Raw genomic sequence first — 57671 nt, 5'->3', positions numbered from 1 at the left:
TAGTCCCTCTTTTTCACTTCTTCAAAAATATCTGGGATCAAGACCTTAAGATAAGTTCCCTTCATCCCCAGTGAACGACTTTCAATAATTCCTGCTGATTCGAGTTTTCGAAGGGCATTGACAATCACAGAACGCGTAATACCGATACGGTCTGCAATGACTGACGCAGTTAATTGTCCTTCATTGCCTTTCAATTCACCTAAAATAGCTGATACTGCTCGTAACTCAGAGTAAGAAAGGGTGTTGACTGCCATCGTTACGGCTGTACGACGACGGATATTTTTCTCGTCTTCTTCACGTTGGAAGTTCAAAAGCTGAATACCAACCACCGTACTAGCAATCTCAACAAGAATCAAATCCTCATCTTCAAATTTCTTATCATTACGCCAGATAATCAAAGATCCCAAACGAATCCCAGAAACATGGATTGGAGCAATGGTTGTCAAACCTTCTGCGAAATCTGCACGACTCTCAACTGGAAAGATGCTTAATTCGTGATCTACAGTCAGATTTGCTTCTGTATCGTAAATCATATTTGCACCTTGAATATAGTCCTCAGGAAAAATTTTTGATTGGAAAAATTGCTCTACACGATCATTATTAGTCTTGTAGCGCATAAAATATCCTAAAAGACGTCCCTTACTATTTAGGATACAAGCGTTGCAATCAATAATATCCGCTAATTGGCGTGTGATGGCATTATATGGAAGATCATCTTGTAATTTCTCCTCCGCACGCTTCAGGATAGACGTAATTTTTCTCGTTTTTTCTAATAAATGTGCCATTTTTCACCTCGTATTTAATCGCTTCCATTATATCATAAAATGCCCATTATTTCAATAATTATCTGAAAATTGTTTATTGAATTGCAATTCATGACTGTTCGAAAATTTTTACTAGTTTTTTCTAATTTTCTTATTGACAGGTCCCAAAATTTTTGATAATATAATATTACAAGATAACAAATATATAAATCTATTTTCTCGTATTAAACTTTTCTTGACTCTCGGTCTCCTTATATATAAAAGCGATCCACCTCAGTGAACCGCTTTTTTTATTATTTATCGCCCTTGTTACGGATTACAAAACCAGTTTTCTTCTCGCTTGAAGTATTGCGTGGTTTTTTATTATCCTTACGATAACGTTTTTCCTTTTCAAAGCGGTCGTTTTTGCGACTGCCTTTTTTGAAGTCATCTCGACGTTCGCCACGACGATTGTCGCGACGGCGATCACGATCTCGACGATCCTCACCACGACGTCCTCCCTTGCCTTTACCACCAAATCCACCACCAGATGGTTTAAATGGCAATGGTTTCTCGCGCGCAATTTCAACTTCTGGAAGACTATCTGGATCCTGAACAGTTAAGCTTAGGATATACATTGCCAATTCTTCTGGACTGAATTCAGCTGCAAGTTTACGAGCGTCTTTTGCGAATTTGTCAAAGTTTCCACGAACAGTCTCATCGGCAAAGTCACGTTCAATTTTCTTCAACGCAACATGCTTTTTAGCTTGGAAGGCTTCTTCTGCTGTCGCTGGTTTCAACCCCTTCATGCGTTTTTTAGTCAAGTTTTCGATGATTTGAAGGTAGCCCATCTCATTTGGTGCTACGAAAGTAATCGATTGACCTGACTTACCAGCACGACCTGTACGACCGATACGGTGAACATAGCTCTCTGGATCTTGTGGAATGTCGTAATTATAGACATGAGTCACACCTGAGATATCCAAACCACGAGCCGCAACGTCCGTTGCTACGAGGACATCCAGATTGCCATTTTTAAAATCGCGAAGGACACGAAGACGTTTGTTTTGGTCCAAATCTCCATGAATCCCTTCTGCACGGAAGCCACGGATTTTCAGACCACGAGTCAACTCATCTACACGACGTTTTGTACGACCGAAGACAATAGACAACTCAGGCTGTTCAACATCCATAAGACGAGTCATAGTGTCAAATTTTTCTTGTTCCTTAACTCGGATATAGTACTGGTCTACTAGTTCTGTTGTCAACTCCTTGGCAGCAATCTTCACATGCTCAGGTTCTTTCATAAACTGAACCCCGATGCGTTTGATAGCTTCAGGCATAGTTGCTGAAAAGAGCAAGGTTTGACGATTTTCTGGGACACGAGAGATGATGGCTTCAATATCCTCAAGGAAGCCCATGTTAAGCATTTCGTCCGCTTCATCAAGAATAAGAGTCTCAATATCTTGCAATTTCAAGGCCTTGCGTTTGATCAAATCTAGGAGACGACCTGGTGTTCCAACTACGATATGAGCACCTGATTTAAGAGCCTTGATTTGTTTTTCGATACTTGAACCACCATAAACAGAACGGACTTTTACACCCTTGCTTCGACCAAAGCGGAAGAGTTCTTCCTGACTTTGCACAGCTAGTTCACGAGTTGGGGCAATCACCAAAGCTTGAATAGTTGCTTCTTCTGTACGGATTTTTTCAAGGGTTGGCAAACCAAAGGCAGCAGTTTTTCCTGTACCAGTTTGGGCTTGTCCGATAACATCTTTCCCTTCAAGAGCCAAAGGAATGGTTTGCTCTTGGATAGGACTTGCTTCTACAAATCCTGCTTTTTCAATTTCTGCTAATAAATCAGCTGAAAGATTAAATTCATTAAATTTCACGTTATTCTTCTTTCTAAAGATGGTGCGAAGCCATCCTATAGCGCTTAGTTTATACTTTTCTTGTCATGACGTACTTTCATATCTTTTATGAAAGACCGTGTTGCTTCTTTTCCACTAAAGAAAAGTACTGCTTTTTTGCAACTTATCTAGTATAACATAAGAGAGGGTCAAAAGATAGTCTAACCTCCTGATTAAGTCATGTAAACGATTTTTCTATCGATTTGCTTCACTCAAAAAGTATTTGTTAGAGCATTCGGTTCCTGAAACTATTTTCCGTAGCAGATTTGTGCAAAAGTTTTTTTCTTGTGCTAGAATGAAAATCGAACAGGAGGAATAAAAATGTTAACATACGATTTAATTGTAATAGGATTTGGTAAGGCAGGTAAAACGCTTGCTGGAAAACTAGCTTCAGCTGGTAAAAAGGTTGCCCTTATCGAACGTAGTAAGGCGATGTACGGTGGAACTTGTATCAATATCGGTTGCATCCCAACTAAAACCTTGCTAGTTGCTGCTGAGAAAGACTTGTCTTTTGAGGAAGTCATGGCTACTAAAAATACGGTTACTACACGCCTCAATGGAAAAAATTATGCTACTGTAGCTGGTACAGGTGTAGATATCTTTGATGCTGAAGCACACTTTGTCTCAAACAAGGTTATTGAAATTCAAGCTGGTGATGAAAAACAAGAACTAACAGCTGAAACTATCGTCATCAACACTGGTGCTGTTTCAAATGTATTACCAATCCCAGGTCTTGCTACAAGTAAGAACGTCTTTGACTCAACAGGAATCCAAAACTTGGAACAATTGCCTGAAAAACTTGGAATTCTTGGTGGTGGAAACATTGGTCTTGAATTTGCTGGTCTTTACAACAAACTCGGAAGCAAGGTAACAGTCTTAGATGCAATGGACACTTTCTTACCTCGTGCAGAACCTTCCATCGCAGCTCTTGCTAAACAATACATGGAAGAAGACGGCATCGAATTGCTTCAAAACATCCATACTACTGAAATCAAAAACGATGGTGACCAAGTTCTTGTTGTGACTGAAAATGAAACCTATCGTTTCGATGCCCTTCTCTATGCAACAGGACGTAAACCAAATGTTGAACCTCTACAACTTGAAAATACAGATATTGAACTAACTGAACGTGGTGCTATCAAGGTGGACAAACATTGTCAAACAAACGTTCCTGGTGTCTTTGCAGTTGGAGATGTCAACGGCGGCCTTCAATTCACTTACATTTCACTTGATGACTTCCGTGTTGTATACAGCTACCTTGCTGGTGATGGCAGCTACACCCTTGAAGACCGTCTCAATGTACCAAATACTATGTTCATCACACCTGCACTTTCACAAGTTGGTTTGACTGAAAGCCAAGCTGCTGAATTGAAGCTTCCATACGCTGTTAAGGAAATCCCTGTTGCAGCTATGCCTCGTGGACATGTAAATGGTGACCTTCGTGGTGCCTTCAAAGCTGTTGTCAATACTGAAACAAAAGAAATTCTTGGCGCAACTATCTTCTCTGAAGGTTCACAAGAAATCATCAACATCATCACTGTTGCAATGGACAACAAGATTCCATACACTTACTTCACAAAACAAATCTTCACTCACCCAACCTTGGCTGAGAACTTGAATGACTTGTTTGCGATTTAATAGATTTAATAATAGAAAGCAGCCCTCCTTGGGCTGTTTTTCTTTTTCTAAAATCTCAAATCTGTCTTTTTCAGCATTTATGATATAATAGAAACATGAAATTAAAAACTACTTTGGGCCTTCTTGCTGGGCGTTCTTCTCACTTTATTTTGAGTCGTCTTGGACGTGGAAGTACGCTGCCTGGAAAACTTGCCCTTCAATTTGATAAAGATATTTTACAACATTTAGCGAAGAACTATGAGATTGTTGTGGTAACTGGTACCAATGGAAAAACCTTGACAACCGCTCTCACTGTCGGTATCCTTAAGGAAATTTATGGTCAAGTTTTAACTAATCCAAGTGGTGCCAACATGATCACAGGGATTACAACGACTTTCTTGACTGCAAAATCTTCAAAAACTGGAAAAAATATTGCGGTTCTTGAAATCGATGAAGCTAGTCTCTCACACATCTGTGACTATATCCAGCCTAGTCTTTTCGTCATTACCAATATCTTCCGTGACCAAATGGACCGCTACGGAGAGATTTATACGACCTACAAGATGATTTTGGATGCTATTCGAAAAGTTCCTACTGCTACTGTCCTCCTTAACGGTGACAGTCCACTTTTCTACAAGCCTGCAATTCCAAATCCTGTTCAGTATTTTGGTTTTGATTTGGAAAAAGGTCCAGCAAAACTTGCTCACTACAATACTGAAGGTATTCTCTGCCCAGACTGTCAAAGTATTTTGAAATATGAGCTTAATACTTATGCCAACTTAGGAGCTTATATCTGCGAAAACTGTGGATGTAAACGTCCTGACTTGGACTACCGTCTGACAGAATTGGTGGAATTGACTAACAATCGTTCTAGCTTTGTTATCGATGGTCAAGAATACGGTATTCAAATTGGTGGACTCTACAATATTTACAATGCTCTAGCTGCGGTTGCTATTGCCCGTTACCTTGGAGCCGATTCTCAACTGATCAAACAAGGATTTGACAAGAGCCGTGCTGTATTCGGTCGCCAGGAGACCTTCCATATCGGTGATAAGGAATGTACACTGGTTCTCATCAAAAATCCTGTTGGTGCTACCCAAGCTATTGAAATGATAAAACTAGCTCCTTATCCGTTTAGCCTTTCTGTTCTCCTAAATGCCAACTATGCAGACGGGATTGATACCAGCTGGATTTGGGATGCTGATTTTGAACAAATTACTGACATGGATATCCCAGAAATCAACGCCGGTGGCGTTCGTCATTCTGAAATCGCTCGTCGTCTTCGAGTAACTGGTTATCCAGCTGATAAAATCACTGAAACAAGCAGTCTGGAACAAGTTCTTAAAACGATTGAAGCTCAAGACTGCAAACATGCTTATATCCTTGCGACTTATACGGCCATGCTGGAATTCCGAGATTTACTAGCTAATCGTCAGCTTGTTAGAAAGGAGATGAACTAATGGTTTATACTTCACTTTCCTCAAAAGACGGCAACTATCCTTACCAGCTAAATATCGCCCACCTCTATGGTAACCTCATGAATACCTACGGAGATAACGGGAATATCCTCATGCTCAAGTACGTCGCTGAAAAGCTTGGGGCCCATGTGACAGTTGACATCGTTTCACTTCATGATGATTTCGATGAAAATCACTACGACATCGCCTTTTTCGGTGGCGGCCAGGACTTTGAACAGAGCATCATTGCTGGTGATTTGCCAGATAAAAAAGAAAGCATTGACAACTTTATCCAAAATGATGGGGTCGTCCTAGCTATCTGTGGCGGTTTCCAATTACTGGGTCAATACTATATTGAAGCTTCTGGAAGACGCATCGAAGGTCTAGGTGTCATGGGACATTACACCCTTAACCAAACCAACAACCGCTTTATCGGTGACATTAAAATTCATAATGAAGAATTTAATGAAACTTATTATGGCTTTGAAAACCACCAAGGCCGCACCTTCCTTTCAGAGGACCAAAAACCGCTTGGCCAAGTTGTTTATGGAAATGGAAACAATGAAGAAAAGGTCGGTGAAGGTGTTCACTATAAAAATGTCTTTGGTTCCTACTTCCACGGACCTATCCTCTCCCGAAATGCCAATCTCGCTTATCGCCTAGTAACTCTTGCCCTCAAAAAGAAATACGGTCAGGATCTTGTCCTTCCAGCTTACGAAGACATTCTCAGCCAAGAAGTTGCTGAAGAATATGGCGATGTTAAGAGCAAAGCAGATTTTAACTAATATTTAGATTCCAACTTGCTTCGGCTGTTGGAATTTTTTTAGGCTCTTTTCCCCTTCTCTCTTGCATTTTCTACTAATTTTTGCAAAAATAGAGGGGTAGAAAGAAGGTAGCATATGTCTAAATTACAACAAATCTTAACTTATCTTGAATCAGAAAAGCTAGACGTCGCTGTCGTATCTGACCCCGTCACAATTAATTACCTCACTGGCTTTTACAGTGATCCACACGAACGTCAAATGTTCCTTTTTGTCCTTGCAGATCAGGAACCGCTTCTCTTCGTTCCAGCACTTGAGGTTGAACGTGCAACTAGCACTGTCTCTTTCCCAGTAGTTGGCTACGTGGACTCTGAAAATCCTTGGAAGAAAATCCAAAACGCCTTGCCACAGCTTGATTTCAAACGTGTAGCAGTTGAGTTTGATAATCTCATCTTGACTAAATACCACGGTTTAAAATCTGTCTTTGAAACTGCGGAGTTTGAAAACTTGACTCCATTGATCCAACGCATGCGCTTGATCAAATCAGCAGACGAAGTGCAAAAGATGATGGTTGCAGGTCTCTATGCAGACAAATCTGTTAAGGTTGGTTTTGACAATATCTCTCTTGACAATACCGAAACAGATATCATTGCACAAATTGATTTTGCTATGAAACGTGAAGGCTATGAAATGAGCTTTGATACCATGGTCTTGACTGGTGATAACGCTGCAAACCCACATGGTATTCCTGGAGCAAACAAGGTTGAGAACAATGCCCTTCTCCTATTTGACCTTGGTGTTATGGTCAATGGTTATGCATCAGATATGACTCGTACAGTCGCTGTTGGTAAACCTGACCAATTCAAGAAAGATATTTACAACTTGACTCTTGAAGCCCAACAAGCTGCCCTTGACTTTATCAAACCTGGTGTGACAGCTCATGAAGTAGACCGAGCTGCCCGTGAAGTGATCGAAAAAGCTGGCTACGGTGAGTACTTCAACCACCGTCTCGGTCATGGTATCGGTATGGACGTCCACGAATTTCCTTCCATCATGGAAGGAAACGACATGGTCATCGAAGAAGGCATGTGCTTCTCAGTTGAACCTGGTATCTATATTCCAGGTAAAGTCGGTGTCCGTATCGAAGACTGCGGTGTTGTTACCAAGGATGGCTTCGACCTCTTTACAAGCACCAGCAAAGATTTACTTTATTTTGATTAAAAAGTATATTATAAAAAATAAGATGGAAAAGTTATTCTTTTCCATCTTATTTTTTGATTTGATAATAAATTTTATCAGCGATATAACCTTTTCGTTCAACTGCATTTGGAATTGTCTTCCAAAAAGTCATACCCGCCTTTTCCATGATACGACCAGAAGCGGGATTTAAACTTGCATAGCAGGCATTAACCTCTTTAAATTCAATCTCATCCAGACAGTATGATAAAACTGCTTTCAAGGCTTCTGTCATGAGTCCTCGTCCCCAGTAGTCCATTCCTAAGATATATCCGATCTCACAGCTAGAGTTTTCTTCATCCACACTGACCAGACTAATATCTCCAATGACAAAATTTGGATTTTCTTTGAGACAAATGGCCCATTTGTAATAGTTAGGATTGTCATAGGATGCTACCCAATTGCCAATAGAGTTTCGAGTCTGTTCGACATTCAGGTGCGGATCCCAAGTAACATAGGTTAGATTATCTAGACGAGAAGCCCAATTCTCAAACATAGCTCGGGCATCACCTTCCACAAATCTCCTCAAAATCAAACGTTCTGTCTCTATATTTTGTGTACCTAGTGCTTTCATAATCGTAACTCGCTTTCTATTTTATGGATGGGCTCAAACTTACATTGACCTATCTCAGTCTCCTATTGCAAGTTATAAAGTGAAAAAGGTCCTCCGGACTTTCCTCGTTCTCCTGTTTCTAGACTCGGGGTAAAAACCTCCCCCGGAGGTTATTCTTGCTTTCTAATTTCTAGGCAAGAAGGTAAAAAGGTCCCCCGGACCTTTTTACTCCCAAAACGTATCAAAGACAGTGATTGGTAGGTGGCGTTTGTGTTGGCCTTTGTACCACCATTTTTCAATGGTTGCTTGGGCTTCTGGGCTGACTTGTTTACCTTCGAGGTAGTCATCAATCTCTGCGTAGGTTACACCGAGTGCAACTTCATCTGCCAATCCTGGTTTCTCTTCTTCTAGATCGGCAATCGGTACTTTTTCATAGAGAGCAGGATCAGCTCCGAGCTCCTTCAATAGTTGTTTTCCTTGACGTTTGTTGAGGCGATAGAGAGGAAGAATATCTGCACCGCCGTCACCGAACTTGGTAAAGAAACCTGTAACATTTTCTGCAGCATGGTCAGTCCCGATAACTGCTCCGCTATGAGCACCTGCTAGGGCATACTGAGCAATCATACGACTACGAGCCTTGATATTCCCTTTATTAAAGTCTGACATTGGACTACCAGTAGCCTCTACTGCCGCTGCCATTGCATCTACAGATTCCTTTATATTAACGACCAAGCTCACATCTGGTCGGATAAAAGCTAGTGCTTTTTGCGCATCATCCTCGTCAGCTTGCACTCCATACGGCAGGCGAACAGCGATAAATTTATAAGAATCATCTCCAGTTTCTGCTCGCATTTCTTCCATAGCTAGTTGGGCAAGGCGACCAGCTAAAGTCGAGTCTTGACCACCAGAAATGCCCAATACAAAACTTTTAAGGAAGGGATGCTTTTTCAGATATCGCTTTAAAAAATCAACCGAACGACGAATTTCTTCCTGTGGATCAATCACAGGTTTTACTCCTAATTGTTGAATAATACTTTCTTGTAAGGTCATTCTTCTTCTCCTTCACCTAGAGCTTCCTTACGCATCTTATCAATCAAGTCCATCTTATCTTGCCATACATCACGAGCCAAGTCGACAGGATAATGTTGTGGGTTAAGAACACGTTTGTATTCGTCCCAGAGCTTGTCAAATTCCTTACGAGCATAGGCTTGAATTTCAGATAAACTTGGTAAATCATAGACTAGCTTACCTTCCTTGAAAATGTCTACCAAGAGAGGAACAGCATCAAAATTGCGGACAGTTTTCTTGATGTAAGTATAGGTTGGATGGAACATCTTAATCTCCGTCATACTAGTAACATCTACACCATCGTATGTAATGTAGTCACCTTCAGACTTGCCTTTTTCACGGCTGGTGATGCGCCAAACCTGTTTCTTACCTGGTGTTGAAACCTTCTCTGCATTATTTGAAAGTTTGATGGTATTGCGCATCTGACCATTTTCATCTTCAATGGCAACAACCTTATAAACTGCTCCTAGAGCTGGTTGGTCATAAGCAGTGATGAGCTTAGTCCCTACACCCCAGACATCAATCTTAGCTTTTTGCATTTTGAGGTTAAGGATGGTATTCTCATCAAGGTCATTTGATGCATAGATCTTAGCATCTGTAAATCCTGCCTCGTCCAGTTGTTGACGAACTTTTTTAGAAATATAGGCGATATCTCCAGAGTCAATACGGACACCAAGGAAATTAATCTTATCACCAAGTTCACGCGCAACCTGAATTGCTGCTGGAACACCTATCCGAAGAGTATCGTAGGTATCCACTAGGAATACACAGTTTTTGTGCGTTGAGGCATAAGCTTTGAAAGCCTGATAATCATTTCCATAAACTTGAACTAATGCATGGGCATGAGTTCCTAAAACCGGAATACCAAAGAGCTTACCTGCACGTACATTACTAGTTCCATTGGCACCACCAATGACAGCCGCACGAGTTCCCCAGATAGCTGCATCCATTTCTTGAGCACGACGTGTACCGAACTCCATCAAAGGCTCATCTTCAATGACTGAACGAATACGAGCCGCCTTAGTCGCAATCAAGGTTTGAAAGTTGACGATGTTCAAGAGAGCTGTTTCAACCAATTGACACTGAGCCAAAGGACCTTCCACTTGAACAATCGGTTCATTGGCAAATACCAAATCCCCTTCTTGAGCAGAACGTACAGTCAATTCCAACTTGAGATTACGGAGATATTCCAAGAAAGCACCATGATAACCAAGTGACTCCAAATAAGCAATATCGCTATCCGAAAAACGCAAATTTTCAAGGTATTTCACAATTCGTTCCAAACCTGCAAATACAGCATAACCGTTTTTGAAAGGTTGTTGGCGGAAATAAACTTCAAAAACTGCTTTCTTGTTATGAATGCCTTGGTCGAAGTAAACTTGCATCATGTTAATTTGATACAAATCAGTGTGCAAAGTTAAACTATCATCTGGGTACATATACTGTCCTTCTTCCCTATTTGTAAAAAGATGAAAATGTTTCTTCTTTTCTAATAAATTAGTACTATTATAACACATTTTCTCGATATTGATAAAAAGCTAACAAGCTATTCCATGCTCTCGAGCTTATCCATATCTTTTTCATACTTTTTCTGAGCCCATTCACCATAACTTTTTAATCCTAAGTTTCCAATAAATACCCAAGGGAGATAAAAGACATAGGTAAATACCCAAGCAAAAATGTATTTAAGATGTAGAGGGTTATGCTGATATATTTCGATATTGAACTGGTAGTTCTGTAGCATCAAGGTAGCTGTAATCACTAGAGTTAATAATAGGCAACCTAAAATTGTAAAATGAAAACGACTATAGTAGGTCACACCTAGACTTCTAGCACGATTGATAAAGTAAAAATTCCCTATGATAATAATAGCGAGAAGCATGCTAGGATTAAAAACGCTTGGTGCTAACACTGATATGAAATAAGCTAGAAACAATAATCCGATAGAAATATGAAAACTCTCTGCACCAGCTTTATGAAGTTGTTGCTCTTCTCTTTCATCTAATAATTGATAATAATAAAATTTATTTTTCATCTTCTTCCTCCCAAAATAATTGGTCTAAAGTTTTGCCTAAGCATCTGCAAATGGACTGGCAAAGGGAGAGACTAGGATTATATTTCCCAGCTTCTATCAAGCCGATAGTCTGTCTAGTCACACCTACAGCTTCTGCCAAGTCACCTTGTGTCATATCAAGCTCTACTCGAGCAAGTTTTAATTTTAAATTCTTAGCCACTTCTTACCTCCTTTATAATTTTAAAAAGTTGCGCTTCTTTCTAAGTTCATTATATCATATATTTTACATTATGCAATATATATCTGTCATTTTGTACATTTTTTTTAACAAAAAAACTCTCTACCAGCTAAATGATAGAGAGTTTTCTGCTTATTCAAATTTTTTCAAAATATCTACAACGTCACTTCTCTGTTTGACTTGGTAGGCTTTGATGCCTAATGTCTCAGCCATCTTAGTGTTGTCTGCTATATCATCAAGAAAGACACAATTTGCTGGATCCAACTCGTATTTACAGAGGATTTCTTCAAACATTTTTCGATCAGGTTTGATGACCTTAATATCACAGGAAAGAACAAACCCATCTAAAATCTTTTCTAGAGGTGCTAGTTGATCTTTCAATAAGTCATAAAAAACTGGCGAGGTATTAGATAGGACAAAAATACGATGACCTTTTTCCTTTAAACGGGCAAGCAGCGAAAAGACTTCCGTGTAAATATCGATATAGGCTGGCCAATTCCAAATGACTTCTTCAACCTTTTCCCGATAACAATCCCCTAACAGAGAAAGAACCTTATCAACCAATTCTTCTCGAGTCAAAGTCCCTAAGTCCAATCTTTCCCAGAGCCCCGACTGGAAAATAGACTTGTCTAAGATCAGATAATCTTTCTGAGTTTTAGCTACAGCTTTCAAAATCTTATCCTTGTTCCATTCCAGTAAAACATTACCCATATCCAGTATGATATCCATCAACCTACCTCCATTATGATGTGCCACCCTCTTCAATCGTTCATTTTCCGTTTACAACTCTTTTTGATAATAGTGCCTTTGTCCAGTATAGGGATAGTCTTTCATAGTAAAAACTTCCTTGTAGCCATACTTCTGATAAAAGGCTGGCGCTTGAAATTGATAAGTATTTACAAAAGCAAAGCGACAGTTTCTCTTTTTAGCTTCACTCTCTGCTTGCTGCAATAGTTGGGAGCCGATTCCTTGTCCTCGCAACTCCTCTTTCACAAATAAATACTCGATTTCTAGCCAATTCCCAAAGGTCTCTGCTACTAAGCCAGCCATAAGTTGACCGCTATCATCTTCGACATAAAGGTTAAGGGGCTCACTTTCAGCTGCTTCTCTCTTAGAACGATTATAGGAGCGAATCAAATCTCCTATTATTTGCGATTTCTGAGACTCTGTATTTTCCAATCTTACCTGCATACAAACCTCCTAAAGACACTTATAGCTTGATTATAGTCTTATTACCAAGAGCTGTCAAACTAGAAAACTCATCAACCTGAGTTGATGAGCTTCTGACTTATTTTCTAAATTTCCATTGGCTATAAATACCAAAAGCAACAATCCAGATAGCTGAACCTCTTGCTCCCATTACAGTTGATTCTTGTAAGAAGAGTGTTCCAAATACAAAGATAAAGAAGAGCATGGTCAGAGGATTTAGCAAGCGGTATTGAGGCATGAGATAGCCATTTGCCATAAAGTCTTTAGACTTGCGATACTTGAGATGGGCTACCATAATCAAGATGTAGATGGCGATATAAACACCTGATGAAGAAGCTGTAATCAAAGCAAAGGCATCTGATACGCCAGGAAGTACATTGATGAAGGCTGCAAAACCAATCAATACGGCAGAAGCAATGATAGCATTCTGAGGAACGTTGTGGCGTGAGAGTGTGTCTGCCTTAATAGCTTTCAAGAAACGATTTGGTGAATCATGGGCAATTTGGTATAAGTGACGCCCTGTTGAGTAAAGGGTTGAATTCAAGGCTGATGCAGCTGAAGTCAAAACTACAAAGTTAATTAGAGCTGCTGCCCACTTAAGACCAACAAGTTCAAATACCGTTACAAATGGTGAATCTGTCGCAGAAAGCTCACGCCAAGGAATAATAGACATGATGGCTAAGAGAGCTCCACCGTAGAAAAAGATAATTCGCAAAGGAATTTCCTTAACAGCTTTAGGCAAGACTTTTCGAGGATCCTTGGTTTCAGATGTTGTAACACCGATAAACTCAATCATCAAGTAAGCAAAGAAAACCATTTGAAAGGCCATGATAAAGTTCATAGCACCATTTGGGAAAAGGGAGAATTGATCACTGATATTAGCAAGACTTGCTGAACCATAAGGCGTTTCAAAGCCAGTCAATACTAGAAAAACACCTGTCGCGATCATGGCAAGAATGGCCACGATTTTGATCATAGCAAACCAAAATTCTACTTCACCAAAGATTTTAACGGCAATCAAGTTCACCAAGCCGAGTATTGTCAGAAATACAACCTGAATCAACCAAGAGGGCCAAGATGGAAACCAAAACTGAACATAGTGAGCAATAGCCGTAATCTCGGCCATACCGATAAAGACTACTGAGAGCCAGTAAGACCAGACTGAGAAGTAACCCCAACCCTGACCTAGATAACGGGTAATAAAGTTGATAAAGGTATGTTGCTCCGGATCTTGGTACAACATTTCCCCGATAGCACGCATCATAAGATACATGAAGCCACCCGTAATCATATAGACTAGGACAATAGAAGGTCCTGTTAAACTAATAGAGCGACCAGCCCCTAGAAACAGTCCTGTTCCAATCGTTCCTGCAATGGCCATAACCTGAACATGGCGATTGGTTAACCCACGTTCCATTTTATTTTTCTTTTTGTGCTTATTTTCTGAATTCATATAGTCTCCTCTAGTTTTTAGAATAAAGAAAAGGAGTAATGGGAAGCGCTTTCCCTGCATCTACTCCTTCTTTTCATTCCTATTAAACTGTTTTTTCTACTTTTAAGATTTTAACATCATAGCTTCCTACAGGTGTTTCGATCGTAGCAGTATCACCTGTTTTCTTACCAATCAAGGCTTGCCCAATTGGGCTTTCATTTGATACTTTACCTGCAAAGGCATCTGCACCCGCTGATCCCACGATGATATATACTTCTTCGTCGTCTTCACCAATTTCTTGGATAGTTACTGTTTTCCCGATAGCAACTTCATCTTGAGCAACTGCATCGCTATTGACAATCTCAGCATAACGGATTTTTGTTTCCAAGCTAGAGATTTGTCCTTCAACGAAGGCTTGCTCGTCCTTAGCTGCTTCATACTCACTATTTTCTGACAAGTCACCGTATGAACGCGCAATCTTGATGCGTTCTACAACTTCTGGACGACGAACTAGTTTCAACTCTTCTAATTCTTTTTCGAGTTTTTCTTTTTCTTCAAGGGTCATTGGATATGTTTTTTCTGCCATTTTTCTCAACTTTCTTTTGATTAAATTTAAATTTCTTTAGGTAGTAAAGCAAAATTATGTGGTAAACCACATAATTTTACAATGAAGACAAAGTCTTTTTAAAGCTTTCCTTAAATGATTTTGGTTAGTAGCGACCTTTTAAAATCTGTGCCTAAACCTAATGATTCTATCACTTCTAGACTCAGGTTCAAATAAGAGGTAAGTTTTTACTTTCGTAATTTCCGAACGCCTAAAACTTGTGAATTTCAGGCGTTTCTAATCATAGCGGAAAGACTTGTGTGACTTGCTATTCCCGTAAAAATTAGAGATTCTTTTCTACATTCACGGATGTAATAGCAAATCTTGTTCTAAGAGTTAGTTTGAACTACTTGATTGTGTCAATTTACTGTTAACATGCTCTGCAACGTTTCGATCATGTTCCTCTCGTGTCGTTGCAAAGTAAACCTTACCATCTTGTACATTGGCTACAAAGTAGAGATAGTCGCTCTTAGTTTGATTGATACTTGCTTCAATTGCATCCAGACTTGGACTGTCTACTGGACCAGGCATTAAGCCAAGGTTTGTATAAACATTATATGGTGAATTGATTGTTGTATCAATTGCTGCATCATCTGCCAAGCTAATATTTTGTCCTAGTTTACCTTCTGCATAGAGAATAGCAATATTACTTTGGAGCGGCATGCCAAGGTTCAAACGATTATAGAAAACTCCAGCGATCAGTTTGCGATCGTCAGTTTTCAAACCTTCTTTTTCCACAAGTGATGCAATGGTGAGGAGTTCATTCACTGTCAAGTTCTTTTCTTTGATTGCAGTATAATGTGCTGACAAGTTTTTGTCCATAGCTGCCACCATTTCATCAATCAAGCTTTCAACAGTTGTGCTTTCTTTGATGCTATATGTTGCTGGGAAAAGATAACCTTCTAAACGGTAACGAACACCACTTTCCTTAGTTGGTAAACTTTCAAGAAGGGTTGGATACTTAGCAACTAATTGAGAGATAAAGGTTTCATCTTGAACTTTTGCTAGGAAGGCATCCGCAGTCAAGGGTTCTTTAAACTCTCCTTGAAGCTGACCAACCGTTTGTGCGATTTGATCAAGGGTATAACCTTCAGGGATTGTAAGATTTGCAAGTGCAACCTCTTGAGGTTGAGGAGTTCCACCCTTTTGCAATTCTTTGATGATATCATCTGTACTCATGCTCTTTTGCAAATTGTAGTAACCAGATTTTAAATCAGAATAGTCTTTATACTTAGCATAAAGGCTAAAGATAAACCCGTGTTTTACCAATCCAGAGTTCTCTAATGTATCACCAATTTGCTGAAGATTGGCCCCTTCTGGAATCTGAACCGTGACATACTGTTTTGAATTTGCATCGACTGGTTGGAGTGCAGATTCGACATAACGGTAACCAAAGAAACCACCCACACCTAGTAAAACCAATAAAACAAATACTGTTACGAAAAATCCTTTCAAGCGTGATTTTTTCTTTTTCTTGATTGGTTTCACTGACTCTTTACGACTTCTTCTAGGAAGTTCAGTTCTAGTTTCAACTGGAGCAACTGGTTCTTGACTTGGAGTTTCTTTTGCAAGAACTGTTGGTTTCGGTTGAGGTTTAATATTCTTTCTAGCAGGACTTGGTTTAGCCTGATTCGTACGATAAGAAACTGGAATCCTTGTCGAAATAGCATTGAACTCTTTCTCTTCTTCCGCTGGTTGAGCAGGTTCAAGAGGCTTGACGGGTTCAACAGCTTCCGTTGATGGTAGAGGATCTGGAGCTACAGCTGACTCTGAAACTACAGCTGGCTCTGAAGATACAACTGGTTCTGAAGCTACAGAAGTTTCAACTGAATCATCTTGTAAAACTGGACGTGGTGGAACTGCTGGAGCATTAGCAAGTAATTCATCCACTAAAGAAACAGAATTGGCCATCAAATCTTCTACAGAAGGTTCTTCCGCTGCTTTTTCCGCTTCTGAACTATTACTTAAATTTGAAAACAAATCATCGTTGCTACTTTTCGTATTCGCGATGCCGTCTTCTCTTTTTAATCTTTCTAAATCTCTTAAAATTTGTTCTTTAAAACTTAACTTTTCTTCTTCTCGAGAATTTTCGCTCAAAGGTGTTACCTCCTTGTTGATAATCCATAATATTATATCTTAAAAACTAAAGAAAAGCAACCATAGATGCCTTTCTGATGCCTAATTCGTGTTTTCCCAGACCATGTCATACCATTCTTCACCAGCAAAAGTCGACTTTGATTTTCCTTCATTCACAAAACCATGTTTCTCATAATAGCCAATGAGATAGTCATGGCAGGTTAGATTGATTCCCTCACGCTCATGCTTAAGAGCGAGATCTTTTAAAGCGGTCAATAATTTTCGTCCGACACCTAATGCCTGAGCTTCCTTAGCAATGGAGAGACAAGTCACAGAGATATAGCCACCTTTTTGATGGCTATAATCTTTAATGTCTTCTGTAAAGGACTGGTCTTGTAAATATCGATGAGGGACTACTGGTCCCTCAATATAGCCTAGTATTTCGCCCTCTTTTTCAGCTACTAAAAAACTGGTCTTAATTTCCTTCAGATGAGCTTCAAAAACAGGACGAGGAATGGCTTCTTCAATTGAAAAATTTTCTAGTTCAATTTCAAAGATACGATCTAAATCTGTCAATCTAGCTTGTCTAATAATCATATTTTCTCCTGATAATAGGGATTCTGCCAACGCATGAGAAAGGCAACCTCACTGCTCCTTTCTCCATCTACGATCCCTTGTTCCACAAATCCATTCATTTCAAAGTAGGCCAGCAACTCATCCTCACAAAGCAGATAAATACCTGGTCTATTTTGCTGACGGGTAACTTCCTTCAAAGCTGCTAGCAACAAGGTTCCAAAGCCTTGCCTCTGATAATTCGGATGAGCAGATAAAGCATCAATAACGAGATTTCTATTACTAATAGCTTCTCCATCTGCCATCTCTACTATCCATCTACTTACTGAGGATGTAGCAAAATCTGTCGCTAAAATATAAGCAATCACCTGATCATCCAGGCTAGCTAAGAGAAACGTACCCGCATGGTTGCGGATACGTTCTTCTATTATTTCTCTATTCATTATTTCTAGGGAATTTGAAATACTTTCTTGTATCAAGCAAATCTGATTTATATCTGATTGCTGTGCTTCCCTGATTTTAATTGGAAATTCCATGATCTTCCTTACTGAACATTGCTTGTCAAATTAGACAAGAGACGTTCGAATGAATATTCATAAGTTTGGATATCGCCAGCTCCCATGAAAACATAGACAGCATTGTCATGGTCTAGGAGTGGAGAAACATTTTCAACTGTGATAACTTGATGTTTCTTGTTGATTTTATTGGCAAGGTCTTCTACCTTGACATCACCATGGTCCACCTCACGAGCTGAACCGTAGATTTGTGCGAGGTAAACTGCATCAGCCTGATTCAAGGCTTGGGCAAAATCATCCAACAAGGCGATGGTACGAGTAAAGGTATGTGGTTGGAAAATTGCCACGATTTCCTTGCTTGGATATTTTTGACGTGCAGCATCTAGCGTCGCAATGATCTCAGTTGGATGGTGAGCAAAGTCATCAATGATAACCGTATTATTAACAACCTTTTCTGTAAAGCGACGTTTCACTCCACCAAAAGTCTTCAAGTGTTCACGTACTAAATTCAAGTCAAAGCCAGCAGTATAAAGCAAACCAATCACTGCTGTAGCATTCATGATATTGTGGCGACCGAAAGTTGGAATATGGAATTGGCCCAACTCTTGACCACGGAAGTGAACGGTAAAGGTTGAACCTGTTGTAGAACGAAGCAAGTCACTTGCTACAAAGTCATTACCTTCTGCTTCAAAACCATAGTAGTAAATCGGAGCATTAGCCGTAATCTTACGCAACTCAGCATCTTCACCGTAAACGAACAAGCCTTTAGTAATTTGTTTGGCATAATCATTGAAGGCGTTGAAGACATCCTCTAAGCTTGTGAAATAGTCAGGGTGGTCAAAATCGATGTTAGTAATGATAGAGTACTCTGGATGATATGGCATGAAATGGCGCTCATACTCGTCTGATTCAAAGACAAAATACTTGGCATTTTCAGAACCACGACCTGTACCATCTCCGATCAAGTAGCTAGTATCAGTGATGTGTGACAAGACGTGAGAAAGCATCCCAGTTGTTGAAGTCTTACCGTGTGCACCAGCAACTCCCATACTGATAAAGTCACGCATAAAACTACCAAGAAACTCATGATAACGTTTATAGCTGATACCATTTTGGTCCGCGTAAGCAATTTCAACATTGTTATCTGGACGGAAGGCATTACCAGCGATAATTTCTAAATCACCTTGAAGATTTTTTTCATCAAAAGGTAAAATTGTAATCCCTGCTTGCTCTAGTCCACGTTGTGTAAAGTAGTACTTTTCAACGTCAGAACCTTGCACCTTGTGCCCCATTTGATGCAACATCAAAGCCAAGGCACTCATACCTGATCCTTTGATTCCGATAAAATGATAGGTTTTTGCCATTTTCTTCCCCTCTATTCGCTCATTCTAGTCAAGTTAAGCTCTTGGGCCACTTGACGTTCTTGTTCTTTTTGTTTGCTTTTTTTGTTATAAATTTGGCTTTTCTTTAAAAAGTCATAATTGTTTTTCTTGGAATGACTTGTTTCACCATCTGAAATTGGATGTTCCACTTGAGAAACTGTTTCTGCCAAAATATAGTGAGACTGACCTAACTTCTGACTATATTTCGCAAATTCTCCTGGATTTTCCTTTTGAAAAGGTGCTGTCGGTTGATTTGCTGGACGCACATGGCTTGTCTTCGGTTGACGTCTCGTATGACTTACATCCTGAGTCAAATATCTAGCCGAGCGCTTCTTTTTCAAATCCGCGCGAGCTTCTTCACGCGCTAATTCAGCATATGATTTTTCTTTTTTCTCAATCGATTTTACAAGAGGCTTGGCTTCCTCTTGCTTTTTGTCTTCAGTGATTGGAGACCATTCCAAGTAGTTTTTGTCTTGGTAATCACCTTTTATATTACTGATGAAATCAGACTCATCGTAGAGATTCATAACTGGCATTTCTGTCAACATGACTTCATCATCTGCCACTATTGGAAATCGTTTTTGTGTCATATTTATTTCCTTTCAATACTCCATTATAGCGTAATGTCTTGATTTTTCAAGTATAGGCTCATGAAATCCCTAAAATTTCTCGTATTTCAGCTAGACTCAGACTGCCACGAGACTCTGTTCCATCCAAGATTTCAGAAACAAGATTTTTCTTTTTCTCTTGTAATTCTTGAATCTTTTCTTCAATTGTACCTCGAGTCACAAGGCGATAAACTTCAACAGCTTGCTCTTGCCCCATACGATGGGCGCGACCGATAGCCTGCGATTCAACTGCAGGGTTCCACCATAAGTCTACTAAAATGACTGTATCGGCACCAGTGAGATTGAGACCGACCCCGCCAGCCTTTAGGGAAATTAAAAATACATCGCGCTCTCCTTGGTTAAAAGCCTTGGTCATTTCCTGACGTTCTTGCGAAGGTGTTGAACCCGTAATTTTAAAGGAAGTCAAGCCTAAGTCAGGCAGCTCTTGCTCAATCCGATCCAGCATACCTCTAAATTGTGAGAAAATAAGTACACGATGCCCACCTTCAGCAATCTGAACCAGCAAATCTCGTAAACTATCCAGCTTTCCGCTCTCTCCTTGGTAGTCCTCCATAAAGAGCGCAGGCGTATCACAAATCTGACGCAGACGCATGAGTCCAGTCAAAATTTCGACGCGATTTCGTTGAAATTCCGAATCGCTTACCTGTCCCAAACGTTCCTGCATCTGTTGAAGCTGAGCAAGATAGATAGCTTTTTGTTGATCCTCCAGTTCATTCTTATAGACAACTTCAATCAAGTCAGGCAACTCTGTCAAAACCTCTTCTTTCTTACGTCTCATGACAAAGGGTTTGATAAATTGAGCCACTCTCTCGGTTGATAGTTTCATAAATTCCTTCTTAGCAGGTAAGAGGCCTGGTAAGACAATCTGAAAAATCGACCAGAGTTCTCCCAGATGGTTTTCAATCGGTGTTCCTGATAGTGCAAAGACAGATGGAACCACAAATCGTCGTAAACTTTGAGCAATTTTCGTTTGTGCATTTTTCATCACTTGAGCTTCATCTAGAAAAAGAAAATCAAAAGATAGGTCTCGATAAATTTCACTATCTTGACGGAAAGTAGCATAGCTTGTCACATAAATCTGATGATTTTCTGCCAAAATTGACTCTCGATGAGATTTTAAGCCATGCACGACCACGACATCCAAATCTGGAGCAAACTTTTGAAATTCATCAGCCCAGTTATAGATTAAGCCAGACGGAGCAAGGATTAGGACACTAGTATCTGCTTGAACCTGACTACTTAAAAAGGCGATAGTTTGCAAGGTCTTCCCAAGTCCCATATCATCTGCTAAAATCCCACCAAAGCCATAATGGTGAAGCATTTGAAGCCACTGAATTCCCTTTTTTTGATAGTCTCTAAGTTCTGCTTGGATATTCAGCTCTTTCATCGGAAAATCTTCTGGATGCGTCAAATCATGGGCCAGATTGCGAAATTCTTCGGTGAAAGAAATTTGATCCTGATTCTTAAATAGATGAGATAGGGTATAAGCTAGGGATTTACGAGCTCGAAAAGCTCCATCTTGTAGGTCCTCTATCCCTAATTCTTCTAAATCCTGACGGATACGCTTGGTCTGATCATCGAAATAGTAAACCTGATTCGAAGAGCTGATGTAATAATCCTGCTTCTCAACTAGCGCTTTCATCGCTCGATCGATTTCTTCTTGATCTATATTTTGAAAATCAAATTGAATTTCTAATAGGCTTCCCTTGGATGAGATGTGAACTTGAGGCTTCTGAACCTGATAAAGGTCTTGCAAGCTCTCAGAAATCTTTAATTCTCCAAGTGCAGCAAAGGATGGCAAAACTTCCTGAAAGAAGGCATGAACTGCATCAGCTTTCAAACTTTGACGCCATGAACGAAAATCTGCTTCAAATCCAGCAGATAGAGCCAACTGAAAGATTTGCTTCTCCAGTTGAATATCACTAGCAAAAGGAAGACTCTCCAGTTCATTTCGATTCCTTACTAAGCAAGTTTCATACTGAAACTGCATATCCAAACGGATAGAACCGTCCTCTTCTCCTTCCATGTAGAAAGAAGGACGGAAAGACTGAATTTGAAGCGTATCAGGAGCTTTTACCTCTCCTATGTCTTTAAACTGCGACAAGGTCGAAGCTAGAAGATCTCGATCACTAGTATCAAATTGTAAAATCTTTCTACCACTTTTATCGATAGATACTTTTTTTAATTTTTCTATAAGTCTAGCTTGTTCTTTAGACAGAAGATAAAATGTACCTTTAGTAAACAAGACTTGTCCCTTATAAAACGAATTAAGTTCTACCTGTTGGACAATTTCCATCTCATAATAGTTGGATTTTTCTTCAATTTTAAAGGTAAATAAGCCTGCTTGACCATCAAAATCTTGAAATACAAGATGAGAATAGCTTGAAATCTGATGGTCAAATTGAAATTCATCTAAGCCCATCAGCAGACTAACACCCGGCTCAAAAAAAGACAGTGGGAAATAGAGATGACGACCTTGATTTTGGAAAAAGAGGGCATTTTCAACCTCATCTTCTACAATTCCCTGAAGGAAATTCAGAACAAATTGGCTACTTTCATCAAACTGACGAATATTCAAGGAAGTTTCATATAACTTTCCAATCATGTAGGGTTTACTAGTTTCTAACACCTTCAGAAAAAGAGGAATATCTCGGATTACATAAAATTTCTGTGTCTGGATAAGACCGACTCTCAAAGTCCAAATAATGCGATTAGTCCCTGCTTCAATCTGCCCCTGAGCAGACAACTGATAGATTTCAGAAAGACTAGGAATTTGAATGGATTCTAAAAACTTTCCTCCAAAAGTAACCTGAGTTTCGACTTCTTCTTTCTGTTCGTGCACATTTTCCAGATTTCCCAAGAGTTCCTGACCAATCGGATCATTTTTCAGGTAATGCTCTAGTGCTGCCAAATGCACACAAAACCCTCTTTTTTGGAAAAAATCACAAGCACAAAAAACCAAATCATCATCCAGGCTATAGCGAATTTCTTCATCTGCTACACGCGCATAGAGGCGATGGTCTTTCTCTTTGATAATTTCAATCTGACTAGTTTCGTAGAGTTGAGCTCCCTCCATTCGAAGCTTCCCTGGAATCAATTTAGCCATATTTTCCCCTTTACTTTATCTCTTAATTATACCACATTTCTTCTTACGAAAATAGCCTTCTAGGAGTACTTTTCTCCTAAAAGGCTAGCTTCTTAAAATTTAGCGAAAGTAGCAATGATTCGCTGGCAAACTTCTTCCAAGACAGATGTCGGCATGGCTACATTTAAGCGAGCGTGGAGGGCTCCTTCTTCACCAAAGTCCAAGCCTCTGTTCAGGATAACCTTGGCTTCGTCTCTTAAGAGGCTTCTTAATTCTTCATCACTAATATCGTAGCCTGAAAAATCAAGCCAAATGAGATAGGTCCCTTGAGGTTTCATGACCTTAATTTTAGTTTCTTTTCCAAACACATCGACGACATAATTGATGTGCTTCTCAATCAGTTCTTTGAGTTCTGTTAACCAATCTTCACCAGAGCGATAGGCTGCTTCTGTTGCCAAATATCCCAAACCTGAGATTTCATGTTGATTATTAGCCAGCTGACGTTTTTGGAAAGCAAGTCTCAACTTTGGATTCTCGATAATAGCGTAGGAATTCTTTGTTCCCGCAATATTGAAGGTCTTGGTAGCGCTGCTTAAAATCAGTGAAAATTCTTTAAAATCTTCATTTACCGTATTGAATGACTGGTGCTTGTTTCCAAACAAGGCCAAATCTTGGTGAATCTCATCAGACACCAACAAAACTCCATGTTTTTGACAAAGTTGTCCAATCTTCTCTAAGACTTCCTTCTCCCAAACACGTCCACCAGGATTATGAGGATTGCAAAGAACGTAAAGTTTTACATCCTCTTCAACAAAGTCTTTCTCCAATTGATCAAAGTCAATCTCAAAAAGTCCGTCTTTTTCTACTAGAGAGTTGGTGATTAGTCTACGATTATTGAGCTTAATACTTCGAGCAAAAGGTGGATATACCGGTGTGTTAATGAGCACTGCTTGGCCTTCCTTGGTAAATGCTTGAATAGCTGTTGAAATAGCTGGCACTACCCCTTCGATAAAGACTAGAGCATCCTTTTCAAAACGATAACCATGGTGTTTTTCCTCCCAGTTTTGAACGGCTTCAATCAATCCATCACTAGCATAGGTATAGCCATAGACTAATTGCTCAGCATAGTCATGGACAGTTTGACGAATCTCAGGTAAGACTTCAAAGTCCATATCAGCAATCCAGGCCGGCAATACTTGACGGTCAGTCTCTGCTTCTTTCCATTTATAGGTATGGTGTCCAAAACGATTGGGCAAGGTCGTAAAATCATATTTTCCCATAGTCTTATCCTTCCAAGGCTTGACGCAAGTCTTCAATCAAATCTCTCGCATCCTCAATACCAATAGACAAGCGCAAGAGGTCATCTGTCAATCCATAAGAATGGCGAACTTCTGCAGGAATGTCTGCATGGGTTTGAGTAGTTGGGTAGGTAATCAGACTTTCAACACCACCCAAACTTTCAGCAAAAGAGAATACTTTCAAAGTATTTAAGATATGAGGGATACGCTTCTCATCTGCTACTTTAAAGGAAATCATTCCCCCACGACCTGTATACAAAACTTCTTTGACTGCAGGTGATTGTTCCAAAAAGGCTACGATTTCTTGAGCATTGGCTGTTGAGCGCTCCATACGAAGTGACAAGGTTTTAAGACCACGAATCAATTGATAACTATCAAATGGTGACAAAACAGCCCCTGTTGTGTTGAGATTGTAAAAGAGTTTTTCGTATAAATCCGCACTATCTGTCACAACCACACCAGCTAGAACATCATTATGACCTGCAAGATATTTTGTTGCTGAATGAAGGACGATATCTGCTCCATCTTCGATTGGACGTTGGTAAATAGGACTGTAGAAGGTATTGTCTACGACAACTTTAGCACCTTTAGCATGAGCTAATTTTGATAGTTTTTCAATATCGAATTCCAACATCAAAGGATTGGTTGGTGTTTCGATATAAAGTACATCCACATCCTTTTCTAGCTCGGCAATCAACTCTTCTTCTGTATTGGCATAGGTAAAGTGGAAACGTCCTTCATGCTCAACTTGATTGAACCAGCGGAAAGAACCACCGTAAAGATCACGGACAGCCAAAACCTTGCTTCCTACTGGAAAAACGCTAAAGGCTAACACAATCGCAGACATACCTGAACTAGTCGCCAAAGCATACTTGGCTGATTCAATTGCTGCCAAAACTTCCTCTGCCTTACTACGAGTTGGGTTTTTGGTGCGGGTATAGTCAAATCCAGTTGATTGACCAAATTCTGGGTGCTGATAAGTCGTTGAAAAGTGAATAGGTGTAACCAAAGCACCTGTTGCCTCATCAGACTTGATCCCTGCTTGTGCTAAAATTGTGTTGATGTGAAATGATTTACTCATACAATACCTCCAAATCTATAGTAACTATTGTACCACTTATTTTGGATCCTTCGTTTTCTTGTTTTCAAGAGCTAGTTATAGTTTCAAACTATATAAAAAACGATAGCTTCCTGAGAAACTATCGTTTTTCCTGTTGAATAGACTGATTATTTAACGTGTTTTGCCAATTCTTCTTGGGCTTTTTTGTTAGATTCCTCTTTTTCTTTCAGCCATTTTTGTCTAGCTTGTTCATACTCAGCCGTTGTGACTACTTTATCTTGCAGTTTAACGTATTTGTATGATTCAACACCTTTATTTCCTGCTTGAGAGAAGGCAGCAGAGAATGGGACTGTTTTTCTGATTCCTGGTGTTCCACCTTTAGAAACGTTTGGAATGGCTAGAGAGCTATCCACCAACCAAGCTTGTGCTTCTGCATATTTGTCATAACGTTTGTTCAAATCTTGCTCTGCATTGGCTTCTTCCAACATCTTAGTATAGGTATCCAAGCCAACCGCAGTTGCTTTAGCATTGGTTTCACCAGGTTCTAAACCAAGGTTTTGAAGCGAACCACCACTTGTTAGGCTAAGGGTATCAAGATAAGTTGATGGATCTTGGTAGTCAGGTCCCCATCCACCATTGTAAAGATCATAATCCTTTTGGGCAGCTGTGTTAGCAAGGTAACCGATACTATCCATATCTTCAGTACTCAACATTTGAATATCGATAACGACATTATCTGCCCCCAAGACAGATTCAATCGATTGTTTGAAGGAACTTGCCTCTTGAACACCTCTCTTCACAGACTGATCGACTGGTAAATCTAGATGAATTGGGAATTGAACACCCTTAGCTTCCAGTTCTTTCTTAGCTTGCGCAAAAGCTTCTTTGGCTTTATCAGCATTATAGTAGGCATCTTGTGCATCCGCAAAGTTCATATTTTGCCATACTTGGCCGTAGTTAACCATCTTAGAAGCTACGACATCACCAAAGTCTTTACCATCAAGAGTTACAAATGATGGTGGGACAAGCAAGTTTCTGATAATCTTAGTTGCTCCCTCTTCCCCTTGAGATTGGGCACCATAGGCAGTACGGTCATAAGCAAAGTTAATAGCCTGACGGAAAGATTTATTCAAAACAGCTTCTTGTTGGGCTGTCTTTTCAGCATCTGTCGTTTTGGAAGTATGGTTATAAGATTTTCGATCTAGGTTAAAGTTATAATAGTAGGATGTCGCATCCTGCATGCTGTAAATAATATTATCTTTGTATTTTTCTTTTACACCTGCAAAACTTGAGCTATTTGGATAGAGACGTGCAAAGCTATAGACACCTTCGCTGAAGTTACGAACTAGTGCATCTTGGTCACTTCCATCATAGTATGTCAACTTGACATCATCTACAAATACATTTTTTGCATCCCAGTAATTTGGATTTTTCTTGTATTCCATGACAGACTTAGAAGTGAACGATTTTAGGATAAATGGACCATTATACAAGATATTTGCTGGATCCACCTTACCAAAATCATCCCCTTTTGAGTTCAAGAAGTCTGCATTTACTGGGAACAGAATAGTTGCAGTTGTTTTTGAATTCCAATAAGGTTCTGGTTGAGTCAAAGTATATTGAACAGTCTGGTCGTCAATAGCTTTGACTCCAACTGTTGAAAAGTCCTTGTTTTTTCCGCTAATGTAGTCAGCCAAACCAGCAACAGAATCTTGCACTAGGTACAAGGCTTCTGAGTTTTTATCTGCAGCATACTTCAATCCTGTCACAAAATCTTGTGCAGTTACTGGCGCATACTCTTCACCATCTGCCGTGTACCATTTGGCATCTTTACGAAGCTTGTATGTGTATGTCAAACCATCTTGAGAAACTGTCCAATCCTCTGCCAACGAAGGAATGTAGTTCCCGTATTGGTCATTTTCCATCAAACCATCAACCAAGTTTGTCACAACATCACCTGTTGTCGCACGGTTTTCCACTAGATAGTTAAGACTAGAAGGATCGTTACTGTATACATAATTGTATGTCTTTGTTGAACTAGCAGAGTTGCTACAAGCCGCCAATAGAAGACCGGCACTTAGGGCAAGGCCTGCTAGCGTCAGATATTTTGCCTTAGACTTTTTCATTTCCAGAACCTCCAAAATTAAATATTTGTATCATTATACAGTTAAAGTTTTTTTTAGTCAAGCGTTTATGTGTTAAAAATTTATTTTTTTCTACAATTTTTATTTTTTTCTCTCTTTTTTTAATAAAAAATGAACAATTTAAACTTTTTTATCTTAAAAGTTCAAACTGTTCATTTTATTTATAAAGTATTATGATAATTTTAATCGTGCTCGTAACTGGTCAGCTTTTGCCTGTCCAATAACCTTATCTAAGAGACGAGTATAGAGACTCATGAATCCGTAGAGTCCACCACCGATTGTTCCGATTAGGGCGACATAGATAAAGCTCCAGAAACGTCCAGTTGGATGGAAAACAAATCCAAGAATCCATTGTAAGAAGCCTACCAGGATAAACATGACAAGAGTTAAAATAGTCACTAGGATGGTTCGTTTAAGGATAATTTTTCGATGAACTCCTGTAATCTGACAGATCTCGCGATACATTAATACAATTGGAATGATAAGACCGATGGTCGTTGAAATGAGAGGACCATAGCTATGGAAAATCGCTATTGATGGTATTTGTAAGACGAGCTTGGCAATGGAACCATAGAAAAAGTAAAGGATTGCCTTGCGGTTACGGAACATAGCTTGAAGCATTGGTGATAAGACCATGTACAAACCTAGGATTGTTGACTGCAAGACTGCAAAGACAAACAAGCCCATAGCCAAACTATCTGGCTTACCGTAAAAGACTGTATAGAGGGGTTCTCCTACCATGACTACTCCAACCGTTGCAGGTAAGAGGAATAGGAAAAGCATGGTTATACTATCTTGAATGAGACGAGAAGCTGCTGGTAAATCTCCCTTTACATAGTTCTCTGTCAAGAGAGGTAGCCCAACGCTACCAATCGAAACTCCTACCGAAATCAAAATCATGGTGATTTTATTAGGATTGGCAGAGAAATAAGAAAACATGACAATTAAGTCTTCATTACTATAGTTGGTAAACCACTTCATGCTATTGATAAAGGTATTTTGGTCCAAGATTTGGAAGAGCTGAATAGCTGACCCTGTTATGATAAAAGGAATAGCTTCCTTAATCGTATCAATTAACAGATGTTTGCTATCAATCTTATCTCGCGTTTCAAAAACTTTTTGAAGCATCCCTTCTTTAAAAAGGAAATAAAGTAAGACAGCAAAGCTAGCTACCATTCCCACAAAGGCCGCAAAGGTAGACTGGGTGACTGCTGCTAGATAGTCTCCCGAACCAAGCTTCATGATGATAAAGGTTGCTAAGAGCATCCAAATAACACGGATAACCTGCTCGGCGATTTGACTCATGGCATAAGGTTTAAGATTATTCATTCCTTGGAAAAATCCGCGGATAACACTCATAGATGGGAAAATCAATACCGCCCAAGCCAAGCTCTGCATAATTGGAATTAAGTCCTTACCGACACCAGAAAGGTCTGCCATCCAAGGCGCAAAGAGATATAAAACCAAAGCAAAGACAAGACCTAGTCCAGTCATAAAGCCCAGGAAACTCCGAATCAGGGCAAAACTATGCTCTTCTTCTTGCATGGTGTTATACTTGGCAACCTGCTTAGCGACTGCCACCGGGATACCCGCTGTCGAAATCAACAAGAACCAGGCGTAGATATTGTAGCCCATGGTGAAAAGTCCATTTGCCTTAGCGGCATAAGTCCCCATCCAGATATACCAAGGGATGATGTAGATGGCCCCGAGCAGGCGACTGATAAAGTTACTTGCTGTTAGCCAGGCAGTCCCTCGTAACATCTGGGCCTGCTGATGATTATTTTCGTTAGACATAACTTCCTCATTCAATTTTAATAACGGAAATGTTCCTTATCTTCCATTATAAACTTTTCCTTGTTACTTGTAAAATTCAGACTTTCAGTTTACAATAGAAAGTATGATAAAGATTGAAACCATATTAGATATTTTAAAGAAAGATGGTCTCTTCCGTGAGATTATCGACCAAGGACATTACCACTACAACTACAGCGATGTTATTTTTGACAGCATCAGTTACGATAGCCGCACAACCAAAGAAAATACTCTATTTTTTGCAAAAGGAGCTGCCTTTAAAAAAGAATATCTGTTTTCAGCTATCGCACAAGGGCTTGGTTGGTACGTGGCTGAGCAGGACTATGAAGTTGGTATTCCTGTTATTGTTGTTAACAATATCAAAAAGGCCATGAGTTTGATTGCCATGGAATTTTATGGCAACCCTCAGGAGAAACTTAAAATCCTTGCCTTCACCGGCACTAAAGGAAAAACAACAGCTGCTTACTTTGCCTATCATATCTTGTCCCAACGCTATCCAACTGCCCTCTTGTCGACAATGAATACCACTTTAGATGGCAAGACTTTCTTCAAATCTTCCTTCTCAACACCTGAAAATATCGACCTCTTTGATATGATGGCTCAAGCAGTTAAGAATGGAAGAACCCATCTGGTAATGGAAGTTTCCAGCCAAGCCTATCTGGTAAATCGAGTGTATGGTTTAACTTTCGACGTGGGAGTTTTTCTCAACATCACACCAGACCATATTGGTCCTATTGAGCATCCAACCTTTGAAGACTACTTCTACCACAAACGTCTCTTGATGAAAAATAGCAGAGCAGTTGTCATTAATAGCGATATGGACCACTTCTCTGTTCTGAAAGAACAAGTTGAGAACCAAGACCATGACTTCTATGGTAGCCAGTCAAGTAACCGAATCGAGAACTCTAAAGCCTTTAGCTTCTCAGCTACTGGCAAATTAGCTGGAGATTATGATATCCAGCTAATTGGACACTTCAATCAAGAGAATGCTGTCGCTGCTGGACTTGCTTGTCTTCGTCTAGGTGCTAGTCTTGAAGACATCAAAAAAGGTATTGCAACTACTCGCGTTCCTGGACGTATGGAAGTCCTCACTCAAAAAAATGGAGCAAAAGTTTTCATCGACTACGCCCACAATGGTGACAGTCTTAAAAAACTAATCTCAGTTGTTGAAACACATCAGACTGGAAAGATTGCTCTAGTACTTGGTTCAACTGGAAACAAGGGAGAAAGCCGTCGTAAGGACTTTGGACTTCTCCTCGATCAACATCCTGAAATTCAAGTCTTTCTAACAGCTGATGATCCAAACTACGAAGACCCAATGGCTATTGCAGATGAAATCAGTAGCTATATCCATCATCCTGTTGAAAAGATTGTCGATCGCGAACAAGCTATCAAGACTGCTATGTCTGTTACAAGTCAAGAACTGGACGCTGTTATTATCGCTGGTAAAGGAGCTGACTGCTACCAAATCATCCAAGGTAAGAAGGAAGACTATCCTGGTGATGCAGCCGTCGCAGAACGTTATCTATAGTAAATTTAAAGAAGGCTAGGAAATTTCCTAGCCTTTATCTTTTTATAAAAATTAATCTTTCCTTATCAAATTCGACAGCTAACTCATATTTCCCATCTTCTTTTTGAAGGATGTAACCTAATAAGACTAAACTATCAACAAAGATATCTCGACGCTTCTGCATGAGCTGGTCTTTTTTGAGAAATTTGAGCAAAAAGGTTGTCATATATTTGAAAGCATACTCAGGATTGACATCCCCCAAAACAGCATAAAGAGCCTGCTGTTTTTCTGTCAAAGGATACTGGTGCTTAACCTTATAAAAATAATTAGACAAGGTCATCTTTTCCCTAGTAAAATCCGTATACTCTTCAAGGATAGCTGCATTGGTTTGGTTACGTAATTCAGTCTGAAATTCTTTCTCCAGGATTTCTTGATAGATTGGACTATCATCTCTCACAAAGACTTCTTGGTCTAGTTCAAGAGATTCTGTAGATTCTAGAAATGGGAGATTGAGATAATAGCGTTTATTTTCTCTCAAAATCAAGCCCGCTTTAATGTACTCCTCTAAGTACTTATCAACTGGTATCTCTGGAAACTGAGCCTTGATTTCACGGAGGATAACATCATCATGCTGATCAAGATAGTCAACCAAATCTCTAAAGAATGGTTGTCGCGTCATGCGAGATGGATTAAAAATCTGAATCATGAAGATTCCTTTCTTTACAAACTAAAAGTGGTGATATTGCTAATTGACTCGGGTTAGTGCCAGGCTGATCCAAAGGTACAGAAAGTCCCAACTCTCGATAATATTCTCTCCAAAAATCACTGATTTCCTGTGTATCATCCCCAAACTTCATGGGAATGGTCTCAAAAGTAGGGAGTAGTTCAGCGATGAACTGGGAACAGTAGAAACCATCTCCATCCGGGTAAAAGGAAGCATTGTAGGGTGAACCCAAAAGGCTCTCTGCCCGCTTTTTGATCTCTGGGCAATCAATCTCCGCATAGCGATAAAGGTCATAGACTTTCTCAGCTTCAAAGAAATCTTCAGGAGATTGGGCAATGACTCCGCCTTCCGTAGTTGCATGATAGATGAAGCCGTCTAAAAAAATGGCCACATGGCTATAGTTGCCAGTAGATTCCTGGATGGCTTGTCCTATACCCGAACCATCTTTCACAAAGATTAAATCACCATTTTCTAACATGATCTCCTCCTAGCAAAAAAGGAGTCGAAACTCCTTTTTAACAATGGGTTTCCCCATCAATCATTAAGCATTGAAGCTTTCAGTCAATTGTGGTACTACTTGTTTCTTACGTGAAACAGCACCTGGAAGGAAAGCGTGGTTGTTTTCAAGTTTGAAGTTGAAAGCTGCTTCGACCTTGTCCATGTTGGCACCAAGAGCCAAAATTTCTGAGTTTGAGTTGACGATGTCTGTAATCATCAAAACGAAGTCAGAGTAACCGTTAGCTGTATTTGCAGCTTGGATAGCTGCTTCGATTTCAGCTTGGCGTTCCAAGACTTCAGCGATATCAACTGTGTTAACTTGAGCAACACGGACGTTATTTCCGTTGAGTTCAAAAGTCTTCGCATCGATGTCGATTAATTCTTCAGCTGATTTGCTTGCCAAGTTAGTACCTGCTTTGAGCATTGCAAGACCGTATTCTTCCAAGTTCACACCAGCTAATTCAGCCAATTCAGGCGCAATGACCTTATCTGATGGGTGTGTTGTTGGAGATTTCAAAAGAAGGGTATCTGAAATCAAACCTGAAAGCATCAAACCTGCAATTTCTTTTGGAACAGCTACACCGTGTTCTTTGAACATACGGTAAACGATAGAAGATGCTGATCCAACTGGCTCCAAGCGCATGTAAAGTGGGCTTGCAGTTTCAAAGTTAGCTACACGGTGGTGATCCACAACACCGTAAACTTCTACTTCAGCGATATCTGAAACTGATTGTTGGAATTCATTGTGGTCAGTCAAGATAACTTGTTCTGCACCTTCTGCTTTAGCAGATGTGATAACGCGCGGTGCTTCAACACCAAAATAGTTCAATACGAAAGCTGTTTCTTCATTTGGAGTTCCAAGAGCCACCGCTTCTGTATCCAAACCATAAGCTTCTTTTGCAAGATAAGCAAAGGCTACTGATGAACCGATAGCATCTGAATCTGGATTTTGGTGACCAAATACTAGAATCTTAGACATGATAATACCTCGTTTCTTTATTCTCTTTATTGTAGCATTTTTTTCAATTTTTGACAAAAGTAAGAGGAGTCAAAGAACTCCCCTCTACTCTTCAAAATGACTGAGTAAATTTTTTTCTTGGTTTTCAGATAAAAATCTTTCCTTTTGCGCTCTCTTCTTACGTTTGAGAAGTGCCTCAGCCGACATGGCTTCTTCTTTACTATCGAAACCTTGAACATAGATGAGTTTTACTGGCAACCGAGCTCGTGTGTACTTGGCTCCCTTACCACTATTGTGAACAGCTATTCTTTTTTTGACATCCGTTGTATAACCAGTATAGTAGGAACCATCCCGACACTCAACTACATACATATAAGCTTTATGATCCATAATAGATTTCTTGAATTTCTGGAGTATAGGAACCATCATCATTATGAACAATGAGTGGTGGCAGAACCTTAAAACCACTAGTGGAGCCGTCCTTAATAGCCTCAATCAAAAGCATATTGGCTTCCTTCTCCCGTTTAGGGTATACAAATTGCAGACGCTTTGGAGCCAAATTGTGTTGTTGAAGCGTGTCTAAAATATCTAACAATCGATCAGGACGATGGACCATGGCTAGACGCCCATTGGATTTGAGAATACTTTGGGCACTACGGCAGATTTCCTTGAGATTGGTCGTAATTTCGTGCCGAGCCAACAAGTAGTGCTCACTCTCGTTCAGATTAGAATTTGGGTCCACCTTAAAATAGGGAGGGTTGCATAAAATCAAATCAACCTTGCTCCCCTGAATATAAGTAGGCATATTCTTCAAATCATCACAAATGACCTGCATCTGTTCTTCTAAGCCATTTAATCGGACTGATCGTTCAGCCATATCTGCCAGGCGTTCCTGGATTTCAACAGACAGAATTTTCGCCTTAGTCCTGCTACTGGCAAAAAGTCCAACAGCTCCATTCCCAGCACAAAAATCCACAATTAACCCATTTTTTGGAAAACGAGGAAAGCGTGACAAAAGTACACTATCCACCGAATAGCTGAAAACCTCTCTATTTTGAATAATCTTGATATCTGTAGAAAAGAGCTGATTGATTCTCTCTCCTGATTTTAATAATTCTTCTACCATACTTCTATTATAACAAACTATATTAACATTTCAAGAGAGAAAAAATCAATTAAGACTTTTTCTTATTTAGATTAGAAATAGCTTCCTTGGTCCAGATAGGCATCATGCGAGCCAAAGGAGCAAAGCCGTATTTGACACGGTCACTTGAAAAACGTCTCCGTCTCGGTAACTGATGTTTCTCTTCTTCCAAAGTCCGAATAGAAAGACTTGCTTTACCTGTATATTCGTCCAAATCGACAACCTGAACTTGAACTTCTTCACCGATTTTCAGTACATCATAGATATTCTCAATAAATCCTGTACGAATTTCAGAAATGTGAATCAAACCTGTGATACCAGTTTCTAGCTCCACAAAGGCTCCATAAGACTGAATCCCTGTAATTCGCCCAGTTAGCTTATCACCTATTTTCATACTAGTCCTCGATTTCAATCGTTTCGATGACGACATCTTCAACCGGCTTGTCCATTGCACCTGTTTCTACACCTGCAATTGCATCCAGAACTTCATAAGAAGCTTCATCTGCAAGCTGTCCAAAAACTGTGTGACGACGATCAAGGTGAGGAGTTCCACCTTGTTCCGCATAAATTTCCGCAATTGGTTCTGGCCAACCACCACGAGCAATTTCTTTCTTAGAGTATGGCAAGTGTTGATTTTGCACGATAAAGAACTGGCTACCGTTTGTATTTGGTCCAGCATTAGCCATAGAAAGGGCTCCTCGGATATTGTAAAGTTCCTCTGAAAATTCGTCTTCAAATGACTCACCATAGATTGATTCGCCACCCATACCAGTTCCAGTTGGATCTCCACCTTGAATCATAAAGTCTTTAATAATACGGTGGAAAATGACCCCGTCATAGTAACCATCTTTTGACAGAGCGATAAAGTTGGCTACTGTTTTTGGTGCATGTTCAGGGAAAAGCTTAATGCGCATATCTCCATGATTTGTTTTAATAGTCGCAATCGGACCTTCTACTGCTTCAATGTCTACTTGTGGAAAATGTAATTCTTTTTCTACCATACCAAATCCTTCTAAGGCATCAAAGATGCCATCTTCTTCTAATGTTTTTGTAATATAATCTGCTTTTTCTTTGATTTTGTCATGAGAAATCCCCATAGCAACACTAATACCTGCATAATCAAAGAGTTCTAAATCGTTAAGACCGTCTCCAAAGACCATGACGTTCTCAGGTTTAAGACCTAAATGTTCTACAACTTTTGCTACACCAGCTGCTTTTGAACCTGAAATTGGTACAACATCTGACGAATGTTCATGCCAGCGTACCATACGCAAAGTCGATGCTAAACTTTCAGGCAAAGTCAGGTCATCTCCCTGATCCTCAAAAGTCCACATCTGATAGATGTCTTCTTTTTCATAAAAATCAGGATCAACATCCAAGTCAGGATAAATTGGATCAATGGCCTCACTAATCAACTCAGTTCTAGTGGAGAGTTTAGCAGTATGACTACTAACTAAACCATATTCAATCCCTACTTCCTTAGTCCAAGCAATATAGCTTTCAACCTTATCTTTAGCGATTTTGTTACTATAAATGACATTGCCCTTTTTATCTTCAATATAGGCACCATTCAGGGTTACAAAAAAGTCAGGCTTGAGGTCACGAATCTCTGGCACAACACCAAAAATCCCTCGTCCAGAAGCAATACCTGTCAAAATTCCTTTCTCACGTAATTGCTTAAAAACAGTTGGGATTGAAGCTGGAATAAAACCTGTCTTAGAATTTCTCAATGTATCATCAATATCAAAAAAGACAATCTTGCTTTTCTTTGCCTTGTATCTTAATTTGGCATCCATCTCACTACCTCTTTCAATCTAACTCTTTCCATTATACCATAAAGTAGTTAAATCCCCTATTTTCAAAAAGTTTCCAGTTTTATTGTAAGTCCTTGGATAAGTATAAAACTAAATCATCATCGTTTTGACAACTTGCATCCATTTCTAGCGGTTTATTTCTATACCAGACACCTGTCCCATCTGGAATGTAGCTCCGTCTGATATACAATCTCTGGGCAGGGCCATAGCCTAAGTGCAAACCTACACCAAGAGTGACCTTACTCGAAACAAACTTGACTCGTTTTTCTGCTTCTTCTAGCAGTTGATTCCCAATCCCTTGATTTCGAAAAGGCTCAAACACATTAAAATCTGATAATTCTGGATATACTTCTGCAAAAGGACCATGTTTAGCAGAGGGCAAAATGGTAACGTAGCCCGCTACAGCACCATCAATCTCTGCAACTAAGACTTCTCTCTCCCCACTTTCCTGTTCCAGAAAATATCTAGCCAAAATTTCCTCTCTACCAGTCCAACCTTGATTCATAAATCCATGAGACAAGGATTCAATATCAGACTTAATCATATTTCTAATCGTACAATTCATCTTTGACTTACCCACCTTTACTCTTTCTATTACCATTATAGCACGCCAAGGTCAGAAAAAACTATCTCGTGAAAAAACCGTCGGGGTCCTAATTCGCTTTCTTATTTTCAAGCTCATGAAAAAGAGGGCCACTCGGACCTGAAAAAAAGACCCAAACGGGTCTGAAAAAGAGGTCTCCCGGACCTCAACTCGCTATCCTATTTCCATGCTTGTGAAAAAAAGACCCGTCGGGGTCTTAATTCGCTTTCTTGTTTTCATGCTCATGAAAAAGAGGTCCACCCGGACCTCAACTCGCTTTCACATTTCTATGCTCGTGAAAAAAAGACCCGTCGGGGTCTTTTCTTTAATCTTCGTTTACGAAAGGCATCAAAGCCATTACGCGAGCGCGTTTGATAGCTGTTGTTACTTTACGTTGGTTTTTAGCTGAAGTTCCTGTTACACGACGAGGAAGGATTTTCCCACGTTCTGAAACGAAACGGCTTAGAAGCTCAGTATCTTTGTAATCAACATATTCAATTTTGTTTGCTGCGATGTAATCAACTTTTTTACGGCGTTTGAATCCGCCACGACGTTGTTGAGCCATGTTTTTTTCTCCTTTATAGTATTAGTTGTCCATTAGAATGGTAAATCATCATCTGAAATATCCAAAGGATTCGTTGTTCCGAATGGATTTTCATCACGTGAAAAGTCAGGTACTGATTGAGTAGGTGCTGAATAGTTTGAGCTTGGTGCAGAATAAGCTCCACCAGTATGTCCTTCACGCACACTACGGCTTTCCAACAATTGGAAATTCTCAGCCACGACTTCCGTCACGTAGACACGTTGTCCTTGCTGATTATCGTAACTACGAGTCTGAATACGACCTGTCACCCCGATAAGTGAGCCTTTTTTAGCCCAATTAGCAAGATTTTCAGCCTGTTGGCGCCACATAACGACATTGATAAAATCAGCCTCACGTTCGCCATTTTGACTCTTAAATGTACGGTTTACTGCAAGAGTAAAAGTCGCAACTGCTACATTTGATGGGGTATAACGCAACTCAGCGTCACGAGTCATACGCCCTACAAGTACAACATTGTTAATCATAATCTACCTTCTTACGCGTCAGTTTTGACGATCATGTGACGAAGAATGTCAGCGTTGATTTTTGAAAGACGGTCAAACTCTTTAAGAGCTGCATCATCATTTGCTTCAACGTTAACGATGTGGTAAAGTCCTTCACGGAAATCTTGGATTTCGTATGCAAGACGACGTTTTTCCCATGTTTTTGATTCAACAACAGTTGCACCGTTGTCAGTCAAGATAGAGTCAAAACGTGCTACCAAAGCGTTTTTCGCTTCTTCTTCAATGTTTGGACGAATGATATAAAGAATTTCGTATTTAGCCATTGATATGTTCCTCCTTTTGGTCTAATGACCCCAAGACATTGCAAGGGGTAAGTGAGGTTTGCTCACAATAAATTATTATACTAGAAAAAAATTTTTTTAGCAAGTAAAAACTGCTTCTATTTTATTTTTTACAGTTTTTTTGCTAAAGTTTGTGTAATTTCTTCAACCTGAATATTCTCAGATTCAAATTTCTGTTTAAAGGTAGCTAGATCAACCGTTCCCTCAATTTGAACTTCGATAACAATCTTACCATCTTTACGTGGAATATTAACAGTATGAGAAATATTTAGATTTTCCTCAACGATTAAAGAAACAATCTTACCAAGTACCCCAACTTCATTTTCTGTGATAAAACGAACACGGATTCCCTCTTCGCCATAACCAGAAATTTCAAGAAATGCTCTGAATACATCACGGTCAGTAATGACACCATAGACTTGTCCATTATCAATAACTGGCAAGATTCCAATCTTATTTTTCAGCATAAGGTAGGTTGCATCTTCCAAACTTGCATAACCTGAGACAGTTACAACATCACGAATCATGACGTCTTTTACTTTTGTTTTATTGAGCAAGTAATTCATCTCGAAGATTGAAAGACTCGTTGCTTTTGACGGACTGGCTTCAGCAATTGTTCCTTCTGTTACTAGACCAACTAATTTATCATTTTCAATAACAGGAAGACGGTGTAAACCTTGTTCGCGCATCAAGTCTGCTGCATGTGCTACAGTCGTATCTGGGCTAATATATACGACCTTTCGTGTCATAAAATCTTTAACTGCCATAGGAACTCTCCTTTATGTTTATAGCTTTATTATACACTTTTTACGAAAATCAATCAAACGCTTTCATCTCTTTTTCAAGATTCTGAAAACTCTGAAATACTATAAAAAGAGCCCTAGATTAGAGCCCTCAATCTTATGATTATGTAATTTGTTTGGTAATCTTTCCCGCGAACTAAAACAATCCACTGGTTCTGATGATTGCCAAGCAATCTCTATCCGCCGACTAAAAAGGTCCCCCGGACTAATGTGGATTGCTTGCGCAATCCTTATCCGCAACCTAAACTAGTCTCCCAGACTAGTTTAGCCACCTAGATATGCTTTTCTGACTTCGTCTGATGCTGCGAGTTCTTTACCTGTTCCTGAAAGAACGATTTTACCTGTTTCAAGAACATAGCCTCGATCTGCGATGGCTAGTGCTTTATTGGCATTTTGCTCGATCAAAAGAACAGTTGTACCTTGTTTTTGAATATCTTGGATGATATCAAAAATTTCTTGGATGAAAATTGGTGCAAGCCCCATTGATGGTTCATCTAAGAGAAGAAGTTTAGGCGTTGACATAAGCGCACGTCCCATAGCAAGCATCTGTTGCTCACCACCAGAAAGGGTAGCTGCATCTTGGTTTTTACGTTCTTCTAGACGAGGGAAACGTGAAAAGACTTTCTTCAAATTTGCTTGATTCTCTTCACGATTTTTCTTAAGAAAGGCTCCCATTTCCAAGTTTTCCATAACTGTCAAACCAGGGAAGACGTGACGTCCTTCTGGTACTTGAGAGAGTCCTGATGCCACAATTTTTTGTGCAGGCATCTTTTGGATTTCTTGTCCCAAAAATTCAATTTTACCAGAACTTGGACGAACAAGTCCTGACAAGGTACGAAGGATGGTTGTTTTACCAGCCCCGTTGGCACCGATAAGGGAAACAACTTCTCCTTCGTTTACTTCAAAGCTCACATCACGTACAGCTTGAATCATACCGTAGTGTACTGAGAGGTTTTCAACTTTTAACATAGACATTAGGCTTCACCTCCTAGATAAGCTTCGATAACACGTTTATTATTCTTGATTTCATCTGGTGTTCCATGAGCAATCAAACGACCGTACTCAAGAACATAGATACGCTCAGTAACTTCCATAACCAAGTTCATATCATGTTCAATCAGCATAATAGTAATGTTGAATTCATCCTTGATGCGACGAATCAACTCAGTCAATTCTGCAGTTTCTTGTGGATTCATACCCGCTGCAGGCTCATCCAAGAAAAGGATTTTGGGTTCTGTAGCAAGAGCACGAACAATTTCCAAACGACGTTGTTGACCATAGGCTAAATTTTTAGCTAGAGTTTCAGCATCTCCATCCAAATCAAAGATTTTTAGTAATTCTAAGGCTTTAGCTTTCAATTCTTTTTCATTCTTATAAAAAGCTGGTAAGCGCAAGAAACTTGCAAAAACATGTTGTTTATGATGATTACTAAATGCAATTAGAACGTTATCCAAAACTGTCAAGTCCTTAAAAAGGCGGATATTTTGGAAGGTACGCCCTAAACCAAGAGATGCGATTTTATAGGGTTGCTTGCCATTTAACAAGTGACCATCCAAGGTTACTGTCCCTTCGCTTGGTTCATAAACACCTGTCAACAAGTTGAAGAGGGTTGTTTTCCCAGCACCATTCGGTCCAATCAAACCAACAAGTTCACCTTCGTTTAATTCGAGAGTGACGTCCCCAACGGCTGTCAGACCACCAAAATGTTTGGTTAAATTTTTTACTTCAAGTAATGCCATTAGTTTTGTCCCTCCTTCTTACCTTTTTTAAAGAGACGTGATAGGCTCAATTCCCATGTCCCAAGAAGACCACCTGGTCTGAAGATCATAACGAGTACTAAGGCCAAAGCATAGATAATCATACGAACGCTAGCCACGTCTTGAAGGAGCATGTTCAAGATTCCAAGCACGATTGCCGCAACAATTGCCCCTGTAATGGAACCTAAACCACCGAACACAACGATAATCAAGACATTGATAGAGTTGATAAACGTATAATCTTTTGGTACGACTGATCCAATAAATCCTGACTGAAGAGTACCTGCGATACTTGCAGTAACAGCACCAAAAACAAAAGCAATGATTTTAATTTTTGTTGTATTTACCCCTACTGACTCAGCAGCAATCTCATCTTCACGAACTGATAAGGTTAAACGTCCGATAGGACTGCGAAGGAAATTGAGAGTGGCAATCGTTGTAATCACGGCAAAGAAGTATACCATTTGCCAAGTTGTAAAGTTAGGAATCCCCAAAATACCAGCAGCACCGTTTGTAAGGCTTCCACCATTAATAATGAAGATACGAATAATTTCAGCAACACCAAGTGTCGCAACCGCGAGATAATCCCCTTTCAAACGTAGGGTAGGAATTCCAACTACCAAGGCAACCAAACCAGCAATGATAGCACCGAGCAACATAGCTCCAAAGAATGCACCATAGGTTGGAGTTTTAGAACCAATAATAGCTGCTGCATAAGCACCAATAGCCATAAATCCAGCATGTCCAAGTGAAAACTGACCAGAGAACCCAACGATTAGGTTAAGACCTACTGCTAGAATAATATTGATACCGATTTGTTCAATAATCTGAATATGGAAAAGGTTCAAGACTCCTACTGAAACCAATAGGCTAATTAAACCATATCCAAGCAACAAAAGGAATAACCATAGAATATTAACTTTTAAATTTTCTTTCATTGTTTACACCTTCTCTTTCACATTCTTACCGAGGATACCAGCTGGACGAACAATCAAGATTAAGAGCAAGATTCCATACACGATGGCATCACGGAAATCTGACATTCCGAAGGCGGTAGCAAATGTCTCCAAAAGACCAATAACAAAGCCACCCAGAGCTGCACCAGGGATAATTCCGATACCACCAAGAACGGCAGCCACGAATGATTTAATACCTGGAGTCATTCCCATCAATGGTTCAAGAGAGTTATAGTAAAGTGCAATCAAGACACCCGCTGCACCAGCTAGAGCTGAACCCAATGCAAAGGTGAAACTGATTGTACGGTTCACGTTAATCCCCATCAGCTGAGCAGCATCACTATCTACAGAAACGGCACGCATGGCTTTCCCCATCTTGGTTTTTTGTACGATGAGTTGTAGAAGAACCATCAAAACAAGTGAGACAGTCAAAATCAACAATTGAATATTTGTTAGACTGATTGGGCCCAAGTCATAACGAACTGTTTGGATTGCTTGAGGAAAGGCACGTGTATTGGCGCCTACCAGATAGACCATCCCATACTCCAGTAAGAAGGAAACCCCGATGGCTGTAATCAATACAGAGATACGAGTTGAATGACGTAATGGACGATAAGCAAGAAACTCAATGATAACACCGAGAATTGCCGTTCCAATCATCGATAAGATCAAGGCTACAAAGAAATTTAATTGCAAGGAATTAATCAAGAAATAACCCATGAAAGCACCCATCATATAAATATCACCGTGGGCAAAGTTAATGAGCTTGATAATTCCATAAACCATAGTATAACCTAGGGCTAGCAGCGCATAGACACTCCCTAAGATTAGACCATTGACAAGTTGTTGAAGCATATGGTTCACTCTTTCTAAGTTTTATTTTTTAGGATTTTTATAAAAAAATAATCCTTTCATAAACACTGAAACAGGGAGTGAGTAAAAGCTCATTCCCCATTTCCTGTATCTATAATTATGGTTTTACGACTTCTGCCGCTTCTACTTTACCATTATTCATGGTCATCATGAAGGCTGTTTTCACAGTGTTGTGATCTGCATCAAAGCTTGTTTGACCTGTAACACCTTCAAAGTTTTGTGTTTTAGCAAGATTGTTCTTGATATCAACTGAAGTTTTAGCCCCTTTTGCTGCATTAGCTACAAGGTAAACTGAGTCATAAGCAAGAGCTGCAAATGTTGAAGGATCTTCGTTATATTTTGCACGGTAAGCTTCAAGGAAGGCTTTTGCTTTATCTGAAACCTCTACAGTAGTTGAGAATCCTGAGATGAAGTAGATATTTGATGCGCGTTCGGCTGTTGCTTGTTGAACAAACTCTGCACCGTTGAATCCATCACCACCAATGATTGGTTTATCAATTCCCATACCACGAGCTTGGTTTACAATCTTACCAGCTTCTGTGTAGTAACCTGGCAATACGATTGCATCAAAGTCTTTATCTTTGATTTTTGTCAAAGCTGCTTGGAAGTCAGTATCACCTGATACAAACGTTTCATCTGCTACGATTTTTCCTGAGAATGAATCACGGAATGATTTTGCAATTCCTTTAGCGTAGTCGCTTGAGTTATCAGTATACAAGACAACTTTCTTAGCGTTCAACTTGTTTGTAACATAGTTAGAAATAATTTTCCCTTGGAAGCTATCTTGGAATGTTCCGATGAAAAGGAAATCTTGACCTTTTGTCAAACCATCTTGAGTAGCACTTGGAGAAATCAACGGAACCCCAGCTTGTGTAGCATTTGCTACTGCTGCTGCAGTTGCACCTGAAGTTGCAGGTCCTACGATTGCTGCTACTTTAGATTGAGTAACAAGGTTTGTTGAAACTGAAGCAGCTTCAGCAGTTTCAGATTTGTTATCTTTGTCTACTACTTCGATCTGTTTTCCATCGACACCACCTGCTGCGTTGATTTCATCAACTGCAAGTTGAGCACCCTTTTGCTCAGATGTACCGTAAGATGCTACAGCACCAGTTTCTTCAAAGTTGAAACCGATTTTAACGACTTTCTCATCCACTGGGTTACCAGTTGAATTTGAAGCTCCTGACTTCACTTCACCACAGGCTGCTAAAACAGCTACACTTGCAAGAGCTACAAGTGATAATGCGAATTTTTTCTTCATGTTTATCTCCTTTTAATTTCTTAATTTAAATTACATGTTAAGAATATACCGAATTATCAGAAAATTGTCAACAAGTTTATCTCTTTTTTTACATGATAACGTTTTCGGTGTTTTTATAGAGGTTACCAACGAAAGGAGTCTCTAATTCTTGGATATGACATCGTCTCACTTTTTTGATAAATTTCTCTTTACCTAAACGACCTACCAGGTCTTCTACTTCTTCTGTTGGAACATACAGTTGCAGATAACGGTGTTTTTTAGAGTGATAACAAATATCGCCATAATTTGCGAGTTTTTTTGCATCACGATTATAGTATAGGTAGATAATCAGACCAGACCGATTTTCTTTTTGAAACATAATTCATCTTCCTTCTAGTAATCTTCCTCTTATTATACCAAAAAAAGCAAACTCAGTCGAGCTTGCTTTAGTAGATTAATTCAAAGAATTATTAGCCATAATTTCATCAATGAAACCATATTCAAGTGTTTCTTGAGCACTCATCCAGTAATCACGTTCAGCATCTGCATGGATTTGCTCAACTGATTTACCAGAGTTATCTGCAAGAATTTGCTCCAAAGTCTTACGAGTTTTAAGCAAGTGTTCAGCAGCGATCGCCATATCTGTTTGCTGAGTACCACCACCTGTACCACCCATTGGTTGATGAATCATGTATTCTGCATTCGGAAGCATGAAACGTTTGCCCTTTGCTCCACTTGAGGCAATAATTGTCCCCATTGAAGCAGCCATTCCCATAACAATGGTTTGGACATCTGCCTTGATAAAGTTCATAGTATCAACGATTGCCAAACCAGCTGATACAGAACCACCTGGAGTATTCACATAAAGGTAAATATCTTTTGTACTATCTTGGGCATCCAAGAATAGCAATTGGGCGATAACTGAGTTTGCCATATTGTCTTCGACTGGTCCAGTCAACATGATGATACGATCTTTTAAAAGACGTGAGTAAATGTCATATGAACGTTCTCCACGACTTGTTTGTTCAATAACTACAGGAATCATTCATTTCTCCTTCTGATTTCAATTTTTCTTAGTCAAACGACTCAATACAGATCTATTATATCTTTTTGGTCAAAAAAGGTCAAATTTTTGCTCTATCCTAAAAACAGACACAAAAATTCAACCTCCTTTCGAGACTAAAACCAATGAACAGTTTTAGTTTATGCTTAGAATTTTACTTAGTTCCGAACAAACGGTCTCCAGCGTCACCAAGACCTGGAACGATATAGCCATGTTCGTTCAAGCGTTCATCCAAAGCTGCTGTAAAGATTTCTACATCTGGATGAGCTTCTTGAAGAGCTTTTACACCTTCTGGAGCAGATACAAGGCAGACAAATTTGATGTTTGATGCTCCACGTTTTTTGAGGGAATCAACAGCCAAGATTGCAGAACCACCTGTTGCAAGCATAGGGTCAACCACAAAAATTTGACGTTGGTCGATATCTTCAGGTAATTTAACCAAGTATTCTACTGGTTGAAGAGTTTCTTCGTCACGGTACATACCAATATGTCCAACTTTGGCTGCTGGAACCAAGCTCAATAGCCCATCGACCATCCCAATACCTGCACGCAAGATTGGAACAATTGCCAATTTTTTACCAGCCAATTGTTTTTGAACTGTTTTTGTGATAGGTGTTTCGATTTCAACGTCTTCAAGCGGAAGATCACGAAGTACTTCATATCCCATCAACATAGCAATTTCATCTACTAACTCACGAAAAGCTTTTGTAGAAGTGTCTGTACGACGCAAGATTGACAATTTGTGTTGAATGAGTGGATGATTAATGACTTCAAGTTTTCCCATTTTCTGAATTCCTTCTTTCAATTTATTCTTCTTATTATATCAAAAAATGGTTTAAAAATCCTTCTAAACCATCTTTTTTTTTAATTTTTAAATCAAGTTAGCTTCTTGAAGAGCTGCTTGTACTGTCTCAAGTGGTAAATGGGTCAACTCGGTCCCTTTTTCACGATAGAGATACTGGGCGTAGTCGTCCATACGGTACTGGTTAATATAAACGACACGTTCACAACCTACCTGAAGTAATTGCTTGGTACAATTAAGACAAGGAAAATGAGTAACGTAAGCTGTAAATCCTTTTGGAACGCCACGTTCGGCTCCTTGTAAAATAGCATTAACCTCAGCATGAAGAGTGCGGACACAGTGGCCCTCAATCACTAAACAGTCATGGTCAATACAATGTTCTGTTCCAGATACAGAGCCATTATAACCTGTTGAAATAACCTTATTATCCTTGACTAAAACAGCTCCTACCTTGGCGCGTTTACAGGTTGAACGATTGGCAATCAATAAGGCTTGAGCAGCAAAATACTCATCCCAAGCCAGTCTTTTTTCTGTCATAACTTCTCTCCTCCTGATCTATTTTTTGAAAAATGGTAGGCGTAAATCTGCGATTTTTTCAGCAGGAACCTTCATTCCATCCTTGATCCATTTAAGCAAAACTGATACGATGGCAGAACTCCAAAAAGAATGCAGGTAAGAGCTGACTCCTTTTGATTTTCCATAGTATTTTTCTAAAAACTCTTGCATAGCTTGCACAAAGATTTTTTCCAAGTGATAGTCCAGGGCAAGCTGAATAACCTTGGCTTCTTTTCTGGCTTCACGAAAGAGATGAACCCAAACCAGATAGAGATCTGTTTTGACATCATAATGACTCAGCTGCTCCATGATATTATGGACACTGCGTTTAAAGACGCTTTCTAAAATCTCTTCTTTGGAGTCATAGTTTCGATAAAAGGCTGCACGGGAGACCCCAGCTCTTTTTACCAATTCGGAAATGCTAATCTTTGTCAACTCCTTTTTCTCCAAAAGTTGCAAAAGAGCTGTTTCGATAGCTTCTCTGGTCAGTAAATTGGATTCTTTGTTTGATTTTCTGAGATTTTCAAGTGAATTTTCAGAAATTCTTCGTTCGGCCATAACACTTCCTTTCTACTTGTGACAACAGAGTGACGAGACTTTTGTTTTAAGATTTTTCATGATATAATTGTAAAAAAAGACAGAACCTTTGTCAATGTATAAGTGATAAAGATGGAGAATTTCTATGACTTGGAAGATTGTAGCTGACTCTGGTTGTGATTATCGTCAACTGGCAAATCCAGCAATTGATACTGAATTCATCAGTGTTCCCTTAACCATTCAAGTGGCTGATCAAGTCTTTATTGACGATGCTAGTCTTGATATTAACAAAATGATGGAAACCATGTATGCAACTTCTGAAGCTTCAAAATCAGCTTGTCCTAGCCCTGATGATTACTTGCGAGCATTCGAAGGGGCTAAACATATTTTTGTAGTGACCATTACCGGAACTCTTTCTGGTAGTCAAAACAGCGCTCAATTAGCTAAGAATCTCTATCTCGAAGAACATCCTGATACTCAGATTCATGTCATTGATAGTTTATCTGCTGGTGGAGAAGTTGATCTAATCGTAGAAAAAATCAATGATTTGATTGACCAAGGACTTTCTTTTGAAGAAGTGGTTAAAGCTATTACTGCTTACCAAGAAAAAACTAAGTTATTGTTCGTCCTCGCTAAGGTTGATAACCTCGTTAAGAATGGTCGCTTGAGTAAGCTGATCGGTACAGTTGTTGGGCTCCTTAATATTCGTATGGTCGGGGAAGCAAGTGAAACTGGAACCTTGGAACTCCTACAAAAGGCTCGTGGTGCTAAGAAGTCCCTCCAAGCTGCTTATGAAGAGTTAATCAAGGCTGGCTACGCTGGTGGGCGTATCGTCATGGCTCACCGCAGTAATGATAAATTCTGCCAACAGCTCTCTGAACGTGTGCGTGAAACATTCCCACAAGCTGAAATCAAGATTATCCCAACCTCTGGACTCTGCAGTTTTTATGCAGAAGAAGGTGGACTCCTCATGGGATATGAAATTGACTAATAAATCAAACAGGAGATGACTTATCATCTCTTGTTTTTTTATGGTACAATACTTTTATGAAACATTTTGACACTATTGTAATTGGGGGAGGCCCTGCTGGTATGATGGCTACCATTTCCAGTAGCTTTTATGGGCAGAAAACCCTTCTCATCGAAAAAAATCGAAAACTCGGAAAAAAATTAGCTGGTACTGGTGGTGGTCGCTGTAACGTTACCAACAATGGAACTCTAGATGACCTATTAGCTGGCATTCCTGGGAATGGTCGCTTTCTATACAGTGTCTTTTCCCAGTTTGATAACCATGATATCATCAACTTTTTTACTGAAAATGGCGTCAAACTCAAGGTTGAGGACCACGGGCGTGTCTTTCCAGCCAGCGACAAATCTCGGACCATTATCGAAGCACTGGAAAAGAAAATCATGGAGCTAGGTGGGCAAGTTGCCACTCAAACAGAGATTGTTTCTGTTAAAAAGATTGACGACCAGTTTGTCCTTAAGTCTACAGACCAAACCTTCACTTGTGATAAACTCATTGTCACAACAGGTGGAAAATCCTATCCTTCTACTGGCTCTACTGGTTTTGGTCATGAAATCGCCCGACATTTCAAACACACTATTACCGAACTCGAAGCTGCTGAAAGTCCATTGTTGACTGATTTCCCGCATAAGGCCTTGCAGGGAATCTCCCTAGACGATGTGACCCTAAGCTATGGTAAGCACGTCATCACCCATGACCTGATCTTTACTCACTTTGGTTTGTCAGGTCCTGCTGCACTACGCATGTCTAGCTTTGTCAAGGGTGGGGAAACTCTCTCTCTAGATGTCTTGCCACAACTTTCTGAGAGAGAATTAGTCGACTTTTTAGAAGAGAACCGTGAGAAATCCTTGAAAAATGCCTTAAAAACCTTGCTCCCTGAACGCTTGGCAGAATTTTTTGTCCAAGGATATACTGAAAAAGTCAAACAACTAACTGAAAGAGAACGCAACCAACTTGTCCAGTCCATCAAGGCACTCAAAATCCCTGTAACTGGAAAGATGTCGCTAGCAAAATCTTTTGTAACTAAAGGTGGCGTTAGTCTCAAGGAAATCAATCCTAAAACGCTGGAAAGTAAGCTAGTACCTGGACTCCACTTTGCTGGTGAGGTACTAGATATCAATGCCCATACGGGGGGATTTAACATCACTTCTGCCCTCTGCACCGGATGGGTGGCAGGCTCAAACTAGAACTATAAATGATATAGTATCTAAAGATATTGGATAAGAAAGGAGCTATTTTGGAACATATTATTTTACTGAGAGGTGTTACACCGAATGGACAAAATGCTATCCCTAAAATGTCTTATCTGGTAGATATCTTAACAGAGGTTGGTTTTCAACGCGTTCGAACTTATATTCAAAGTGGAAATATTATTCTTGAAAGCGACTTAGCCATAGAAGAAATACGAGAACAAGTCCATACTCTAATAAAAGAAAAAATCGGAGCCGACTTGAAAATGGTCATTAAAAATAAGAGTGATTTTACAAAAATTGTCCAAGAAAATCCGTTTGGAGAACACTATCTTTATGACCGTATACATATAATTCTTTTCCAGAATGCTATCCCAAGTCTACCATTTGAAAAATTGGATAGTGACTATGGTGAAGAAGAAATTTGTATCGGCAACCATTGTCTTTACCTCTATCTCCCTAGAACTGCAAAAAGAAAAAAGCTTAATACCAACTATCTCGAAAAGCTGTTCGGCGTTGATCTGACCATGCGAAAGTTAAACGTGGTAGAAAAATTACTAACAAAATAGGAAAAATAAGATGAACAGAAGAGAATCAGTCGAATTTGTCAACATGTGTATGATTAAAAATGGGGACAAGGTTTTGGTTCAAGATCGAGTTAGTCCTAACTGGCCTGGCATTACTTTTCCTGGCGGCCATGTTGAACGTGGCGAATCCTTTGTCGATGCTGTCATTCGTGAAGTGGAGGAAGAAACTGGTCTGACCATTTCTAAACCTCAACTCTGTGGTATCAAAGATTGGTATGATGATGCAGATTATCGCTATGTTGTCCTCTTTTACAAAACTGAACACTTTACTGGTGAGCTCCAATCTTCAGACGAAGGAAAAGTCTGGTGGGAGGATTTTGAAAATCTATCTCATCTTAAACTAGCTACTGAGGATATGTCTGATATGCTTCGTATTTTTTTGGAAGAAGACCTCAGTGAATTCTTTTACTATAAGGATGGGGAAGACTGGTCTTACCAACTCAAATAACAGTAAATCGGCAGAGGTCTCTCCGCCGATTTTATCTTATCTAATCTTCAAGCTAGGTCTGTGTCCTACTACTAATACTCAATGAAAATCAAAGAGCAAACTAGAAAGCTAGCCGTAGGCTTTACTTGAGTATGGCAAGGTGAAGCTGACGTGGTTTGAAGAGATTTTCGAAAAGTATAAAATTCTGTTACTGGCTTTGTCAGCCTTAGCTTAGTCTTTGAGTTTTATCGAGTTTGTGTGCTTACATAGTGGGCAATAACATCTGATGTGTACTGAGCTGTTCCAGATCCAAATTTGTCAATGTTTTCCTTAAACTCTGGATTATAGACATAGCCTTTTCCGATATGACCGAAGACTTCCATAGAACAGTCAAATCCATAAGTACGAATAGCTTGCAAGAGCTTGGCTGCTTCCTCTTGGTTTTCAGATGCTGTTATCGGCAGACCAGATTGTAGATTTTGAGCCAAGGCTTGAAAGACTTGATTAAAGGCTGTTGCAGCCTCATCCTCTCGTCCTTTTTGACGCTCAAGTGCTTGATCCATAACTTCTTGGCCATACTTGTCTACAGCCTCTTGGTGGTATTTTTGATGGTCTTGGTAGCTAAATCCAGTGAATTTTTCCTCAATAGTCATTTTTCTTTCTCCTTTTTGTTCTTGAATGGTTTTTTGTAAGGTTGAAATCAAGGTATCCAGATGTTGCCTCTCCTGGGTTAAATAGTCCAACTGTCTAGTTAAATGTGGTAACAAGTCCGTCTTTTCTTCCTTCAATAGCTCTGCTATTTTTTCTAAAGAAAAGCCTAGATACTTGTAATAGAGGATAATCTGTAGTCGTTCTAAATCCTCTTGACTGTAGATCCGATAGCCATTTTCTGACTTTAATGGAACCAAAAGTCCAATCTTGTCATAATGGTAGAGAGTCTTGACGGAGACACCTGAAAGTTGCGCAGCTTCTTTGATATGGTACATGATTTCCTCCTCACATAAATAGTATATACCCTCCCCTTTGAGGAGAGTCAAGTATTTTATCATTTTTTTATAAAAACATGAAAATCGCTTTCTTGACAGACTTGAAAAATCATGATAGGATAATCAAGTCTATCAATCAAAGAATAAGCTCAAAAGAGCAATTGAGAGAAGGCTATTTGACAACTCAAGTAGCCTTTTATTATTTAGTAATAGATTGGAGTTTTAACGATGACTGAAAAATCGCAATGGGGCTCAAAACTGGGCTTTATCCTTGCATCTGCTGGTTCTGCTATTGGTCTTGGAGCTGTTTGGAAGTTCCCTTATATGACCGCTGCCAATGGTGGGGGAGGTTTCTTACTGGTCTTTCTCATCTCGACACTATTGATTGGATTTCCACTTCTCTTGGCTGAATTTGCCCTCGGTCGGAGCGCTGGCGTGTCAGCAATCAAAACCTTTGGAAAATTGGGTGATAACAAGAACTACAATTTTATCGGTTGGATCGGTGCCTTTGCCCTTTTCATCCTCTTATCCTTTTACAGTGTTATTGGGGGATGGGTTTTAGTTTATCTAGGTATCGCTATTGCTAAAGTCTGCCAAATTGGGATTAGCAGTGATTATGCCCAACTCTTTACAGACATCATTTCAAATCCTTGGATTGCCCTTGGGTCTCAAGCTCTTTTTATCTTCCTAAACATCTTTATCGTGTCTAAAGGGGTTCAAAAAGGGATTGAAAGAGCATCTAAAGTCATGATGCCTCTACTTTTTATCATCTTTGTCATTATTATCGGGCGTTCTCTTAGCTTGCCAAATGCTATGGAAGGCGTCGTTTACTTCCTCAAACCTGACTTTTCAAAACTAACAAGTGCTGGACTTCTCTATGCACTGGGTCAATCTTTCTTTGCCCTCTCACTAGGGGTGACAGCCATGCTGACCTACGCTTCCTACCTAGACAAGAAGACCAATCTGGTCCAATCAGGAATGTCTATCGTAGCCTTGAACATCTCAGTTTCTATCATGGCGGGACTTGCGATTTTCCCTGCTATGTCAGCCTTTAATATCCAATCTGAAGGTGGACCAAGTCTCCTCTTTATTGTTTTGCCGCAACTCTTTGACAAGATGCCTTTTGGAAGTGTTTTCTACATCCTCTTCCTCTTGCTATTCCTCTTTGCGACAGTCACTTCTTCTGTCGTGATGCTGGAAATCAATGTAGGCAACATCACTAACCAAGACAATCGTAAACGTACCAAGTGGAGTATGATTTTAGGTGTTTTAACTTTTGTATTTGGTATCCCCTCAGCCCTATCCTACGGTGTCATGGCAGACGTTCAAATCTTTGGAAAGACCTTCTTTGATGCCATGGACTTCTTGGTTTCTAATCTCCTCATGCCCTTTGGTGCACTCTGCTTGTCTCTCTTTACAGGCTATGTCTTCAAAAAAGCATTGGCTATGGAGGAATTGCACCTTGATGAAACACCGTGGAAACAAGGACTTTTCCAAGTCTGGCTCTTCCTTCTTCGTTTTATCATCCCAATTATTATCATCGTGGTCTTTATCGCCCAGTTTATGTAACTATAAAAATGGACTTGAGTTTTTTCCTCAAGTCCTTTCTTTTTATGGATGACTAACAATCAATTCCAAATCTTGCCCTTCTAAAGTCCAAGCTTCAACATCACTTGGTAAGATAAAGTGGCTACCTTTTTGAATTGGATAATCTTTACTGTCCACAGTTAGTTTCCCTTGACCAGCTAAGACACTCAACAAGCTATAGTCAGCTGTCTTTTCGAAGTCAACTTTTCCAGTGATTTCCCACTTGTAGACTGCGAAGAATTCATTGGATACAAGGAGAGTTGAACGCAAATCGTCTGCTTTGACAGTTACAGGACGGCTGTTAGCAGGCTCACCAATATTTAGAACATCGATGGATTTTTCAAGGTGAAGCTCGCGCAAGTTACCATTATCATCCTTGCGGTCAAAGTCATAAACACGGTAGGTTGTATCACTAGACTGTTGCGTTTCAAGGATCAAGATTCCTGCACCAATAGCATGCATGGTTCCACTTGGAACATAGAAGAAATTTCCAGCTTTTACAGGAACTTTTGTTAACAAGGCATCCCAGTTTTTATCTTCGATTTGCTGGCGGAGTTCTTCTTTTGACTTAGCATTATGGCCGTAAATAATTTCTGAACCCTCATCTGCAGCAATAATGTACCAACATTCTGTTTTTCCGAGTTCGCCCTCATGCTCTAGGCCATAAGCATCATCTGGGTGAACTTGAACACTGAGCCAGTCATTGGCATCAAGGATTTTTGTTAAAAGCGGAAATACTGGCTCTGGACGGTTGCCAAATAACTCACGGTGTTCCGCATACAAAGTAGCTAGGTCTGTTCCCTCAAAGCGACCATTGGCTACTTTGGAAACACCATTGGGGTGAGCTGAGATTGCCCAATACTCACCAATCTTTTCGTTCGGGATGTCGTATCCAAACTCATCACGAAGTTTCGTACCACCCCAAATTTTTTCTTGCATTACGGAATTTAAAAATAATGGTTCTGACATGTTTCATCTCCTGTCTGATTTTTCACCCTCATTATAGCAAAAAAAGAGTCCTAATTGAACTCTTTTTTCTATATTATAAAGAAGGGAGAAGATTTTATAAAAATAGTGAACAAATGTGCTCTACTCAATACTTGCACCATTGCTAGCAATGACATCCTTGTACCAGTAGAAGGATTTCTTCTTACTCCGTTTTAGGCTTCCATGACCATCATTATCACGATCCACATAGATAAAACCATAGCGCTTGTTCATTTCGCCTGTTCCAGCTGAAACCAGATCTATACAACCCCAAGTCGTATAACCAAGCAAGTCAACCCCGTCTTGGTAAATAGCATCTCGCATAGCCTTGATGTGAGCTTTTAGATAAGCAATCCGATAGTCATCTTCTACATAGCCATTTTCATCTGGCGTATCCATAGCGCCCAGCCCATTTTCTACGATGAACATAGGCTTTTGGTAACGATCCCAGATATCATTGAGGGTAATACGAAGCCCCAATGGGTCAATCTGCCACCCCCATTCAGAGGATTCCAGATAAGGATTTTTGATGGAGGTAAAGACATTTCCTGCTGTCAGATCCCTCACTTCTGGATCGCCTGAGGCCACTCGGCTCGCATAGTAAGAGAAGGAAACAAAGTCAACAGTGTGATTCTTCAACAAGACCAAATCCTCTGCTGTCATTTCAATCTCAATTCCCTCACGTTCCCACTGCTTCTTGGCGTAATTCGGGTATTCCCCACGCGCTTGGACATCAATGAAGAAGTAACTCTTACGGTCTTCCTCCATGGCTGCCCAGTAGTCTCTCGGATGAGTTGTATTGGGATAGTATTGCCCCGCCGCCAACATGCATCCCACCTTGTTTTCTGGATCAATTTCGTGGGCAATTTTAGTCGCAAGGGCTGAGGCTACCAACTCATGGTGAGCCGCTTGGTATTTGACTTGTTCTTGATTTTCTCCTTCTTCAAAACAGAGACCAGCTCCCATAAAGGGGGCATGGAGAATCATGTTGATTTCATTAAATGTTAGCCAGTATTTGACCAAGCCCTTATAACGGGTAAAGAGTGTACGACAGAGATTCTCATAGAAATCCAACATACGACGATTGCGCCAACCACCATACTCAGTAATTAAGTGCATGGGGCAGTCAAAATGCGTGATAGTCACCAGAGGTTGGATTCCATACTTGTGACATTCCTTAAACAAATCCTCATAAAAAGCTAAACCAGCTTCATTTGGCACGCTTTCGTCGCCCTTAGGAAAAATCCGAGTCCAAGCAATGGAAAGCCGATATGTTTTAAAGCCCATTTCTGCAAAAAGCGCAATATCTTCCTTGTAATGATGGTACATATCAATGGCTTCTTTTGCTGGGTAAAAATAGCCCTCCTCAAACGAGAACATCTTTTTCTGACCTGTGATTATGGCTTCACGGTCCTTTCCGATTGGAACAACATCAACATTCGCCAACCCACGACCGTCTAAATTATAAGCACCCTCACATTGATTAGCTGCGGTTGCACCACCCCATAGGAACCCTTCTGGAAATTGCAATTTATCTGTCATCACTTTACCTCGCTTTTTTTACTAGTTCTAGTATACCATTATCCCCTTCTCTTTCCAAAATCCTACCAGATCTTATGAAAAACTGAACCTATTCTAAGGTAGCTGTTGCTCTCGTACAAGATAAAAAGACCGGATTGCTCCGATCTTTCAATAGTTCATATTCGCACATTCTTTTTTAAGAATCATTATGGTTAACTTCAAATGACTAAGCGTCCTATTTCATACGATAAAAATCAATCACTAGACCAGCAGGGCCACTTACTAGCAGGGATTCGGTTCCCCAATCAGTTACAACTGGCCCATGTAAAATCTCAATCCCTAATTCTTTCAAACGCTTTTGATTCTGTTCCAAATCTTCAACTTCAATGTGTAGAATGATTCCTGACTGAAAATTTTCCAAAGGTATCAAATGGTTTTGGGACAACATCAGACAGTGACTGCCAATCGTAAACTGAGCAAAACTGTCATCAACATAATCGGACTTTTTATCCAAAATACGCTCCAAGTCAGCACAGACTTGGGGAACATCTGAAACGATGATATCTAATTGATTTAAATTCATTTACTATCCTCCATAAAAAGACCGGATGGCTCCGATCTTTTTAAGTTCCACGAGAGAAATTATTTGATTGCGCGTGATTGCAACCCTTCTTCTTCCAAGAAGAGGCGGAATGGTACGAGCTCTTCTGCTTCGTATTTTTCCTTGAAGGCTTTGATTGCTTCTGCTGAGTGTTGTTTTGGATCCAACTCAAGTACTTCTACTGGAAGTGGACGATGTGGAGTGATGTGAGCATCGATGACAACAGTTTTACCTTCTTTGTTCAATTTAACAGCTTCAGCAACGACTGCGTCGATGTCTTCGATACGGTCAACTGTAAATCCAATAGCTCCTTGAGCTTCAGCGATTTTCGCATAGTCAGCATTAGGGAAGTCACAACCAAACAAGTGTTTGTTTGTGTCTTCGTATTTGTCCTTGATGAAGGCATATTTACCATTTGAGAAGACAACGTTGATAACTGGAAGGTCGTATTGAACGTTTGTGATAACGTCTGGGTAGCACATGTTGAATGCACCGTCACCCATGATGTTCCATACTTGGCGATCTGGATTGTCTTTCTTAGCAGCGATACCACCAGGAAGGGCAATACCCATTGTCGCAAAGAGTGGAGATGTACGCCACATGTTCTTAGGTGTCATGTGAAGGTGACGAGTAGATGTTTGAGTAGTGTCACCTACGTCGATTGAGTAGATCGCATCTTCATCAGCATATTTGTTGATAGCGTTGTAAACTTGGTACAATTGAAGCGCACCCTCAGTTTTACCTTCGAGTTTGTTCATGTAGTCGCGCCAGTTTTGGTTGTTTTTCACGTTTGCACGCCACCATGGAGTAGATTCAACTGGATTTACTTTGTCAAGGATAGCTTTCGCTGCTTGACCTGCATCACCAAGGATTGAAGCGTCAAGGGCATGACGTTTACCAAGTTTGTAAGGGTCGATATCCACTTGGATGAATTTTTCAGTGTTCTTGAAGGCTTCATAAACTTCAGCAAATGGGAAGTTTGAACCAAGGAAAAGAACAGTGTCTGCTTCAAAAACTACTTCATTGGCTGGTTTCCAACCAACACGGTATGCAGAACCTGTCAAACCTTCGTAGTTCCATTCAAAAGCTTCAAAGTTTTTACCAGTTGTGATGATTGGTGCTTTGATTTTACGTGACAATTCAGTAATCACTTCACCTGCTTTAACACCACCGTAACCAGCATAGATAACTGGACGTTCAGCATTGTTCAAGATTTCAACAGCTTTGTCAATTTCAACTTCGTTCAAAGCAGGAGCGATGAATGAACGTTCGTACGAACCTGAACCGTAGTATGAGTTTTCGTCGATTTCTTGGAAACCAAAGTTTACTGGAATTTCAACAACGGCTGGACCTTTTTTAGAAACGGCAGCACGGCAAGCTTCGTCGATTACTTTTGGTAATTGCTCTGCGTAAGCTACACGTTTGTTGTAAACAGCGATACCGTTGTACATTGGGTTTTGGTTTAATTCTTGGAAGGCATCCATGTTTAATTCATTAACAGGACGTGATCCAAGGATAGCAAGGAATGGAGTGTTATCCATAGCTGCATCGTAAACACCGTTGATCAAGTGAGTCGCACCTGGACCACCTGAACCAACTGCAACACCAATAGATCCGCCAAATTTAGCCTGCATAACCGCTGCAAGAGCACCTGTTTCTTCGTGGCGAACTTGCAAGAAACGGATATCTTTATCTTCAGCCAAAGCGTCCATAAGTGAGCTAAGTGTTCCTGATGGGATACCGTAGATAGTATCTACGCCCCATGTTTTCAATACGTTAAGCATTGCTGCAGATGCAGTAATTTTCCCTTGAGTCATAATGATAACTCTCCTTAAAAGTTAATTTGATGAATAATAAAAGCGCTTTTATATGTTTTTTGAAAACGATTCAGTAAATTTACACTCCTAATTTATCACATTTACTTTTAGTTTCATAAGAATGTGCTCACAAAACTTCATTCTCTATTACAGTACAGATTGAAAACTTTTTGAAAATCTGTTTTAGAATAGCAAAAAAGCGGTTAAGACCGCCTTTTTATACTCAATGAAAATCAAAGAGCAAACTAGGAAGCTAGCCACAGGCTGTACTTGAGTACGGCAAGGTGAAGCTGACGTGGTTTGAATTTGATTTTCGAAGAGTA

General features: G+C 39.8%; 58 protein-coding genes (1 of these 58 running past the window's edge). 10 read left to right on the top strand and 48 right to left on the bottom strand.

The genetic code is table 11. The features are described 5' to 3' along the window. Together codY and ADH81_RS09495 are read right to left on the bottom strand one after the other, a co-directional pair. Positions 1-785, bottom strand: the 5' portion of a protein-coding gene (gene codY / locus ADH81_RS09500) for a GTP-sensing pleiotropic transcriptional regulator CodY (RefSeq protein ID WP_000940719.1). It extends 4 nt beyond the left edge of the window; the window shows 785 of its 789 coding nt (coding positions 1-785); the start codon lies at positions 783-785; its stop codon lies off the left edge, out of view. Positions 786-1057: 272 nt separating this feature from the next. Beyond that, complete coding sequence (locus ADH81_RS09495) at positions 1058-2635, bottom strand: DEAD/DEAH box helicase (protein ID WP_049528606.1); 1578 nt, start codon at positions 2633-2635, stop codon at positions 1058-1060. A 339-nt stretch (positions 2636-2974) separates the two neighbouring features. Here ADH81_RS09495 and ADH81_RS09490 point away from each other — a divergent pair, with 339 nt between their 5' ends. The 4 genes from ADH81_RS09490 (at position 2975) to ADH81_RS09475 (ending at position 7709) form a co-directional block, all read left to right on the top strand. Beyond that, positions 2975-4291 (top strand): FAD-containing oxidoreductase, encoded by a 1317-nt coding sequence (locus ADH81_RS09490; protein ID WP_049528604.1) that lies wholly within the window; start codon positions 2975-2977, stop codon positions 4289-4291. Positions 4292-4386: 95 nt separating this feature from the next. Further along, positions 4387-5730, top strand: coding sequence for a lipid II isoglutaminyl synthase subunit MurT (gene murT / locus ADH81_RS09485; RefSeq protein WP_049528602.1), 1344 nt, complete (start codon positions 4387-4389; stop codon positions 5728-5730). Next, positions 5730-6512: a lipid II isoglutaminyl synthase subunit GatD gene (gatD, locus tag ADH81_RS09480; RefSeq protein ID WP_049528599.1), complete on the top strand. Its 783-nt coding sequence runs from the start codon at positions 5730-5732 to the stop codon at positions 6510-6512. Before murT ends, gatD begins: the two co-directional genes overlap by 1 nt. A 114-nt stretch (positions 6513-6626) precedes the next feature. Continuing rightward, complete coding sequence (locus ADH81_RS09475; protein ID WP_049528597.1) at positions 6627-7709, top strand: M24 family metallopeptidase; 1083 nt, start codon at positions 6627-6629, stop codon at positions 7707-7709. A gap of 46 nt (positions 7710-7755) precedes the next feature. Here ADH81_RS09475 and ADH81_RS09470 read toward each other — a convergent pair whose 3' ends face one another. The 19 genes from ADH81_RS09470 to ADH81_RS09380 form a co-directional block, all read right to left on the bottom strand. Continuing rightward, on the bottom strand, positions 7756-8298 hold the full coding sequence (locus tag ADH81_RS09470) for a GNAT family N-acetyltransferase (RefSeq protein WP_049528594.1): 543 nt from the start codon (positions 8296-8298) through the stop codon (positions 7756-7758). Positions 8299-8502: 204 nt separating this feature from the next. Beyond that, on the bottom strand, positions 8503-9327 hold the full coding sequence (gene nadE, locus ADH81_RS09465; protein WP_049528593.1) for an ammonia-dependent NAD(+) synthetase: 825 nt from the start codon (positions 9325-9327) through the stop codon (positions 8503-8505). Further along, positions 9324-10784 (bottom strand): nicotinate phosphoribosyltransferase, encoded by a 1461-nt coding sequence (locus tag ADH81_RS09460; protein ID WP_049528590.1) that lies wholly within the window; start codon positions 10782-10784, stop codon positions 9324-9326. Before ADH81_RS09460 ends, nadE begins: the two co-directional genes overlap by 4 nt. Positions 10785-10891: 107 nt before the next feature. Beyond that, positions 10892-11380 carry a DUF6773 family protein gene (locus ADH81_RS09455; RefSeq protein ID WP_049528588.1) on the bottom strand — a complete coding sequence of 163 codons (489 nt, stop codon included), beginning with the start codon at positions 11378-11380 and terminating at the stop codon, positions 10892-10894. Continuing rightward, complete coding sequence (locus tag ADH81_RS09450) at positions 11370-11579, bottom strand: helix-turn-helix transcriptional regulator (RefSeq protein ID WP_001107501.1); 210 nt, start codon at positions 11577-11579, stop codon at positions 11370-11372. Before ADH81_RS09450 ends, ADH81_RS09455 begins: the two co-directional genes overlap by 11 nt. Before the next feature lie 150 nt (positions 11580-11729). After that, complete coding sequence (locus ADH81_RS09445; protein ID WP_049528586.1) at positions 11730-12326, bottom strand: HAD family hydrolase; 597 nt, start codon at positions 12324-12326, stop codon at positions 11730-11732. A 51-nt stretch (positions 12327-12377) separates the two neighbouring features. Then, a complete protein-coding gene (locus ADH81_RS09440) occupies positions 12378-12788 on the bottom strand; it encodes a GNAT family N-acetyltransferase (RefSeq protein ID WP_080979317.1) in 411 nt (136 codons plus the stop codon). Positions 12789-12885: 97 nt separating this feature from the next. Continuing rightward, positions 12886-14259, bottom strand: coding sequence for an amino acid permease (locus ADH81_RS09435; RefSeq protein WP_049528663.1), 1374 nt, complete (start codon positions 14257-14259; stop codon positions 12886-12888). Positions 14260-14341: 82 nt separating this feature from the next. Next, on the bottom strand, positions 14342-14824 hold the full coding sequence (gene greA, locus ADH81_RS09430) for a transcription elongation factor GreA (RefSeq protein WP_000818756.1): 483 nt from the start codon (positions 14822-14824) through the stop codon (positions 14342-14344). Positions 14825-15178: 354 nt separating this feature from the next. Next, a complete protein-coding gene (gene mltG, locus ADH81_RS09425) occupies positions 15179-16939 on the bottom strand; it encodes an endolytic transglycosylase MltG (protein ID WP_049528583.1) in 1761 nt (586 codons plus the stop codon). Positions 16940-17020: 81 nt separating this feature from the next. After that, positions 17021-17515 carry a GNAT family N-acetyltransferase gene (locus ADH81_RS09420; RefSeq protein WP_049528581.1) on the bottom strand — a complete coding sequence of 165 codons (495 nt, stop codon included), beginning with the start codon at positions 17513-17515 and terminating at the stop codon, positions 17021-17023. Further along, a complete protein-coding gene (locus ADH81_RS09415) occupies positions 17512-18027 on the bottom strand; it encodes a GNAT family N-acetyltransferase (protein ID WP_049528579.1) in 516 nt (171 codons plus the stop codon). Before ADH81_RS09415 ends, ADH81_RS09420 begins: the two co-directional genes overlap by 4 nt. 8 nt (positions 18028-18035) lie before the next feature. Further along, on the bottom strand, positions 18036-19370 hold the full coding sequence (gene murC / locus ADH81_RS09410; RefSeq protein ID WP_049528576.1) for a UDP-N-acetylmuramate--L-alanine ligase: 1335 nt from the start codon (positions 19368-19370) through the stop codon (positions 18036-18038). Positions 19371-19381: 11 nt separating this feature from the next. Then, positions 19382-19978 (bottom strand): hypothetical protein, encoded by a 597-nt coding sequence (locus ADH81_RS09405; RefSeq protein WP_049528575.1) that lies wholly within the window; start codon positions 19976-19978, stop codon positions 19382-19384. Between the two features lie 58 nt (positions 19979-20036). Next, on the bottom strand, positions 20037-23123 hold the full coding sequence (locus tag ADH81_RS09400) for a DEAD/DEAH box helicase (protein ID WP_049528573.1): 3087 nt from the start codon (positions 23121-23123) through the stop codon (positions 20037-20039). 92 nt (positions 23124-23215) lie between these two features. Next, positions 23216-24382, bottom strand: a complete 1167-nt coding sequence (locus ADH81_RS09395; RefSeq protein ID WP_049528570.1) for a MalY/PatB family protein — start codon at positions 24380-24382, stop codon at positions 23216-23218. A 4-nt stretch (positions 24383-24386) separates the two neighbouring features. Further along, positions 24387-25481, bottom strand: a complete 1095-nt coding sequence (locus ADH81_RS09390; protein ID WP_049528568.1) for a cystathionine gamma-synthase — start codon at positions 25479-25481, stop codon at positions 24387-24389. A 146-nt stretch (positions 25482-25627) separates the two neighbouring features. Further along, on the bottom strand, positions 25628-27586 hold the full coding sequence (locus ADH81_RS09385) for a peptide ABC transporter substrate-binding protein (RefSeq protein ID WP_049528565.1): 1959 nt from the start codon (positions 27584-27586) through the stop codon (positions 25628-25630). A 189-nt stretch (positions 27587-27775) separates the two neighbouring features. After that, positions 27776-29398 carry a putative polysaccharide biosynthesis protein gene (locus tag ADH81_RS09380; RefSeq protein ID WP_049528562.1) on the bottom strand — a complete coding sequence of 541 codons (1623 nt, stop codon included), beginning with the start codon at positions 29396-29398 and terminating at the stop codon, positions 27776-27778. A gap of 103 nt (positions 29399-29501) precedes the next feature. On the opposite strand from ADH81_RS09380, the gene ADH81_RS09375 reads away from it, so the two are divergent. After that, positions 29502-30947: a UDP-N-acetylmuramoyl-L-alanyl-D-glutamate--L-lysine ligase gene (locus tag ADH81_RS09375; RefSeq protein ID WP_049528559.1), complete on the top strand. Its 1446-nt coding sequence runs from the start codon at positions 29502-29504 to the stop codon at positions 30945-30947. Positions 30948-30981: 34 nt separating this feature from the next. Here ADH81_RS09375 and ADH81_RS09370 read toward each other — a convergent pair whose 3' ends face one another. The 22 genes from ADH81_RS09370 to ADH81_RS09265 form a co-directional block, all read right to left on the bottom strand. After that, positions 30982-31632, bottom strand: a complete 651-nt coding sequence (locus tag ADH81_RS09370) for a DUF1803 domain-containing protein (protein ID WP_049528556.1) — start codon at positions 31630-31632, stop codon at positions 30982-30984. Continuing rightward, positions 31616-32128: a YiiX/YebB-like N1pC/P60 family cysteine hydrolase gene (locus ADH81_RS09365; RefSeq protein ID WP_049528553.1), complete on the bottom strand. Its 513-nt coding sequence runs from the start codon at positions 32126-32128 to the stop codon at positions 31616-31618. The genes ADH81_RS09370 and ADH81_RS09365 overlap by 17 nt, the downstream gene beginning before the upstream one ends. Before the next feature lie 63 nt (positions 32129-32191). Beyond that, entirely contained in the window at positions 32192-33127 is a 936-nt protein-coding gene (locus tag ADH81_RS09360; protein ID WP_000036039.1) for a manganese-dependent inorganic pyrophosphatase, read from the bottom strand. Positions 33128-33211: 84 nt separating this feature from the next. Continuing rightward, positions 33212-33496 (bottom strand): GIY-YIG nuclease family protein, encoded by a 285-nt coding sequence (locus ADH81_RS09355; RefSeq protein ID WP_049528550.1) that lies wholly within the window; start codon positions 33494-33496, stop codon positions 33212-33214. Beyond that, complete coding sequence (locus tag ADH81_RS09350) at positions 33486-34232, bottom strand: tRNA1(Val) (adenine(37)-N6)-methyltransferase (protein ID WP_049528547.1); 747 nt, start codon at positions 34230-34232, stop codon at positions 33486-33488. Before ADH81_RS09350 ends, ADH81_RS09355 begins: the two co-directional genes overlap by 11 nt. 49 nt (positions 34233-34281) lie before the next feature. Continuing rightward, a complete protein-coding gene (locus ADH81_RS09345; RefSeq protein WP_000689622.1) occupies positions 34282-34644 on the bottom strand; it encodes a S1 RNA-binding domain-containing protein in 363 nt (120 codons plus the stop codon). Position 34645: 1 nt separating this feature from the next. Then, entirely contained in the window at positions 34646-36046 is a 1401-nt protein-coding gene (locus ADH81_RS09340; protein WP_049528544.1) for a bifunctional Cof-type HAD-IIB family hydrolase/peptidylprolyl isomerase, read from the bottom strand. A gap of 79 nt (positions 36047-36125) precedes the next feature. Continuing rightward, complete coding sequence (locus ADH81_RS09335) at positions 36126-36629, bottom strand: GNAT family N-acetyltransferase (protein WP_049528661.1); 504 nt, start codon at positions 36627-36629, stop codon at positions 36126-36128. 343 nt (positions 36630-36972) lie between these two features. Beyond that, positions 36973-37212, bottom strand: coding sequence for a 30S ribosomal protein S18 (gene rpsR, locus ADH81_RS09330; protein WP_000068664.1), 240 nt, complete (start codon positions 37210-37212; stop codon positions 36973-36975). A gap of 32 nt (positions 37213-37244) precedes the next feature. Further along, positions 37245-37715 carry a single-stranded DNA-binding protein SsbA gene (ssbA, locus tag ADH81_RS09325; RefSeq protein WP_049528541.1) on the bottom strand — a complete coding sequence of 157 codons (471 nt, stop codon included), beginning with the start codon at positions 37713-37715 and terminating at the stop codon, positions 37245-37247. 11 nt (positions 37716-37726) lie between these two features. Further along, the gene (gene rpsF, locus ADH81_RS09320; RefSeq protein WP_001151786.1) at positions 37727-38017 is read right to left on the bottom strand and encodes a 30S ribosomal protein S6; all 291 of its coding nucleotides are present in this window, start codon (positions 38015-38017) and stop codon (positions 37727-37729) included. Between the two features lie 128 nt (positions 38018-38145). Then, positions 38146-38802 carry a CBS domain-containing protein gene (locus ADH81_RS09315; RefSeq protein ID WP_000268637.1) on the bottom strand — a complete coding sequence of 219 codons (657 nt, stop codon included), beginning with the start codon at positions 38800-38802 and terminating at the stop codon, positions 38146-38148. A 300-nt stretch (positions 38803-39102) separates the two neighbouring features. Beyond that, a complete protein-coding gene (locus ADH81_RS09310; protein ID WP_045763246.1) occupies positions 39103-39813 on the bottom strand; it encodes an ABC transporter ATP-binding protein in 711 nt (236 codons plus the stop codon). After that, positions 39813-40577, bottom strand: coding sequence for an ABC transporter ATP-binding protein (locus ADH81_RS09305; RefSeq protein ID WP_049509414.1), 765 nt, complete (start codon positions 40575-40577; stop codon positions 39813-39815). Before ADH81_RS09305 ends, ADH81_RS09310 begins: the two co-directional genes overlap by 1 nt. Beyond that, a complete protein-coding gene (locus tag ADH81_RS09300; protein WP_049528538.1) occupies positions 40577-41533 on the bottom strand; it encodes a branched-chain amino acid ABC transporter permease in 957 nt (318 codons plus the stop codon). Before ADH81_RS09300 ends, ADH81_RS09305 begins: the two co-directional genes overlap by 1 nt. A 3-nt stretch (positions 41534-41536) precedes the next feature. Next, positions 41537-42406 carry a branched-chain amino acid ABC transporter permease gene (locus tag ADH81_RS09295; RefSeq protein ID WP_000941435.1) on the bottom strand — a complete coding sequence of 290 codons (870 nt, stop codon included), beginning with the start codon at positions 42404-42406 and terminating at the stop codon, positions 41537-41539. Between the two features lie 115 nt (positions 42407-42521). Continuing rightward, positions 42522-43682 carry an ABC transporter substrate-binding protein gene (locus tag ADH81_RS09290; protein WP_049528536.1) on the bottom strand — a complete coding sequence of 387 codons (1161 nt, stop codon included), beginning with the start codon at positions 43680-43682 and terminating at the stop codon, positions 42522-42524. 88 nt (positions 43683-43770) lie between these two features. Next, positions 43771-44040 carry a YlbG family protein gene (locus ADH81_RS09285; protein ID WP_049528534.1) on the bottom strand — a complete coding sequence of 90 codons (270 nt, stop codon included), beginning with the start codon at positions 44038-44040 and terminating at the stop codon, positions 43771-43773. Between the two features lie 75 nt (positions 44041-44115). Next, entirely contained in the window at positions 44116-44706 is a 591-nt protein-coding gene (gene clpP, locus ADH81_RS09280) for an ATP-dependent Clp protease proteolytic subunit ClpP (protein ID WP_000613459.1), read from the bottom strand. Between the two features lie 172 nt (positions 44707-44878). Continuing rightward, the gene (gene upp, locus ADH81_RS09275) at positions 44879-45508 is read right to left on the bottom strand and encodes a uracil phosphoribosyltransferase (protein WP_000517029.1); all 630 of its coding nucleotides are present in this window, start codon (positions 45506-45508) and stop codon (positions 44879-44881) included. A gap of 87 nt (positions 45509-45595) precedes the next feature. Next, a complete protein-coding gene (locus ADH81_RS09270; protein ID WP_000136981.1) occupies positions 45596-46063 on the bottom strand; it encodes a deoxycytidylate deaminase in 468 nt (155 codons plus the stop codon). An 18-nt stretch (positions 46064-46081) separates the two neighbouring features. Next, positions 46082-46639 (bottom strand): TetR/AcrR family transcriptional regulator, encoded by a 558-nt coding sequence (locus ADH81_RS09265; protein WP_000840874.1) that lies wholly within the window; start codon positions 46637-46639, stop codon positions 46082-46084. A 124-nt stretch (positions 46640-46763) separates the two neighbouring features. On the opposite strand from ADH81_RS09265, the gene ADH81_RS09260 reads away from it, so the two are divergent. Genes ADH81_RS09260 through ADH81_RS09245 form a run of 4 tightly spaced genes read left to right on the top strand, consistent with a single transcriptional unit; the run spans position 46764 to position 49870 of the window. Further along, on the top strand, positions 46764-47609 hold the full coding sequence (locus ADH81_RS09260; RefSeq protein ID WP_049528531.1) for a DegV family protein: 846 nt from the start codon (positions 46764-46766) through the stop codon (positions 47607-47609). Between the two features lie 56 nt (positions 47610-47665). After that, complete coding sequence (locus tag ADH81_RS09255) at positions 47666-48832, top strand: NAD(P)/FAD-dependent oxidoreductase (protein WP_049528528.1); 1167 nt, start codon at positions 47666-47668, stop codon at positions 48830-48832. 50 nt (positions 48833-48882) lie between these two features. Further along, positions 48883-49404 carry a DUF1697 domain-containing protein gene (locus ADH81_RS09250; RefSeq protein WP_049528526.1) on the top strand — a complete coding sequence of 174 codons (522 nt, stop codon included), beginning with the start codon at positions 48883-48885 and terminating at the stop codon, positions 49402-49404. A gap of 10 nt (positions 49405-49414) precedes the next feature. Further along, on the top strand, positions 49415-49870 hold the full coding sequence (locus ADH81_RS09245) for an 8-oxo-dGTP diphosphatase (RefSeq protein WP_049528524.1): 456 nt from the start codon (positions 49415-49417) through the stop codon (positions 49868-49870). Between the two features lie 224 nt (positions 49871-50094). Here the strand turns inward: ADH81_RS09245 and ADH81_RS09240 are convergent, their stop codons facing one another. After that, the gene (locus ADH81_RS09240) at positions 50095-50835 is read right to left on the bottom strand and encodes a MerR family transcriptional regulator (protein WP_049528522.1); all 741 of its coding nucleotides are present in this window, start codon (positions 50833-50835) and stop codon (positions 50095-50097) included. A 228-nt stretch (positions 50836-51063) separates the two neighbouring features. Here ADH81_RS09240 and ADH81_RS09230 point away from each other — a divergent pair, with 228 nt between their 5' ends. Further along, on the top strand, positions 51064-52404 hold the full coding sequence (locus ADH81_RS09230) for a sodium-dependent transporter (protein WP_049528520.1): 1341 nt from the start codon (positions 51064-51066) through the stop codon (positions 52402-52404). 42 nt (positions 52405-52446) lie between these two features. On the opposite strand, the gene manA is transcribed toward ADH81_RS09230, so the two are convergent. The 4 genes from manA to spxB all read right to left on the bottom strand — a co-directional run bounded on the left by manA (position 52447) and on the right by spxB (position 57348). Continuing rightward, complete coding sequence (manA, locus tag ADH81_RS09225; RefSeq protein ID WP_049528518.1) at positions 52447-53391, bottom strand: mannose-6-phosphate isomerase, class I; 945 nt, start codon at positions 53389-53391, stop codon at positions 52447-52449. Between the two features lie 120 nt (positions 53392-53511). Next, the gene (locus ADH81_RS09220) at positions 53512-54951 is read right to left on the bottom strand and encodes a 6-phospho-beta-glucosidase (RefSeq protein ID WP_049528516.1); all 1440 of its coding nucleotides are present in this window, start codon (positions 54949-54951) and stop codon (positions 53512-53514) included. Positions 54952-55165: 214 nt separating this feature from the next. Next, positions 55166-55513 carry a VOC family protein gene (locus ADH81_RS09215; RefSeq protein ID WP_049528515.1) on the bottom strand — a complete coding sequence of 116 codons (348 nt, stop codon included), beginning with the start codon at positions 55511-55513 and terminating at the stop codon, positions 55166-55168. A gap of 59 nt (positions 55514-55572) precedes the next feature. Beyond that, the gene (gene spxB / locus ADH81_RS09210; RefSeq protein ID WP_049528513.1) at positions 55573-57348 is read right to left on the bottom strand and encodes a pyruvate oxidase; all 1776 of its coding nucleotides are present in this window, start codon (positions 57346-57348) and stop codon (positions 55573-55575) included. Between the last annotated feature and the right edge of the window lie 323 nt (positions 57349-57671).

This window comes from Streptococcus pseudopneumoniae (assembly GCF_001072925.1).
In the GTDB taxonomy this organism is placed as follows: Bacteria; Bacillota; Bacilli; order Lactobacillales; family Streptococcaceae; genus Streptococcus; species Streptococcus pseudopneumoniae_Q.
This window is presented reverse-complemented; position numbering and strand designations above follow the sequence as displayed.

Excerpts from the sequence above, each read along its gene's own strand:
- ADH81_RS09335 (WP_049528661.1), bottom strand. The coding sequence starts at position 36,629 with ATGAATTGTACGATTAGAAATATGATTAAGTCTGATATTGAATCCTTG.
- ADH81_RS09230 (WP_049528520.1), top strand. The coding sequence starts at position 51,064 with ATGACTGAAAAATCGCAATGGGGCTCAAAACTGGGCTTTATCCTTGCA.
- clpP (WP_000613459.1), bottom strand. The coding sequence starts at position 44,706 with ATGATTCCTGTAGTTATTGAACAAACAAGTCGTGGAGAACGTTCATAT.
- ADH81_RS09345 (WP_000689622.1), bottom strand. The coding sequence starts at position 34,644 with ATGAAAATAGGTGATAAGCTAACTGGGCGAATTACAGGGATTCAGTCT.
- ADH81_RS09440 (WP_080979317.1), bottom strand. The coding sequence starts at position 12,788 with ATGCAGGTAAGATTGGAAAATACAGAGTCTCAGAAATCGCAAATAATA.
- ADH81_RS09460 (WP_049528590.1), bottom strand. The coding sequence starts at position 10,784 with ATGTACCCAGATGATAGTTTAACTTTGCACACTGATTTGTATCAAATT.
- ADH81_RS09445 (WP_049528586.1), bottom strand. The coding sequence starts at position 12,326 with ATGGATATCATACTGGATATGGGTAATGTTTTACTGGAATGGAACAAG.
- ADH81_RS09385 (WP_049528565.1), bottom strand. The coding sequence starts at position 27,586 with ATGAAAAAGTCTAAGGCAAAATATCTGACGCTAGCAGGCCTTGCCCTA.
- rpsF (WP_001151786.1), bottom strand. The coding sequence starts at position 38,017 with ATGGCTAAATACGAAATTCTTTATATCATTCGTCCAAACATTGAAGAA.
- ADH81_RS09340 (WP_049528544.1), bottom strand. The coding sequence starts at position 36,046 with ATGGATGCCAAATTAAGATACAAGGCAAAGAAAAGCAAGATTGTCTTT.
- greA (WP_000818756.1), bottom strand. The coding sequence starts at position 14,824 with ATGGCAGAAAAAACATATCCAATGACCCTTGAAGAAAAAGAAAAACTC.
- ADH81_RS09270 (WP_000136981.1), bottom strand. The coding sequence starts at position 46,063 with ATGACAGAAAAAAGACTGGCTTGGGATGAGTATTTTGCTGCTCAAGCC.
- murT (WP_049528602.1), top strand. The coding sequence starts at position 4,387 with ATGAAATTAAAAACTACTTTGGGCCTTCTTGCTGGGCGTTCTTCTCAC.
- ADH81_RS09375 (WP_049528559.1), top strand. The coding sequence starts at position 29,502 with ATGATAAAGATTGAAACCATATTAGATATTTTAAAGAAAGATGGTCTC.
- ADH81_RS09395 (WP_049528570.1), bottom strand. The coding sequence starts at position 24,382 with ATGGGAAAATATGATTTTACGACCTTGCCCAATCGTTTTGGACACCAT.
- ADH81_RS09305 (WP_049509414.1), bottom strand. The coding sequence starts at position 40,577 with ATGGCATTACTTGAAGTAAAAAATTTAACCAAACATTTTGGTGGTCTG.
- ADH81_RS09260 (WP_049528531.1), top strand. The coding sequence starts at position 46,764 with ATGACTTGGAAGATTGTAGCTGACTCTGGTTGTGATTATCGTCAACTG.
- ADH81_RS09420 (WP_049528581.1), bottom strand. The coding sequence starts at position 17,515 with ATGATTATTAGACAAGCTAGATTGACAGATTTAGATCGTATCTTTGAA.
- ADH81_RS09220 (WP_049528516.1), bottom strand. The coding sequence starts at position 54,951 with ATGACAGATAAATTGCAATTTCCAGAAGGGTTCCTATGGGGTGGTGCA.
- ADH81_RS09315 (WP_000268637.1), bottom strand. The coding sequence starts at position 38,802 with ATGGCAGTTAAAGATTTTATGACACGAAAGGTCGTATATATTAGCCCA.
- ssbA (WP_049528541.1), bottom strand. The coding sequence starts at position 37,715 with ATGATTAACAATGTTGTACTTGTAGGGCGTATGACTCGTGACGCTGAG.
- ADH81_RS09380 (WP_049528562.1), bottom strand. The coding sequence starts at position 29,398 with ATGTCTAACGAAAATAATCATCAGCAGGCCCAGATGTTACGAGGGACT.
- ADH81_RS09300 (WP_049528538.1), bottom strand. The coding sequence starts at position 41,533 with ATGAAAGAAAATTTAAAAGTTAATATTCTATGGTTATTCCTTTTGTTG.
- ADH81_RS09490 (WP_049528604.1), top strand. The coding sequence starts at position 2,975 with ATGTTAACATACGATTTAATTGTAATAGGATTTGGTAAGGCAGGTAAA.
- nadE (WP_049528593.1), bottom strand. The coding sequence starts at position 9,327 with ATGACCTTACAAGAAAGTATTATTCAACAATTAGGAGTAAAACCTGTG.
- ADH81_RS09355 (WP_049528550.1), bottom strand. The coding sequence starts at position 33,496 with ATGGATCATAAAGCTTATATGTATGTAGTTGAGTGTCGGGATGGTTCC.
- upp (WP_000517029.1), bottom strand. The coding sequence starts at position 45,508 with ATGGGAAAACTTGAAGTCATTAATCATCCACTCATTCAACACAAATTG.
- ADH81_RS09405 (WP_049528575.1), bottom strand. The coding sequence starts at position 19,978 with ATGACACAAAAACGATTTCCAATAGTGGCAGATGATGAAGTCATGTTG.
- ADH81_RS09475 (WP_049528597.1), top strand. The coding sequence starts at position 6,627 with ATGTCTAAATTACAACAAATCTTAACTTATCTTGAATCAGAAAAGCTA.
- ADH81_RS09255 (WP_049528528.1), top strand. The coding sequence starts at position 47,666 with ATGAAACATTTTGACACTATTGTAATTGGGGGAGGCCCTGCTGGTATG.
- ADH81_RS09390 (WP_049528568.1), bottom strand. The coding sequence starts at position 25,481 with ATGAGTAAATCATTTCACATCAACACAATTTTAGCACAAGCAGGGATC.
- ADH81_RS09350 (WP_049528547.1), bottom strand. The coding sequence starts at position 34,232 with ATGGTAGAAGAATTATTAAAATCAGGAGAGAGAATCAATCAGCTCTTT.
- ADH81_RS09400 (WP_049528573.1), bottom strand. The coding sequence starts at position 23,123 with ATGGCTAAATTGATTCCAGGGAAGCTTCGAATGGAGGGAGCTCAACTC.
- ADH81_RS09285 (WP_049528534.1), bottom strand. The coding sequence starts at position 44,040 with ATGTTTCAAAAAGAAAATCGGTCTGGTCTGATTATCTACCTATACTAT.
- ADH81_RS09365 (WP_049528553.1), bottom strand. The coding sequence starts at position 32,128 with ATGTTAGAAAATGGTGATTTAATCTTTGTGAAAGATGGTTCGGGTATA.
- manA (WP_049528518.1), bottom strand. The coding sequence starts at position 53,391 with ATGTCAGAACCATTATTTTTAAATTCCGTAATGCAAGAAAAAATTTGG.
- ADH81_RS09295 (WP_000941435.1), bottom strand. The coding sequence starts at position 42,406 with ATGCTTCAACAACTTGTCAATGGTCTAATCTTAGGGAGTGTCTATGCG.
- ADH81_RS09215 (WP_049528515.1), bottom strand. The coding sequence starts at position 55,513 with ATGAATTTAAATCAATTAGATATCATCGTTTCAGATGTTCCCCAAGTC.
- ADH81_RS09290 (WP_049528536.1), bottom strand. The coding sequence starts at position 43,682 with ATGAAGAAAAAATTCGCATTATCACTTGTAGCTCTTGCAAGTGTAGCT.
- ADH81_RS09240 (WP_049528522.1), bottom strand. The coding sequence starts at position 50,835 with ATGTACCATATCAAAGAAGCTGCGCAACTTTCAGGTGTCTCCGTCAAG.
- ADH81_RS09455 (WP_049528588.1), bottom strand. The coding sequence starts at position 11,380 with ATGAAAAATAAATTTTATTATTATCAATTATTAGATGAAAGAGAAGAG.
- ADH81_RS09245 (WP_049528524.1), top strand. The coding sequence starts at position 49,415 with ATGAACAGAAGAGAATCAGTCGAATTTGTCAACATGTGTATGATTAAA.
- gatD (WP_049528599.1), top strand. The coding sequence starts at position 5,730 with ATGGTTTATACTTCACTTTCCTCAAAAGACGGCAACTATCCTTACCAG.
- rpsR (WP_000068664.1), bottom strand. The coding sequence starts at position 37,212 with ATGGCTCAACAACGTCGTGGCGGATTCAAACGCCGTAAAAAAGTTGAT.
- ADH81_RS09360 (WP_000036039.1), bottom strand. The coding sequence starts at position 33,127 with ATGTCTAAGATTCTAGTATTTGGTCACCAAAATCCAGATTCAGATGCT.
- ADH81_RS09310 (WP_045763246.1), bottom strand. The coding sequence starts at position 39,813 with ATGTCTATGTTAAAAGTTGAAAACCTCTCAGTACACTACGGTATGATT.
- ADH81_RS09265 (WP_000840874.1), bottom strand. The coding sequence starts at position 46,639 with ATGGCCGAACGAAGAATTTCTGAAAATTCACTTGAAAATCTCAGAAAA.
- ADH81_RS09370 (WP_049528556.1), bottom strand. The coding sequence starts at position 31,632 with ATGATTCAGATTTTTAATCCATCTCGCATGACGCGACAACCATTCTTT.
- ADH81_RS09415 (WP_049528579.1), bottom strand. The coding sequence starts at position 18,027 with ATGGAATTTCCAATTAAAATCAGGGAAGCACAGCAATCAGATATAAAT.
- murC (WP_049528576.1), bottom strand. The coding sequence starts at position 19,370 with ATGGCAAAAACCTATCATTTTATCGGAATCAAAGGATCAGGTATGAGT.
- ADH81_RS09435 (WP_049528663.1), bottom strand. The coding sequence starts at position 14,259 with ATGAATTCAGAAAATAAGCACAAAAAGAAAAATAAAATGGAACGTGGG.
- spxB (WP_049528513.1), bottom strand. The coding sequence starts at position 57,348 with ATGACTCAAGGGAAAATTACTGCATCTGCAGCAATGCTTAACGTATTG.
- ADH81_RS09470 (WP_049528594.1), bottom strand. The coding sequence starts at position 8,298 with ATGAAAGCACTAGGTACACAAAATATAGAGACAGAACGTTTGATTTTG.